Origin of the sequence: Chromohalobacter marismortui (assembly GCF_004364315.1) — a bacterium.
GTDB classification, from domain to species: domain Bacteria; phylum Pseudomonadota; class Gammaproteobacteria; order Pseudomonadales; family Halomonadaceae; genus Chromohalobacter; species Chromohalobacter marismortui.
Genome location: NZ_SOBR01000001.1, coordinates 461,374 through 519,044, shown reverse-complemented (window position 1 = coordinate 519,044; position 57,671 = coordinate 461,374). Strand labels below are relative to the sequence as shown.

Here is a 57,671-nt window from a genome sequence, read left to right as displayed (position 1 = left end):
CCGTCTCCGCCGTCAGCGCGGCATACGTTTGCCCCAGATTCTGCAATGTCTGCGTGTCGATAACGGCGTTGTCGTCGAGCCGCTCGGGTAGCGTCGTGCGTGTTCCGACAGTCAACCAACCACCGCCCAGCGCATCCCGTAGCTCGCCAATATGACGCTGTACCACCTTGAAGACGCCGCCGAGATCGCCCACTTCAGAACGACGGCGCTGGTTGATCTCGGCGAGCGCCTGGCGCTGGCGCTTTTGGGTTGCCTCCAATTGATCACGGCGCTGGCGTGCCGCGGCCAGCGACGTTTCCGCCTCTTTGACAGCCTTGCGCAGCGCCTCGCGATCATCCAGCAACTCGCTCAAGCGCTGTCTGTCACGGGCCTCGGCGGCCGCACTGTCCGTGCGCAGACGCTGCAACAGTTGGCTCATCGAGGCGACCGAATCGCCCTCCTGGGCCGACGCCACTGACACGACGCCCGGCAGAGCCATGATCAATACCAGCACCGGGACCAATACGCGGGACCGCAGAGACTTCCATGAACTCATCACGACTCCTTGTCCTCGGCTGAAGCATTCGTGTCATCGCCCGCTGGCGTCTCGACCGTTACCGAGACCGGCAGATCCAGCAATGCCGGTGCACGCTGATCGCGCGCAATCCGCATTCCCTTGCGCAGCTCATCGAGCGCATCGCCTTCGAGGGGCTGCCATTTTTGGGTCTCGGCACGCCAGACACCCCCCTCACGGCCGTTCGGCGTCACGTAATAAAACCCGATGCGCCCTACTCGGAGATAGTCGACTTGACGCGCGTCATCGCCGACCAGCCGGCCCTGCCAGGTATCCATCTCGCGCCCATAATCGAGCTCGGTGCGCCATGCGGACAGGACACGATCGAGCTTGTCGGCGGCGCTCATCTCACTGTCGTCGAGCATCGCATCGAGGCTGTCGACACGTGCCAAGCGTTCTTCACGCAGGAAGGGCAAATCGGCTTTTATCAGGGTGCGCAATTGCGACACCATGTCACGCAACTGTCCGGGCAAGGCCTCGCGCGTCACCGAAAGCTGCTCGATGGCAGCACGGCGCTTCTCGATCAATGCCTGCTGCGCCTTGTTGCGGCGCGCCAGCTCATCGTTGTAACGCTCGAGCCGCGCGGCTTCGCGGCTGGCATCGCGCAAGCGCGTGAGCAATTCACGCGTCGCGTCGTCAGCCGCGTCGATCTTTTCCTGCAATGCCGCCTGCTCTTGCTGCGCCTGTGCAGTGGCGTCACGCAACGACGTTTGCTGTGCCCAGCCCGTCGCGGAAACCCCCATCCATAACGCTATTCCGGCGCATACCGCACGCCGGCATGGCCGTGTGCGACTTTGCGTGTCGTTTGGCACCACGCTTTCTCCCGTATCTTGGTCGTGCCGGCCGCTGATCGACGCCGACAAAAGAACAGCAAGCACGCTAATACAAACAAGAACAATTATCAATCATCGGCACCGAGAAAGAAAAACCGGCCGCGTGGGCCGGTTTGACACTCCCTCGTGCGCCAATGCCAATCGGCAGGCTGCACGAGTGAGTTGGACTTACAACTTGGACTCGAGTTCAGGGAGCACTTCGAACAGATCACCCACCAGGCCGTAGTCGGCCACCTGGAAGATCGGTGCTTCCTCGTCCTTGTTGATCGCCACGATGACCTTGGCATCTTTCATCCCCGCCAGATGCTGGATGGCACCACTGATGCCCACGGCGATGTAGAGCTCCGGCGCGACGATCTTGCCGGTCTGGCCGACCTGCATGTCATTGGGCACGAAGCCGGCGTCCACGGCGGCCCGCGACGCACCAATCGCCGCGCCCAGCTTGTCGGCGATGCCGTCGAGCAACTTGAAGTTCTCGCCATTGCCCATGCCGCGTCCCCCGGAGACGACCACACGCGCACTGCCCAGTTCAGGACGATCGCTACTCGCCAGTTCCTCGTCGACGAACTGCGAAAGCGTATTATCGACCGTGGCGTCGATCGCCTCGACCCCGGCGCTGCCGGTGGCCTCGACGGCATCGAAGGCCGTGGTGCGCACGGTGAGTACCTTGAGGGCATCGCTGGACTGCACGGTGGCGATCGCGTTGCCCGCGTAGATGGGCCGCAGGAAGGTGTCCGGGCTTTCCACGCCGATCACCTCCGAGAGTGCCGCCACGTCCTTGAGGGCGGCGACACGCGGCATCACGTTCTTGCCTTGGGTGGAGGCAGCGGCCAGCACATGGCTGTAGTCGTCGGCGAGTCCGGCGATGAGCTCCGCCGTCGGCTCCGCCAGCTGGTGGGCGTAAACGCTGTCGTCAGCCACTTTTATCTTGCCGACACCGGCCAGCTTGGCGGCCGATTCGGCAACGCCCGAGACGTTCTCGCCCGCCACCAGGATATCGATGTCCCCGCCGATGGCCTGGGCCGCGGCGACGACATGCGCAGTGCTGCCGGCCAATTGGCCGTTGTGATGTTCGGCGATAACCAGAATGCTCATGCGATCACCTTGGCTTCGTTCTTGAGTTTGTCGACGAGTTCATCCACGGAGGCGACCTTGGTGCCGCCCTGGCGTTCCGCCGGCGATTCCACCTTGAGCACGCTCAGGCTGGATGCCACGGCGACGCCCAGATCGTCGGGGTGCTTGACGTCGATGGGCTTCTTCTTGGCCTTCATGATGTCGGGCAGCTTGGCATAACGTGGCTCGTTGAGGCGCAGGTCGGTGGTGATCACCGCCGGCAGCTTGAGCGAGACGGTCTGCAGGCCACCGTCGATCTCGCGGGTCACCTGGACCCGATCGCCCTCGACCTGTACTTCCGAGGCGAACGTGCCCTGCCCCATGCCTGCCAGCGCGGCCAGCATCTGCCCGGTCTGGTTGTTGTCGGTGTCGATGGACTGCTTGCCGAGAATCGTCAAGCCCGGCTGTTCGTCGTCGACGACCCGCTTGAGCAGCTTCGCGGCGGTCAGCGACTCGACCTTGTCGTCGGTCTCGACGTGAATCGCGCGATCGGCACCCAATGCCAACGCGGTACGCAGTTGCTCCTGCGCGGCCTTGGGCCCGATGGTCACGGCGACCACCTCGCTGGCCACTCCCCTTTCCTTGAGGCGCACCGCTTCTTCCACGGCGATCTCGCAGAATGGATTCATGGCCATCTTGACGTTGGTGAGATCGACGTCGGAATGATCCGGCTTGACCCGAATCTTGACGTTATAATCGATGACGCGTTTGACCGCGACGAGTACTTTCATGGTGTCCTCGCTTGGTTAGAACCGGCAGGCATGCCCTTAGAATAAATTCATTCAAGCGTTTGATAGGGGGCGTGTCCCGAAAATGGTCGCCCGTTAAACACTCGGCGACCCTGCATAATATTGCGTGATCGCGTCCAACCTGGTCAAACCCTGAGGCGCCGTCATGGCCGCGTTGGACGACAAACTCGCTGGAAAATGACATCATGCCGGCCGACCACCTCGAGTGGAATCAAACGATCGTTTAAAATACAATCAAGAAAAACGCGACTTGTCCATGCATCGCTGCCCGAAAAGACGCCGTGCATGCGCGGGCGCGTCCGACCGCCCAACGCGAAGATGGAGGAGATCAAGCCGTGGAACGCGAATACATGGATTTCGACGTCGTCATCGTCGGCGCCGGCCCATCCGGGCTCTCGGCGGCCTGTCGCCTGATGCAACAGGCCCACGAAGCAGCGCGTGAACTCAGCGTCTGCGTGGTCGAAAAAGGCTCCGAAGTGGGCGCGCATATTCTGTCAGGCGCCGTGCTCGAGACACGCGCCCTTCGCGAACTCTTTCCCGACTGGGAAACGCGCGGCGCGCCGCTGACCACCCCCGTTGTCAGCGACGATATCTACCTGCTCAAGGACCCGGACAACGCCCAGAAACTACCCAATGCGCTGGTGCCCAAGAGCATGCACAACACCGGCGGCGCGCATGACAATTACGTCGTCAGCGCCGGCAACCTGTGTCGCTGGCTGGCCGAGCAGGCCGAAGAACTCGGCGTGGAAATCTTCCCCGGCTTCGCCGCCCAGGAAAGCCTGCACGACGAAGATGGCACGGTACGCGGCATCCTCGTCGGCGACATGGGCGTGGCCGCCGATGGCAGCGAAAAACCCGGCCATATGCCGGGCATGGAGCTGCGCGCCAAGTACACACTGTTCGCCGAAGGCGCACGCGGGCATATCGGCAAGCGCCTGATCGAGCGCTTCAACCTCGACGAGGGCCGTGATCCCCAGCATTATGCCCTGGGTTTCAAGGAACTCTGGGACGTGCCCGCCGATCAACACCAGCCGGGACGCGTGTTGCATGGCTCGGGCTGGCCACTGCCCAATGACACGCATGGCGGCTGGTTTCTCTACCACGCCGACAACCAGCAGGTCGTGGTGGGGTTGATCGTCGATCTTTCCTACGACAATCCCTATCTCTCGCCCTTCGATGAATTCCAGCGCATGAAGCACCACCCGGTGCTCAAGCCACACCTGGAAGGCGGCTCCCGCGTTTCCTATGGGGCGCGCGCCATCGCCAAGGGCGGCGCCAATAGCCTCCCCAAGATGACCTTCCCCGGCGGTCTGTTGATCGGCTGCGATGCCGGCACGCTCAACTTCGCCAAGATCAAGGGCATCCACATGGCGATGAAATCCGGCCTGGTCGCCGCCGAAGCCGTTTTCGAGGCCTTCGTGGGCGGTGATGAAGGCGGCACCGAACTGACCGCGTTCACCTCCAAATGGCAAGACAGCTGGGCCTGGGCGGAGTTGACCGAAAGCCGCAGCTTCGGCCCCGCGATTCATAAGTACGGCACCGTCAAGGGCGGCGCCTACAACTTTATGGATCAGCTCCTGGGCGGCAAGCTGCCCACCGTACACGACACCACGCCCGACCATGCGCGCATGCGCCCTGCCAGCGAGGTGACGCCCATCGACTATCCCAAGCCGGATGGCAAGCTCTCGTTCGACAAGCCCTCGTCGGTCTTTCTCTCCAACACCAACCATGAAGAGGATCAACCCTGTCACTTGCGGCTCACCGATCCCGGGATGCCGGTGCGCGTCAACTTGCCGGAATACGCCGAGCCCGCACAGCGCTATTGCCCGGCGGGGGTATACGAAATCGTCGAGGAAGACGGCGAACCCAAGTTCCAGATCAACTTCCAGAACTGCGTGCACTGCAAAACCTGTGACATCAAGGATCCGTCCCAGAACATCACCTGGGTGGCGCCGGAAGGCGGCGGCGGTCCCAACTATCCCAACATGTAGCCATGCGCACGATGTCCTGGCCCACCAGCGGGGCATCTGAGCGGCCGCCTCAGCTCGGCAACGCCCGATCCGCGACACATTCCAATGGGGCACGCGCGGCGATCAAGCGCCGGCGTCCCGCCTGGTTGAAGCGCACCTCGATGACCGGATTGGCGGGATCGCCCTCCAGTACCACGATCTCGCCATCGCCGAAGACGTCATGTCGTACCCACTGCCCTACCGACCATGTCGCCGGTGCCGATTCAGAGGACGCTTCAGACGTACGGGTGACGGCTAGATGCACCCCGCAACGTTCGAGATAACGCCCGACCACTTCCGGGGCGCGCACCGCCAGGGTGTCGGGCGGTGTCCCGCCGAGTGCGGCGGCCGCGCGATGACAGTCGTCCCAGGCGGTCTCGTCGAGGAAGCGGCTGGGGCGGTGATCGCCGCCATCATGCAGAACCAGCAAGCGCTCACGCGCCCGCGTGATCGCCACATAGTAGAGACGACGCTCCTCCTCGAGGCGTTCCGCATCCAGGGGCGTTTCACGGGTGTAATGCGGAAAATCTTCCTCGTTGACGCCCCACAGCGCGACCATCGGCCATTCGAGCCCCTTGGCGCCATGCACCGTTGTCACCAAGACGCCATCCTCGCGCGCCTCTACCGGTTGACTGAGCAGCTCGATGAAGCCGTCGGGGTCATTGGCCAGTTCACCGGCCTGTTCGATCAACACATCGAGCAGGCGCACGTCGTCCTCGGCCTTGGCGCGCCTCGACGCGGCGCGTTTGAGGGCCTTGTCCGCCTCGGTGGCCTCGACGACATGCTCGAGCAATTTATCCGGCGACCAATTCGCCATGCGCGGCAGTTCGCATAACAACTGCCAGCGACGCTTGAGGTTACGCCGCTGAAGGGGCTTCAATGCATTCAACAAAGGGTCGTGCCGCTCAGGCCATTGCTGAGTCTGGGCCAATTGGTGCGCCAAGGCGGTCAGTGTCTCGCGGGGCACGAAGACCGTCGGCTGCGACAACAGCAGATTGAGCTGCTCGGGATCCTGCAGACGGCGCCCGTCACGCGCCAGGGCCAGATACCCCGCCAGCGCCTGTACCAGCGGCAGGCGAAACACGAAACGATCCTCGCGCGCGAGCCGGAACGGAATGCCGGCGCGCAACAGCTGCAGCTGCACGGAGACGGACAGTGCCCAACTGCGCACCAGCACGCAGGCTTCACCCAAGGCACGCCCATCGCCACGCCATTGATGGAGGGCATCGAGCAACGCACTGCTGCCCACCGCCACGTCGGCACGGGTCACCGGCGTGCCGGGCGCGGCCAGGCATAATTGATCGGGACGCCGCCGGTTGGCGCGAATCGCATGGTTGGCCGCCAGCGCCAGCACATGACCGTGCCGGAAGGTGTACGACAACGGGTAGTCGTGAGCCGCGCCGAACAAGGCGGTGAAGCGTTCGAACATGGCATCGGGGCGCGCCCCGCGCCACTCGTAGATGCACTGATTGGCATCGCCCACCGCCATCACCTGCGCACTCTCACCTGCGAGAATGGCCAGCAGGCGCTGCTGCACCTCGTTGATGTCCTGGTACTCATCGACGATCACATGATCGAGGAAGCCCTGTACCCGCGAACGCGCTTCGGGAGTCGCTTCGAGACAACGCAACGGCCGATAGAGCAGGTCGGCATAGGTCATCAAGGCATGCTCTTCGAGCAAGGCCTCGAAGTTCGCATACGCTTCGCAGAAATGCTGGGTAGCATCGCCGAAATCCAGGTGCTCGTGGAGCAGCTCCGGGGCGCACATCTCCGCCTTGACCAGCTCGCAGAACTGCGCCAAGGCGTCGAGACGGTCAGGCTCCAGTGCGGCGTGGCGCTGACTGTCGTCGGCGTGTTCCAGGCTTCTTTGCACCGCCTGACGCAGCAGGCGCTCGCGTTGCCAATCGGCGGCGATCAACTGGCGCGATGACAGATACCCCCAGCGCGTCAGGGTCTGGGTCAAGCGATGGCCGATCGAGTGAAAGGTTCGCACGTCGGGCAGGCGCTGCCCCGCCGCTTCGTGAGACAGCTTGTGGGTGAAGTCCTCGCGTGCGGCACGATTGAACATCAGTACCAGCATGCGCTGTGGTGGCACACGGTGAGCCAGCAGGTGCAAGACACGCTGCACCAGCGTGGTGGTCTTGCCGGCACCGGCGACCGCCGACACGCGCGCATGCCCCTCGGCATGCGCGATCACGGCGCGCTGTTCGGACGTCGCCCCGCTCACGGCGTCTCCTCGGGCAACCAGCCGAGGGGCTGCCAGACACCGTCACTATACATCCCGAGTTCGCTGCCCTGGGATGTCGCATGCATCTCGGCGATGTCGATCAGGCGATAGTAAACGTTGCGGTTGAGCCGTGCCGACAATCCGAAGCGAATGGCGACCTCGGGCACCGGAGCGCCGCTCGGCATGGCACTGACCACGAGGCGGCGTTGTGCGCCCAGGGCGACGCTATCGCCGAGGTGGGTGGTCAGCGTCCAGACCCCGTCGCGACACTCGGCATCGGCGATCAAGAACGCCCTGTCCTCGACCTGAATGCGCAGCTTTTCGACCGGCGTGACCAGGTAATGCTCGCCATCCGATTCCCGGCGCAACAGACGCGACAACAAGCGCACCAAGCGTGCGCGCCCAATCGGCGTGCCCTCATGCCACCAGCGACCATCGGCGGCAATGGTCAACGCCATGTCACCGCAGAAAGGCGGGTCCCAGGTGTCGACCGGCGGCAAGGATGCCGTGGGTGATGCATCGAGATGCGTCGTCAACGACTCCAATGGCATGTTCGCTCCTCGCTGCTGGGCGTTACTGACCGCTCATCTGTGCCAATGCCGCGCGCACATCGTCAGGCGCCTCGGGCAGCGCGGCACGAAACAGCCGGTAAAAATTGGCGCTCGTCTGCATCGCGACTTCGTCGACGCTGATACCCCGCTCGGCGGCGATGCACTGCGCCACTTCCACGACCCACTGCGGCTCATTGGGCTTGCCACGATGCGGCACCGGCGCCAGATAAGGGCTATCCGTCTCGATCAATAGCCGGTCGAGGGGCACCAGACGCGCCAGTTCGCGCACCGCGGTGGCGTTACGGAATGTCACGATACCCGACAGTGAAATGTAGAACCCCAGCCTCACAGCTTCCCGCGCCATGTCGAGATCCTCGGTGAAGCAATGCAAGACGCCCCCCACCGCAGGATCGGTATGCTCACGAATCAACGCCAAGGTGTCTTGCCTGGCGTCTCGCGTGTGCACGATCACCGGCAATTCGAGTTCACGCGCGGCGCGCAGATGGTGAGCGAAACGCTGACGCTGCACATCGTGAGCCACTTCAGCGTAGTGATAGTCCAACCCCGTCTCGCCGATCGCCACCGCGTCGTGGCGCTGAGCGCAGTCGACGATGCTCTGCACGTCGGGCTCGTGCTCGACCTGATGCAACGGATGCACGCCGGCAGACAGCGATACATCGTCATGGGCACGGGCGATGTCGACCAGATTGGGCACGCCTTCAAGCGTGACGGCGATCGCTAGGAAGTGACGCACGCCACGTTGGCGGGCAGCGTCCAGGGCACCCTCGAGTTTGCCGTCATGGGCGGTGAGGTCGAGTAGATCGAGATGACAGTGAGAATCAACGAACATGCGGTACCTAAAGCGTCGAAAAGGCTGTAGCCCAGCCCATGATATCAAAGGGTATAGCTGGGGCGCGTGGCGGTGACGCCTTCGAGTCGAGCTTCGATCAGCGCTCTCACACGCTGGTCGACGTCACCGAAATGCACACCGATCCCCGGCACGCGGCGTCCGCCGACCCCTGGCGGCGACAGCCAGGCAACCGTCCCCGACACCGGCAGACGCTCGTCTGCCTCGGGTAACGTGACCAGTAGATACACCGCATCGCCGAGTGCATAACGTTCCTGCGTGGGAACGAAGATACCGCCCCGTTCCAGCCAGGGCATGTAGGCCGCCTGCAGGGTCTGTATATCGTGGAACGTCAGGGATAAGGCTTTTTGCGCCACGCCGGGGACTCCTCGGTCAGTATGCACGATTCACGTCATGCACGGTGTTCATGCCACCTCGGCAGGCGCCGTCATGAGCGCAACAGCGATGCCCAGCGCACCAGCCAGGCTTCCAGCACCAGCTGTGCATTGGGGTTGCCTCCAGCGGCGATCAAGCGGCGCTGCTCGCGCGCGTAGTCGAGCAGGCGAAACCAATCGCGCACCCGTGCATTCTTGGCTGCCTGGCGATACAGCGGCAGAAGGTCCGGGTTGCGCACGTACTGCGCTTCGCCGGAAACGCCCAGGCGGATCAGGTCTTCGAGCCAGACGATACCGTACCACAGCACGCGGTCCAACGACTGAGGGTCGAGACGCGCCGCCTCGGCGACCGGCTCCGCGCCCCTCACCAGCGCATCGAACGCTTCACTCAGTTCCTGGCGCAAACCACGTCCTGCGGCCAGTTCGACGGCGAACTGGGGCAAACCGCCGGCCACGCGCAACCAGAAACGCGCCTGCTCGACGTCATCGAAATGCTCACTCAGCCACGCCAGGGCACTGTGTGGCTCGGGCACTCCCAGGCTCCACTGCTGGCAACGCGAACGAACGGTCGGCAGCATGCGCGAGGGGATGTCCGCCAGAAGCACGAACAGCGTCTTCGCCCCCGGCTCCTCGAGACTCTTGAGCAGGGCATTGGAAGCCGCCACGTTCATGGCTTCCGCAGGATGCAGACGAATCACGCGATAACCGCCTTGTTGCGCCGTCTGCGACACGAAAGCATTGACCTGCCGAATCGGATCGATGCGTATCTGGCGGCGTTTTTCCGCCGGGGCGACATCCAGCAGATCGGGATGGTATCCCGATGCCAGCATATGGCAGGCATGGCACTCACCACAGGCCACGTCGCCCGGTGCATGGCAAAGCGTGCGCGCCACCAAGGCATTGGCAAGGTCGTGCTTGCCGACCCCATGCGGGCCCGAAATCAAGAGCGCATGCGCCAGTTGACCTGCGTCCTGTTGGCGAATCAGGCGCTGCCACAAGTCATGCTGCCAGGGCATTGGCGTTACGACCATAATGCGCGCCTCGCTTCCAGATGGTCGGCAATCGATGCCTGTACCGCGTCCAGCTCGCGGTCGGCGTCGATCACGGCGAATCGCGCCGGCGCCTGAGCGGCGCGGGAAAGATAGCACTCACGCACGGCGGTGAAAAAATCCTGCCGCTCGCGTTCGAAACGGTCGCGCGCGACGCCACGCCGTTCGACACGGCGCTGGGCAGCCTCGATCGGCATATCCAGCAATAACGTCAGGTCGGGTTGCAGCTCGTCTTGCACCAAGGCTTCGAGTGTCGCGATACGTGTCTCATCGAGCCCTCGTCCACCGCCCTGATAGGCGAAAGTCGCGTCGGTGAAACGGTCACACACGACCCAAACGCCTCGCGCCAACGCTGGGCGAATCTTGGTCGCCAGGTGCTGGGCTCGGGCGGCAAACATCAACAGCAATTCCGCCGTCTCGTCGAGCGGTTCCTGCGGAGCGGGATCGAGCAGCAACGCACGGATCGCCTCGGCTCTCGGGGTGCCGCCCGGCTCACGGGTGCGCAGTACATCGATACCGCGTGCGCTTAGCCAGTCGCATACGAAATCCACGTTGGTGGACTTCCCCACCCCTTCGCCCCCCTCGAGGGTGATGAAACGTCCCGGCGTCATGGCGATGACCTGCTCCGCTCAGCGATTGAGAATGTAGCGGCGTACTGCCGCATTGTGTTCAGCCAACGTACTCGAGAAGTAATGCGATCCATCGCCACGCGCCACGAAATACAAGGCATCTCCCGGGGCCGGATTCACGGCAGCACGTAATGCTCCCATGCCCGGCATGGCAATCGGCGTAGGTGGCAGCCCGTCGATCACATAGGTGTTATAAGGGGTTTCACGCCGCAGATCGGCCCGCGTGATGTTGCCATCGTAGTCTTCTCCCATGCCATAAATCACCGTGGGATCGGTCTGCAATCGCATGCCGCGCTCCAGACGCCGCGTGAAAACGCCGGCGATCTGACGCCGTTCCTCCGGCACGCCCGTCTCACTCTCGATCAACGAGGCCAGAATGAGCGCTTCGTAGGCGCTGTCGATGGGCAAGTCGTCACTACGCTGCGCCCAGACGTTTTCCAGCGTCTTGGCCATGCGTTCATAGGCGCGCTCGAGTACCGACAGATCCGTCATCCCTTTGTGGTAACGGTAGGTATCGGGAAAAAAGCGCCCCTCCGGATGCTCACCCGCATGCCCCAGCGCCGCCATCACTTGTGCATCGGTCATGCCCCGCGTGCGATGCTTGAGCTTGGGCGCATCATTCAAACGATGACGCATTTCCGCAAACGTCCAGCCCTCGGGAATCGTCACGCGATAAGACACGACGTCATTGCTGGACAGTCGCGCCAGCATCGCGTTGCCACTCATGCCGGGGTCGAGCTCGAACTCCCCGGCATGCAGCTCGTTGGCCTTGTCGGGCGAGAGCTGTGCCAGCACACGATACGGCCAGACGGCATCAATGATACCGCGTGCCTCGAGTTCATGAATGATGCGCATGAATCCCGCACCATCCGGCACTTCATAGACCGTCGTCTGGTCCAGAGCTATCGGCGCCGCCAGTCGGGATTGCCAATATTGATAGCCCCCCATCAGCACCGCACCAGCCAATATCGCAATCCCTAGGAGAACCTTCACCACTCGCATATCGATACCTTGTCTCACGCCTCATCGAAGACGTCATGGGGATAGCCCAGCACTGGGTGGGCATGGCGTTGCAAATACCGTTGCGCATCCTGCATTGTCCAACGCCTCAGGCAGGCACCCTCGGCATCGTCCAGTTGTCTCAAGGGCCACACCCCCTGCACCGAGTTGACGACCCACGCCGCGTCCGCCTCCATCAACGCCTCGACCCCCACCTCTCGCGTGCGGATCGGCAAGCGCTGGCGCAAGGCCGCCAGCAACGTGCCTGCCACACCGCATGCCGTCAGATCAGGCGTTTCGAGCGCGCCATGGCGCTGCCACACCAGGTTCATACTGGTCGTCTCGACGAGACGATCGTACTGATCGCACAGCACGCCCTCGGCAACGTCGGCGTCGCACCACTCACGACGCGCCATGACGTTTTCGAGGCGGTTGAGGTGTTTGATGCCTGCCAATAAAGGCTGGTGTCCCAAACGCAACCGACACAGGCGCACGCGTACCCCATCGCGCCAATACGCAGACTGCGGCGTGAATGGCATACACCGCCAACGCAGACGCGGTGTGGGCGATGCGGGAGATGCATAACCACGCCCACCGCTGCCACGGGTCACGAGCAGCTTGAGCACGAACAAACCGGCCCCCACCTGCCCCGGCAGGCTCGCCAAGGTCTGTGTATCCGGCAATGGAATTTCCAGCCGCTGGGCACCACGTGCCAGGCGCTGGAGATGCGCGTCCCACAACAAAGGATGGCCATCACGCACGAGGACGGTCTCGAAGAGACCGTCCCCATAAGCGAGACCGCGATCGTCGAACGGTAGTGGCTCGTCGGCCATGGCGCTTAAACGCGGCCGAAGATCAACGATCCATTGGTACCGCCGAAACCGAAGGAATTCGACAGACTGTACGCTACCGGCATCTCGCGCGCTTCATTGGGCACGTAGTCCAGCGTGCACCCTTCATCGGGGGCCTCGAGATTGATGGTGGGCGGTACGACGCCATCGCGGATGGCGAGAATGCTGAAGATCGCCTCGACGGCGCCGGCGGCCCCCAGCAGGTGACCGATCATCGACTTCGTGGAACTGACCGCCACGGCATTGGCCGCCTCGCCCATGACGCGTTCCACGGCCTGGCTTTCGGCGACATCGCCTGCCTGGGTGGAGGTGCCGTGTGCGTTGATATAGTCGAGTCGAGCGGCATCGATGGCCGCATCCTTGACCGCGTTGCGCATGGCCATTTCCGCCCCACTGCCGTTGGGTGCGGTCATGTGGTAGGCATCATCGCTCATGCCAAAGCCAAGCAGCTCGGCATAGATGGGCGCGCCACGCTGCTTGGCATGCTCGTACTCCTCGAGCACCAGTACGCCGGCGCCATCGGAAAGCACGAAACCATCGCGCTCGCGGTCCCATGGGCGACTCGCTGCCGCGGGGTCATCGTTACGCGTCGACAACGCTCGCGCCGCCGAAAACCCGCCGAGGCCCAGCGGCGTGGTCGCCATTTCAGCGCCTCCGCATACCATGGCATCCGCGTCGCCATAAGCAATGGTACGTGCCGCATAGCCGATATTGTGCGTGCCTGTGGTACACGCCGTGGTGATGGCGATATTGGGGCCACGAAAACCATGCTGAATCGCCAGGTTGCCGGAGATCATGTTGATGATCGACCCTGGCACGAAGAATGGCGAGATCTTGCGCGGTCCGCCACGGTTCAAGGCGTTGTGATTGTGCTCGATCATCGGCAACCCGCCGATGCCCGAGCCAATCGCCACACCGATGCGATCCGCGTTGTCATCGTTGCTTTCCAATCCGGCATCGGCGATGGCCTGTCCCGCCGCCGCGATCCCGTACTGGATGAACAGATCCATCTTGCGCGCGTCCTTGGGGTTCAGGTAAGGACTGATATCGAAGTCCTTCACCGAGCCACCAAAGCGCGTATTGAATCCCGAGGTGTCGAAATGGTCGATCAGCGAGATGCCGCTCTTGCCCGCCAGGATGTTGCCCCAGCTTTCCTTGACAGTGTTACCGACAGGGGTCACCAGGCCCAATCCGGTCACCACGACCCTTTTACGTGGCATCAGCTTTCCTCCAGACTTGCGAGTTGGCACGGCAAAGCCGTGTTTGGCGCGCATTATACCCGAAACACAGACGGGGTGGAGACCGCACGCATGCACAAACGACAAAGGCCGCTCTGATGACAGAGCGGCCTTTGCGAGTCGATATCGAACCGGATACCCCGGTCCCGCTCTACTTACTGGTGAGCGACGACGTAATCGATCGCTTCCTGAACGGTCGTGATCTTCTCGGCTTCTTCATCGGGAATCTCGGTATCGAATTCCTCTTCGAGCGCCATCACTAGCTCGACAGTATCCAGCGAGTCGGCGCCGAGATCCTCGGTGAAGGAAGACGTGTTCTGGATGTCTTCTTCCTTGACGTTCAGGCGCTCAGCCACAACCTTCTTCACGCGCTCTTCGATGGTGCTCATTCTCTTGTTACTCCTAGTGGTACGAATCCGCTAGCTCTGGAAAGCTGCGGGTAGTTTATAGACCGCTCCCAGACGACGCAACCAGCGCCTTCAGGGGCGTCAACGCATATTCATGCCGCCATTGACCTGCAGCGTCTCACCCGTAATGTAGCCGGCATTGTCGCTGGTGAGAAAACCCACGGCGGCGGCAATTTCCTCGGGAGCGCCCAAACGCGAGAGAGGAATCTGCCCCAGCAGCGCTTCATGCTGGGCTTCGGGCAAGGCCTGCGTCATATCCGTGGCGATGAATCCCGGCGCCACGCTGTTGACGGTAATGCCCCGCGAAGCGACTTCGCGTGCCAGGGAACGCGAAAAGCCTTCCATGCCGGCCTTGGCCGCCGCATAGTTGGTCTGCCCCAGATTGCCCATGGTGGCGACGACCGAGCTGATGCTCACGATACGCCCGAAGCGTGCCTTGGTCATGCCGCGCACGCATGCTTTGGTGACGCGATAGAGCGATTTGAGATTGGTGTCGAGCACCGCATCCCACTCGTCTTCTTTCATGCGCATCAGCAGGTTGTCACGCGTAATACCGGCGTTGTTGACCAATATGGTCGGGGCGCCGAATTCATCGCCGATCGCCTTGATGAGGTGCTCGACACTCTCCTGATCGGTGACATCGAGCACCCGCCCGGCCCCCGCGATATCATGCGCCTTGAGATCGGCATCGATGCCGTCGGCACCGGCCTGGCTGGTCGCGGTGCCGATCACGATACGTCCTTGACGGCCCAGCTCACGGGCGATTGCCTGACCGATACCGCGACTGGCACCGGTGACCAGGGCTACCCTGCGTTCGCTTGTCATCTGGTTTCCCGCATTCATCACTAAGACTGCTCCCCTTCGCTGCGCGCCAGTTCAAGCGCGCTTTCCAGCGACTCGGGGTCGTTGACGGCAAGCCCTTTGGCTTGACGTTGAATCCGCTTGTTGAGTCCGGTCAGCACCTTGCCGGGCCCGCACTCGACGAAGACCCGAGCGCCACGTTCATACATGGCGTTGACGCAATCCGTCCAGCGTACCGGACGATACAGCTGCTCGACGAGGCGCTGACTGAGCGTCTGCACGTCATCATGTTCGAGCGCATCGACATTCTGCACCACGGCATAGCGCGGCGTACGCAGATCGAGTCGATCCATTTCGGCCGACAAACGCTCGGCGGCCGGCCGCATCAGACTGCAATGCGACGGCACCGACACCGGCAGCGGCAAGGCACGCTTGGCGCCCGCCGACTGGCACAGCGCAATCGCGCGATCCACGGCCGCCTTGTTGCCGGCGATCACGACCTGTCCCGGCGCATTATAGTTGACCGCCGCGACCACTTCATCTTGCGCTGCCTCACGGCATGCCGACTCGACCGTTTCGTCATCGAGACCGAGCACCGCGGCCATCGCGCCGTGACCTTCCGGCACCGCCGCCTGCATCGCCTCGCCGCGCAAGCGTACCAGTCGCACACCTTCCGCGAAGCTGATGACCCCGGCGCACACCATGGCACTGTACTCACCCAGACTATGGCCAGCCATGACCAGGGGACGCGGGCCTTCGAGCTCTTGCCAGACGCGCCAGATCGCGACGCTGGAGGTCAGTAATGCCGGCTGCGTGCAGGCCGTGGCGTTCAGGGCGCCTGCCGGGCCCTCTTGAACGATTTTCCAGAGATCGTAGCCTAACGCACCCGACGCTTCATCGAACGTGGTCCGCACAACGCTGTAGCGTTCGGCCAGCTCCCTCAGCATGCCGACCTGCTGGGAGCCCTGCCCCGGAAAGACGAGGGCGAGGGATTGTGTCATGACAGTCACCTTTAAGGATGGGAGTCGTCGGATTGAGCATCGCTTGCCAACCCGCTATCCACTCGGTCGGTGCGCCTAGCGGCCGAGTGGATAGAAGGCTCAGGACATGAAGCAGCGCTCAACTCGCGCGCCAGATGCGAAGGCAAGTCCCTATCGATCTCGCGTACCGCGCGTGAAATGGCATAAGCAAATCCCTTGGCATCCGCCCCGCCGTGACTCTTGACGACAATGCCCGCCAAGCCTAGAAGGCTGGCGCCATTATAGCGCACCGGGTCCAGCCGACGCTTGAGACGCAGTAACGCAGGTCGCGCCATGGCACGCACCACGCGTGTGGTCAGGTGTGCCTCGAACGTTTCCTGCAAGCGCGACATCAGCATCGTCGCCAAGCCTTCGCTGGCCTTGAGAACCGCATTGCCGACGAAGCCATCACAGACCACGACATCCGCCGCTCCGGAGAAAATGCCATCGCCTTCGAGATAGCCGATATAGTCGAAGGTAAAGCCACGCCGGTCACTCGCCATGATCTCGCGCAGACGCTCATCCGCCTCGCGAACGCTGGGCACGCCTTTATTGGCCTCGACGCCGATATTCAGCAGCGCTACACGCGGCATCGCCAAGCCATCGATCACGCGCGCCATCACCGCGCCCATGCGCGCGAAATCCATCAGGTGACGCGCCTGCACATCGACATTGCCCCCGAGATCGAGCAAGTAACATTGCCCGCCACCCTGAGTGGGAACCGCCGTGCTGATGGCTGGACGTGCAATGCCCGTGACCGTGCCCAGCTCACGCCGAGCAAGCCCCATCAGCGCCCCGGTATTGCCGGCGCTGACGCAGGCATGCACGTGCCCGTCACGAACGCTCGCAATGGCACTCAACATGCTGGACCCATCAGCCTCACGCAACGCATTGGCCGCCCTCATGGCCTGCGAAATGACACGCGGCGCGTGTTGCAGGACAAGACGGGGACGGTAGCCGGAAAGGCGTTTGGGAAGGGACTCTAGCTCGGCCTCCAGCGCATCGTGCGGGCCGTGCAACTGAATCTCGAGATTCGGATGCATGGCGAGCGCCTGGAGAGAGCCGATGACGGTGGCGCGGGGACCCATGTCCCCGCCCATCGCATCGATAGCGATTCGCACTGTCACGTGCGCGTCGACGACGTCTTAAACGTCGACGACCTTGCGGCCGCGGTAGAAGCCATCCGGCGCGACATGGTGACGACGATGCGTAGTGCCGGTTTCCTTGTCCTGGGACAGGGTCGGTCCGCTCAACGCATCGTGGCTACGACGCATGCCACGCTTGGAACGGGTCTTGCGGTTCTGTTGAACTGCCATGGGTTACACTCCAGAGTGTCGACGATGATTCAAAGTTTGCCTTTCAAGTTGCGTAACACCTCGAAAGGACTTGTAGAACGCTGCTCCGACACGTCGGCATCAGCGCCGCTTTCCAGCTGGTCGCGCGAAACGGCGCAATCCGCTTCGTCATGATAAATCACCTGAGGCAGGCTGAGGATGAGCTCATCCTCGACTACCGGCAGAAGATTCAGCTGCTCGTTTTCCACCAATACCGGCTCATAGTCGCTCGGCAACTCGCCCGCCAGGCTGTCATCGCTGACCAGTCCCAGCAGAATGCGACTCTCCAGCGTCACCGGCATGAGCTCCAGGCAGCGCCTGCAAGGCATCTGCACATGTGCCAAGAGGTGGCCATCCATGAGGCGCCGCCCTTGCGTATCGATATCGAAACTCAGGCGCACCTCGCAGTCGCCGTGCTGCGCGCCGATCTCTTCGCCAAGACGCGGCATGGCATCGAGCGCAGCCAGCCCTTCGAGACGTTCACGATTGGCAGCGAGCTTGTAGGGCTCGACCTGCTTGGGGAGTCGTGTGGTTAACATAGGCGCGCAATAATAGGGACTCACCCCGACGCTGTCAAAACAAGCTCGCTGTACAGTGCTCACGCTACGCGGCAAACTGCGTCGTGATGCGTATCGCACCGCCATCGTTTTTCAAGGAGACGCCATGACTCGCCTCGTGCTCGCTTCCGGCTCCCGCTGGCGCCGCCAGCTTCTCGATCGCCTCGAGCTGCCCTATGCATGGGCCGCGCCGGACATCGACGAAACGCCGCACCCCCGAGAATCCCCCCAGGCCCTCGTGCACCGCCTCGCCCTGGGCAAGGCCACGGCCCTGGCCGGCGAGTACCCCGATCACCTGATCATCGGCGCCGACCAGGTCTGCCTGTTCGACGGCGAGATACTCGGCAAGCCCGGCGACATGGCCACCGCCCGCGCCAACCTGCACCGCTTTTCGGGACGACACGTCCACTTCCTGACCGGCATCGCGCTCATCGATACCACCCACGCGCGTCATTGGGTCGATCACGAACGCTATGACGTGGTGTTCCGCGAACTCAGCGACACCCAGATCGAGCGTTACGTCGACAAGGAGCGCCCGCTGGATAGTGCCGGCAGCTTTCGCATGGAAGGCCTGGGCATCACGCTCTTCGAGCGCCTCGAGGGCCGCGACCCCAACACCTTGATCGGCCTGCCGCTGATACGCCTGTGCGAAATGCTGCGCGAGGCCGGCCTCGACCCGCTGGGCTGAACCCGGCCTGATGTCGTCATTGCACTTGGTACCGTACGGGCGACGCATTGCTGGAAACCCCGGCCCACTCCGCTGCGACACGCCCCAACTGGCGCGACAAGCGACTCAAGGGGTCAAGTGCAGGCGTGTAATCCCGTCTCGGCACGCCGCCGAAGCGTTCCCGCGACAGCGCATCGATACTGCTCAGCCCATCGATCAGCCCCAGCCCGAGTGCTTGCTCACCGGTCCAGATCAAGCCGGAAAAGAGCCTGGGATCGTCGGCCAGGCGCTCACCGCGCCCGCGTTTGACGTCTTCGATGAACTGGCGGTGCGTGGTATCCAGTACTTGCTGCCAGAACTTGCGTTGCTCGTCGCGTATCGGAGAGAAGGGATCGAGAAAGGCCTTGTTGTCGCCGGCAGTGAAGACACGACGCTCGATGCCCAGCTTATCGATGGCCCCCTGCATGCCGAAGCCGGAGTAGATGACGCCTATCGACCCCACCAAACTCGCCGGGGCGGCATAGATATCGTCCGCCGCCGCGGCAATGTAATAGGCACCGCTCGCGCCGATGTCCTCGATCACCGCGACGATCGGCTTATCACCCTTTTTCGTCAGACGCTGCACCTCGTCATAGACACGCTGCGACTGCACCGGGCTGCCGCCGGGGCTATTGACATGCAGCACCACCGCCCGCGATGCCGGGGCCTGCCACGCGGCACGCAACCCCTCGATGATCCGCTCGGCATTCGCCTCGCCATTGGCATCGATCACCCCATTGATCTCGACGACCCCCACATGGGGAGCGCCGACGCCACCGGGCATATCACGCCCGGCGAAGAAGAGCGCATATGCCGTCATCGCCAGCGATGTCGCCACCAGCAGCACCAGCACCAGTCGAAAGAACAGCTTCCAGCGCCGTGAGCGTCGCTGTTCGACGAGCACCCCGTCGATCCAGCGATCGAGCATGCGCTGCTCCCGCAAACGGCGTAGTTCACGCAAGCGTTCGGGGTCGCTTATCGACGCTTCGTCACGCTCCTCGGCACGCTCACGTCCACGCGACGCTCGCTCGACTTCGGGCCCCTGCGTCCAGGCATCTCCATGCTTATCGTCACTCATGAGTGGTCACTCCTTGCTCGCGTGGCGCTCGATGCCGACGCCTTGGCATCCTGCGGGGGCGCCGCATACAGCCAATCGATCAATGCCGGGAACGTATCGGCCAGCAGCAGCGGCTCGCTACGCGCCAGGCGCTCGCGGGCATGCACGCCATAGGTCACTGCTATGCGGTCCATGCCCAACGCCCGCGCCATTTCCATGTCGTACTCGGTATCGCCCACCATCAACGCCTCCTCCGGGGCCAGGCGCATCTCGGTCAGCAACTCTTCCAGCATGCGCGGGTGCGGCTTGGACAGCGTCTCATCGGCCGTACGGCTAGCGTGAAACCATTCGCCGCTGCCTGTGCGCGTGAAAACGCGCTCCAGACCACGACGGCTCTTGCCGGTCGCCACCGCCAGCCGCAGGCCCGACTCGCCACGCAGCCGCTGCATGCCGGTCGCCACCCCGTCAAAGAAGGGCATCGGCTCCCGCTCGGCGGCGACGAAATGCGCCGAATAATGCTCGCGCAAGCGCTCACGCTGTTCCATGGACATGCCGGGACATAGCTGAGCAATGGCCTCCGGCAGCCCTAACCCGATGATGTCGCGTACTGCCGCATCCGAGAGTGGCGTCCAACCGACATCATGCGCGGCCGCCTGCATGCACGCGACGATCCGCGCCACAGAATCCATCAGGGTGCCGTCCCAGTCGAAAATCACTAAACGATAGCGCAAACCACTTTCCCCTCATCGATGACATCATCCGATGCCGCACCCTCGCGGCCCATGCAGCCCTCAATCGGCACGCCGCGCGTTCGCCAGCACCGTTTCGAGCGCGTCCCCCAACGGCGCCTTGACGTGCACCGGTCGACCGCTCGTGGGCTCGGGAAAGGTCAAGGCATGCGAGTGCAGGAACAGGCGATCGAGCTTTAGCTCACGCGCCAATCGGCCCCCCTCGCGAGTACCATACTTATCGTCACCGAGCAGTGCATGGCCGGCGTGCGCGGCATGCACGCGGATCTGGTGCGTCCGCCCGGTCACCGGCGCGGCCTCGATGAGCGTGGCACGCGAGAACGCCTCGCGCACGGCGAAGCGTGTCCGCGACACCTTGCCCTGGTTGTCGACACGCACACGGCGTTCGCCATTGCCCGCATCGAAGCGATCGAGCCGAGCACTGACGAACTCGCGCCGCGCCGGCCAGCGCCCTTGCACCAGCGCCAGATACTGCTTATCCATCTGATGAGCCTTGAGCGACTGATTCAAGGTCACCAGCGCCGCGCGCGACTTGGCCAGGAGCAGACATCCAGAAGTATCGCGATCCAGACGGTGCACCAGCTCGAGGAAGTCGAGATCGTCACGCACCTGACGCAACGCCTCTATCAAGCCGATCTTCACGCCACTGCCACCGTGTACGGCAAGCCCAGCCGGCTTGTTGAGCACCATCCAGTCGGGCCCCTCGACCAGCACACTGCCTGCCAGCAGATTGCGCAGTCCATCGCTGACCTCGCGCACGGCCTCTTCAGGCGCCAGACGCAAGGGCGGGATGCGCACCAGGTCGCCCAGCGCCAGGCGATAGTCTGCCTTGACTCGCTTCTTGTTGACGCGAATCTCGCCCTTGCGCACGATGCGATAGATCAACGACTTGGGCGCCCCCTTGAGCCGCGTACGCAAGAAATTGTCGATACGTTGCCCGACCTGCCCTTCGCTTACTTCCACCCACTGTACGTCGCGGCCTTCGGCCATGCGCACCCTCTCCTTATACGAATGCCACCGGATTGTCGGCGCTAGACGCCACACGGCATTCTACCGCAGCGAGATCGTCTTGACGCCAATTGCTGCGTTATCGCTTTACTGGTATATTCGAGACTCGCTGAAATGGGCATCAAGTGCCCATGTATTGCGCCTGCTCTGCAGACACGCAGGCCCGAGCGAAGAACATGACATTCCCCACGCGCGACGCCCATACCGCGCCGCGTCAACGGGAAAAGAACGATTGGAACGCCATGCCCGCCAGGGGCGCACGAGACACTCGGCGCCACCCCTGCGGGATGACATAAACACCGTGCCGGGGCAGGCGTGCCGAATCGATCCATTGCTAGCTGTCTAGCGGATGACCGCAGGGCCGGACGGGCACACTCCCGCCGGAACACGTCCTGCCACCGCTGCGTACTCAACATGCTCTTACAGTGTTCAGGGATGTATACGACAGGATCTATACGGACGGAATAACGACGTTGAACACCCCTCGAAGCGCTGGCGGGCCCACTCGTCCACCGCATTCGGCGGCCATCATCACATGCATCGCCCAGTGGGCGATGACGACCGTTGGTATGCCTGTCTTGTTGCCCTCGGCCCTCCGGGTCGCCAAGACATCGTCACGACATGCACTGAGCACAAGCATGCAAGCAAGCGATTCGACGCGCCGTTGCCACGCCTTGTCGTTAGACCGGCACGCCTAGTCAGTGAGACTTGCATGAAACGAATGCTCATCAACGCGACACAGCCCGAAGAGCTGCGCGTCGCGCTCGTCGATGGACAACGCCTGTACGACCTGGACATCGAATCCGGTGCCCGAGAACAGAAGAAAGCCAACATTTACCGTGGTCGCATCACGCGTATCGAGCCCAGCCTCGAAGCAGCGTTCGTCGATTTCGGCGCCGAGCGTCACGGCTTTCTCCCGCTCAAGGAAATCTCGCGGGAGTATTTCACCAAGGAACCTTCCGGGCGTCCCAACATCAAGGAAGTGCTCAAGGAAGGCCAGGAAGTCATCGTCCAGGTGGACAAGGAAGAGCGCGGCAACAAAGGCGCCGCGCTGACCACCTTCATCAGCCTGGCGGGGCGCTTTCTGGTGCTGATGCCCAACAACCCCCGTGCCGGTGGCATATCGCGGCGCATCGAAGGCGATGATCGCGCGCAACTCAAGGATGCCATGGGCCAACTGACCGTTCCCGACAAGATGGGCGTCATCGTACGTACCGCCGGGATCGGACGTTCCCCCGAGGAACTGCAGTGGGACATGGACTACCTGGTGCAGGTCTGGGAAGCGATCACCGAAGAAGCCGGCAAGCGCAGCGCCCCCTTTCTGATCTATCGCGAGTCCAACGTCATCATTCGCGCCATGCGCGACTATCTGCGCCACGACATCGGCGAGGTCTTGATCGATAGTCCCGAGGTGTATGAAGAGGCCTTGCACTTCATTCGCCAGGTCATGCCGTCCTACCAGAACAAGATCAAGCTGTACGCCGATGACGTACCGCTGTTCTCGCGTTTTCAGATCGAATCGCAGATCGAAACCGCCTACCAGCGTGAGGTCAAGCTGCCCTCCGGTGGCGCCGTGGTCATCGACCACACCGAAGCCCTGGTGTCCATCGACATCAACTCGGCGCGCGCCACACGCGGCAGTGATATCGAAGAGACTGCGCTGCAGACCAACCTGGAGGCCGCCGACGAGATCGCCCGCCAGTTGCGTCTGCGCGACATCGGCGGTCTGGTGGTCATCGATTTCATCGACATGACGCCGGCCAAGAACCAGCGTGAAGTCGAGAACCGTGTTCGCGATGCCCTCAAGCTCGACCGCGCCCGCGTGCAGATCGGCCGCATCTCACGTTTCGGTCTGATGGAAATGTCACGCCAGCGCCTGCGCCCGTCGCTGGGCGAGACCAGCGGCGTGGTCTGCCCGCGCTGCAACGGCCAGGGCACCATCCGCGACGTGCGGTCCATCTCGCTGTCCATCATGCGCCTCATCGAAGAAGAAGCCATGAAGGAACGCAGCTCGCAGATTCGCGCCGTGCTCCCCGTGCCGGTGGCGACCTACCTGCTCAATGAAAAGCGCAGCGTGCTCAACGATATCGAGCAGCGCCAGGGGGTGCAGGTGGTCCTCTTGCCCAATCCTGACATGGATACGCCGCACTACGACATGCAACGCCTGCGCGACGATCAGGTCAGCGAAGAAGATGGTCAGCGTTCGAGTTTCGAGCTGCCCACTGAAACCGACTACACGCAAGAGCCCGACGCAGCCTTCGACAAGCCGGTGCAGCGCACCGAGGCGGCGGTCAAGAGCGTGGCTCACAACGCCCCGGCCCCCACCTCACTGCAACACGATGCCGAGCCACCGAGCGCCTCGTCCGAGACACCGAGCACGCCGGCGTCACAAGAAGGGGGTGGGCTGTTCTCACGCTTGGTCAAAGGCTTTGGTAAGCTGCTCAATGGCGAGGACAATGCCACCTCGTCACAAAGCACCACCGCCTCCAGCCCCGAGTCGCAAAAACGGGCGGCCGACACCGCTTCTTCGTCCGACGCCTCGCGTCAGCGCAACCGTCACGGCCAGCACGCGTCGGCCGGTTCACGCAATGAAGGCAATACCCACAAGCAGCAGCGCCAGAATACGCGCGACAACGACACGACGCGCCAAGATGCGTCGTCCGGCAATGGCAACGGCGGACGTAATGGCGGTAACAACAGCCGCCGTCGTCGCAATAGCGAAGAATCGCAAGAGCGTCAGGGATCGCGTGGTGAAGGTCGTCGCGAGGACAATGGCGGTGCCAAACGCAACACACGTTCTTCTCGCGGCAATGGCAAATCAGGCGATACCGGACGCAGCGACAACACCAGCAATAGCGACAATGCACGTCAGGACTCGCGCAATGCCGGTAAATCCAACAAGTCCCGCGAAGACAGCAAGGACACCAAGGCCAATAAACCCAAGTCCGAGACGACGTCACAAGCGGCGTCCAACGACAAGGCCTCTGAAAAGTCTGCTCCGGCCAAGGACAGTACGCCGAAGGCCGACAGCAAACCGAAGCGCACCCGTAACAATCCGCGCCAGCGCAGCCGTAAGCATGCTGTGAACCCGCAGTCGGTCGCGGAGCAGGAAAAGCTGCAGGCACAACAGCAGCAAGAGGCCGCCAGCGAAACGGCACAAGACGTCCAAGGCGACACTTCCAGTGCCGCGCCTTCGCCCGCCAAACCGGCAGACGACAAAGCGAGTGCCAAGTCGAGCGAGACAGCAGCCGAGGTGACCGACGCGCCGGCCGCGGCGACCAATCCGCCCGCCGAGGCTCAGCCTGCTGCGCCTGAAGAGCACGCTCACGCAGGCAATGATGCCCCGGCGAACACGCCTCGCCCGGATGCGGCAGCGACGCCATCGCGCGGGACCGAAGCCGTGGAGGAAGACAGCGCCGCCAAAGCGCCGAAAGACGAGGTCAAGCAGACGCCTGACGCGGACATGACCGAGCACAGCGCCTCCAAGGCGACATCGGAAGGCGCGTCCGCTGACGACTCTTCACAAGCGCCCGCTGACGACGCTCCGGCACAGGCAACGACGCAAGCCGCTCCTGAGGATGCCGGCGAAACCGTCGAAACAGCCCGCAATGAGGCAGCCCCCGACGTGGAAAGCGACTCAGCTTCTCAGGCCGAGAAGCACGCGTCACGGGCCAACGACGCGCCGGTCGCGGACGAGACATCCGCGTCGTCTACGCCCAGCGAGCCCCTTGCGACTCAGGCAAGCGATGACGAGTCGGCCCGCGATGACGTGACGCCGTCCGCCCGGACAGAAGACGATAACGTCGCAGCCAGCGACACGGCCACCGCGACAACGTCCACGGGCAGCGCCGAAGCACAGGCCAGCGCGGCTTCGACCTCGACCCCCAAGGCTGACAACCCGACCTCGGCCGCTTCGCCGGCCACCAGCGAGGAAGCGTCAGCGACGCCGGCCGACACCCCGGCACCGACGGCCACGCCTCGCGGCGAGGAGGCATCAGCGCCGGCGGCCGCGACCACGGTCGCGTCGCAAACGCCCCAGGAAGCGGCCACACCGCGCCAGCGGCGTCGCGCCCACAACGATCCGCGCGAACAGCGTCATCGTCTCCAGGAAAATCTCTTCCGCGGCGACGACAACGCCTAAGCGTCTGCCAAGGCGGCCGACGCGGCCGCCTGCAGACACAAAAAACGCCTGAAGGAGGAATCCTTCAGGCGTTTTTTCATGATCGGTTCGCCGTGATGCGCCCTGCCGCCTTGTCGCGGCGCCTCACCAGACAAGACATGGCCACCTGGTGCATTACCCCATCAGACGCGGCTCGCGCTCCAGCATCACACCGAAGGTCTGCTGTACGGTATCGCGGATATGATCGGCCAGCGCCAACAGCGCCTGCCTGTCGCCACCACCAAAGTGTACCAGCACCAGCGCCTGGCGTTCGTGCACGCCAAAGGCGCCCCAGCGAGTCCCCTTGAAGCCGCAACGCTCGATCAACCATCCCGCGGCCAGCTTGACCCTGCCATTCGGTTGCGGGAAGTGCGGCATCGCAGGATATTCCTGCAGCAGGCGCCCGGCGTGGGTCGCTTCGAGCACGGGGTTGGTGAAGAAGCTGCCGGCGTTGCCCAGCACGGCGGGATCGGGCAACTTCTCACGCCTCACGGCACACACGGCATCGAAGATCGCCCGCACCTCGGGGTGCAACGCGACACGCTCGGCGAGGTCGCCGTAACCCATACGAGGCGCAGGGCGGCGCGACAACCTCAGCACCACCTGCGTTACCACCACGCGCCCCGCCAAGGCGCGCTTGAAAAGGCTGTCGCGGTAGGCGAATTCACACTCATCGCGCGAGAAAACGGCGTCGCGACCATCATCACAGTACATGACATGGACGGCCTCCAGGACATCGGCAAGCTCGACGCCGTAGGCGCCGATATTCTGGATCGGTGCGGCGCCGACATGGCCGGGAATCAATGCAAGGTTCTCGATCCCCCACCAGCCGCGCTCGACACATGCCGTGACCAGGTCATGCCAGGACAAGCCGGCCTGGGCGTAGACGAGAATCGTCTGATCGTCGCCCGCTTCCCACCACCAGTCGTCACACGCCACCTGCAAGGTCACCCCTGGCAGCGTAGGCGCCAGTACCAGGTTGCTGGCGCCACCCACGATATTGAGTGGCACCTCGTCACGCCTTGCCATGGCCAGCGCGGCGCGTATGTCATCGCGCGTCGTGGCCGCGATGAAGCGTTCCGCGCGACACGGCAGCCCCAACGTATTATCCAGCGTCGCGGCGTCAGCGAGCGGCATCACCACGCTCCGCACGCTGTGTTGCAAGGTGCTGGCGACAATGCTCGATCAAGCCATCGGCCGCCTGCTCGATCAGGGCGAACACCTCGGCAAAGCCATCCTCGGTTGCATAATACGGGTCCGGCACGGAACGCCCGGACTGCCCGGCAAAGTCCAGCAGCAGTCCGAGATGCGCCTGACAGTCGGTGGGTGCCATACGGCGCATATGCGCAAGGTTATCCGCATCCATTGCCAGCAGATAATCGTACGCCCGAAAGTCGTCGACACGCAGTTGGCGTGCCCGTAACGAAGCAATATCGATGCCTCGCACCCGTGCTTCTTGCTGGGCACGCGGGTCGGGTGGCTCGCCCACGTGCCAGCGTCCGGTGCCACAGGAATCCAGTGCCACGGCCTCCGCCAAGCCCGCCGCATGCAAGCGCGCCCTGACGATGCCCTCGGCCGTCGGCGAACGGCATATATTCCCCAGGCACACGAAGAGAATGCGGGTCATGCCTTGTCCTCCTCTTCAGCGATCAAACGACGTATCCGCTCGAGATCTTCCTGCGTATCGACGCCCGCCGGATGGGCCTCGCAGGTCAGTGCCACCTGAATGCGATGTCCATGATGCATGGCACGCAGTTGTTCGAGCTGCTCGAGCTGCTCGAGCGGCGACGGCAGCCAATCGACATACTCGGCGAGGAAGCCGGCGCGATACGCATAGAGGCCGATATGACGCAACCAGGCATCGGTTTCGAGATGGTCGGGACGCTGGGCGAAGTGCTCCCGATCCCAGGGCACGGGCGCTCGTGAGAAATACAGCGCACGCCCGTATAGATCGCGCACCACCTTGACCACGTTGGGATTGAACAAGGCTTCCACATCGCCGATGGGCTCGGCCAGCGTGGCAATGGAGGCCGTGGTGTCGTCGGCCAGCCGGCTCGCCACCTGATCGATCAACGCCGGCGGCAACAGAGGCTCGTCACCCTGCACGTTGACCACGATGGTATCGGCCTCGAGACCTAGACGTGCCGCCACCTCGGCGAGGCGATCAGTCCCTGAGGGGTGATCACGCCCGGTCAGCATCACCTCGGCCTCATAAGGCCGCATGGCCGTCTCGATACGCGCGTCATCGGTGGCGATCACCACGCGCGCGGCGCCGCTTTGACAAGCGCGCCGCCATACCCGTGCAAGCATTGGCTCGCCGTGAATGGCCAACAAGGGCTTTCCCGGCAACCGTGAAGACCCATAGCGCGCCGGGATCACCACGACCACGTCATTCATGAAGCACCATCCCATGTCTCGCCGGTGCCACGACGGGGCTTGTCCAGTTTCTCGTCGACATCCATCTGGCGCGCCTGCTCTTCCAGCATCACTGGAATCTCATCGTCGACGGGAAATGCCAATCCATCGAAAAGACACTTGAGTTCGCCACGCTCGCGGTCGTACTTGAGCTTTCCCTGGCAGCGCGGGCACACCAACATCGCCAACATTTGCTTATCCATGGTTCACCTCTCGGTCAACGCCGCCAAGCGGCCTTCTAGCCAGGTCATCAATGCCGGATCGGGATGCGCTTCCACATCCAGCACCCAGCAACGTTCATGTGCGAAGAAACGGCATTTGACCGCATCCTTGGCCGTCATGACCACCGGCCGATTGTCGGAAAATTGCAGATCGGCTGCATCGAAGCGGTGATGATCAGCCAGCGGGCAAGGATCGAATGCAACATCCAGCGCCGTCAGCGTCTCGAAGAAACGCGATGGATGGCCAATTCCCGCCAACGCATGCACGCGTCCATTGAAGGGTCGCCCCTCGATGGGATAGCAGACGTTATCGATCAAATGCCGCCACCGCGACGGCACCAGATGCATGCTGTAGTGCGGCACGGGCAAGTCTTTTTGCAATGCGCCGTTACCGATGACGGCATCCACGTCGTTGAGGCGGGCCAGCGATTCACGCAGCGGGCCTGCGGGCAAGCAACGGCCATTGCCGAAGCCACGCGCGCCATCCACGACCACGAGCTCGATATCACGCCCCATGGCCAGATGCTGCAAGCCATCATCGGATAGCAGGATATCGCAGCCGGCCGCGATCAACTTGCGCGCAGCGCGTGGCCGATCGGGATCGACGGCCACCGGAAGCCCCGTCTGTGCCGCCAGCATCACAGGCTCGTCGCCTGCTTCTGCAGGCGAGGTCTCCGGCGTCACATACAGCGGATAACGACGTGCATGGCCGCCATAGCCGCGCGAGACGATGCCCGGATGCCAGCCACGCTCGGCGAGCCAGCGCGCCATCCACGCCACCAGCGGCGACTTGCCGGTTCCTCCCACGGAGAGATTGCCGATCACGATCAACGGCACCGGCGGTTTCCAGACCGTCTTCGTTCCACGCTGATAGGCTCTGCGTCGTGCATCCATGACCGAGGCATACAGCCCCGCCAAGGGACGCAACGGCACCAGCCACGCCGCGTCACGGTACCAGGCATCTTGCAAGCGACTCACTCGGCCTCCTGGAATTGCAATTGATGGAGCGCCGCATAGGCGCCATCCTGCGCCAGCAATTCGTTATGCGTGCCGCTTTCAATGATCTCGCCCTGCTCCATGACCAGAATACGGTCGGCACGCTCGATGGTCGACAAGCGGTGAGCGATGACGAAAGTCGTGCGCCCACGGCATACCGTTTCCAATGCTTGCTGAATATAGCGCTCGGACTCGGTATCCAGCGCCGACGTCGCTTCGTCGAGCACCAGCACAGGTGAATCCTTGAAAATCGCGCGCGCGATGGCCAGGCGCTGCCGCTGGCCACCGGACAACATCACCCCATTATCACCGACGATGGTCTCATAGCCGTTGGGCAAACGCTCGATGAATTCATGCGCGTAGGCAGCGCGTGCAGCGCTCTCGACGGCTGCTCGATCGGCATCCGGATGTCCGTACGCAATATTGGCACCGATGGTGGTATTGAATAGCGTCACCTGCTGCGAGACCAGTGCGATGCGCTGACGCAGAGGCGACAAGGAATAGGTCTGGATATCCACGTCATCGAGTGTCACCTGCCCTTCAGTGGGACGATAGAAACGTGGCAGCAAGCTCACCAGGGTCGACTTGCCACTGCCGGAACGGCCCACGATGGCGACCATCTCCCCGGCGGGAATCTCCAGGTCGATGCCCTTGAGCACCTCGGCCTGCTCCTCGCCATAGCGAAAGCGTACGCCCTCGAAACGCACCCGCCCGTCGATGCGCGCCGGCACGTAACTGCCCTCATCGACCTCGGGCGGTTGTTCGAGCAGGCCGAACAGTTCCTGAGAGGCGGAAAGCCCCTTCTGGATCGTGCTGTTGACCTCGGTGAGCTGACGTACCGGTTTAGCCATCAACGACGCCGCGGTGATGAAGGCCACGAACTCGCCCGGCGTCATGGAGGCCATCAAGGCCGGCGACATGGCCAGCCACACCAGCCCGGCCAGTGACAGCGCCACCAACAGCTGAATGACCGGGGTGCTGACGGCCTTGGTCAGTGCCACCTTCATGCTTTGCTCGCGGTTGTACTCACTGGCCTCGGCGAAGCGCGCTTTCTCGTAGGCCTCGGCCCCGTGCGTGCGCACCACGCGATAGCCCGACAACGCCTCGGACGCCACGTGGGTAACATCGCCCATGGAATTCTGTATGCGTCGCGACAAGCGGCGAAAGCGTTTGCTGGTGTAACTGACTACCAAGCCAATCAGCGGAGTGACGGCCAGAAAGATCAATGTCAGCATCCAGTTGGTCCAGAGCAAATAGCTGACCAGACCGATCACGAACAGCCCTTCGCGCAGGATGATGGTGATCGCGTTGGTCGCCGCGCCGGTCACCTGCTCGACATGATAGGTGACGCGCGAGAGCAGGTGACCGCTGGAATGCATGTCGAAAAAGCGCCCCGGCAAGCGCAACATGTGGTTGAACACTTCGCAGCGCAGCGCATGTACCACGTTACGCGCCACATCGCTCATGTAATAAGTACCCAGGAATGTGCCCACGCCCCGCGCCGCGAACATGCCGATCACGAACAAGGGCAGCATCAGGCGAAAAGCCGCGTCGGGGTTCTGGATGCCGTCGATGAGACGCTTCATCATTTCCGCCAATGCGGTACTCGATGCGGCATAAATGGCGTATCCGATCACAGCGGCCAGAAATGCTTTCCAATGCGGTTTAACGTATCCCAGCAAGCGACGATAAAGGGACCAACTGGTAGCGTTTCTCACGGCGTCTCCGCTGGTTGAGAGGCTTGCTCGCCCCATGTGGGGGCAACTGCTGAAAATAGGCGATATACGCGCCGATGGGGGAGGACCACGATCTCCGGCGACGACATACACGTATCAACCGCCGGATTCTACCCCAATGCACGCCCCTTCGACACCGCCGGGCGGGCGCGCCGCCTGCATGCGTAGCGTCGCGGCGCCCAACGTGAAACGCAGCGCACCCTCCGTGGCGGTATTCCATAGACAACTGCCGACGCGACGAAAACGGCGTACCACTTCGGGATGCGGATGCCCATGCGCATTATCCCGGCCGGCACTGAAGATGACGTGCTTCGGCCGGGTACGCGCCACGAACGCCGGCGAAGAGCTGGTACGACTGCCGTGATGCCCTGCGACCAGAACCGTCAACGGTGTTTCCAACCCCGTCAGCAAGCGCCGCTCGATGTCACTCCCTGCATCCCCCGTGATCAGCAGGCGCTGATCGCCAGCCGTCACCAGCAATACGCACGAGCGATCGTTGTCGGAGCGCGTCACGTCACCCGCCACCGGCGATAGAAACCGATAGTCGACACCGTCCCTTTGCCATGCCACGCCCCGGCGACACGCTCTTGTGGCGATGCCTACCGGCATCTCTGGCGGTCCCCACCAACGCGCGACATGATGCATCTCAGCAAGCGTCTTCACCCCGCCGGCATGATCGCGATCGCTATGACTGACGATGACATCGTCGAAGTGCCGCCCCGCTGGCCACAACGACTCGGCGGGCGTGAATCCCGAGCCATAACGCGGCCCGGTATCGAACAGCAGACGCTGGGTGGCACTGCGCAGCTCGACCAATTGCCCCTGCCCCACATCGTGCACGGTGACGACGACTCGCCCTGGCGCCACCCCCGGCGGACGCAGCGTCAACGCCAGGGCGACCAGGCTCGCCGTCGCCCATAGACGTAGATACCCCACCATCCCAGGGGGCAGCCATGCCGTGCCCAACGCCGCCAATATCAATGCCAGCGGCCATGTTTCCCATATCGGCGGCGACCATGCAGGGAGCCATGTCCCCGCCCATGTCAGCCCTTTCCAGACACCCTGAGCGAGTTCATCGAACATCCCCCACGGGATCATCGCCAGGCGCGGCGACCACGCCAGCGCCCAGCCCAGCAGCCCCAGCGGCACCATGATGCTGCCGACCAGGGGTACCGCGAGCAGATTGACCAGCGGCCCCACCGGTGCCAGTCGCTCGAATCCGATCAGCACGGCGGCCGCCATGAACGGTGCCAACAGGCATTGCGAGCGCCCTAATGCCCACAACCATCCCCGCACACCCCGCGGCGCGGGGCGCCCCTGCCAGGCCGTGATCAACACGCCCACCGCCAGAAACGACAGCCACAGCCCGGGACGCCATACCGTTAGAGGGTTGCTCACCACGATCACCAACAACGCCAGCCACCAGGCCTGCCAGGGGCCTGGCGCATGACGCCCGCTGGCCACCCACAATCCCAGCAAGGCCATCACCGTGGCGCGTAACGCGGGCGGCTCGAACCCCGCCATGCCCGCATAGGCCAGTGTCGCCCCCCCCGCCAACCACCACGGCCAGGTCGCCAGGCGCCAATGCCCCGGTGTCATGCCCCGCGCCAGCAGACGCAGCAACATCAGTGTCACGCTTGCCACCAAGCCGACATGCAACCCGGAGATGACCATCAGGTGCGTGGTGCCGGTCGCGTTGAGCAAATCCCAGTCATCCTGCGTGAGACGCTCGCTAGCGCCCAAGGTGAGCGCCGCTAGCCAGCGGGTAGCCAGCTCAGACAATGGCTGCGCTTCCAGAAATGCCAAGCCGGCATCGCGCAGGGTCGAAGCGCCGATACTCGAACGCCGTGTCACGGCCGAATCACGCACATACCCCGTCGCCTGAATGCCCTCGCGCCATAGCCAGGCCGCATAATCGAAGCCATGATCATTGGCGAACCCCTGCGGCGGGCGCATGCGCACGCGCCATCGCCAATGGTCACCGACATGCACGGGCGGCGCGTCGTACCAGGACAGACGTACCCGTGACAGCGCATCGCATGGGGGTAAACCGGTCTCCTGGGGCACGCAGTGTGAGACCGCGACGCGCAGGCGTGTCAGTCCTTGGTCTTGACGCACCTGCACCACCCGTCCGGCGAGCGTGACATCCTGCCGCGACAAGCCATCAGGCAATGTGCCTGCGCGCTGCTCAGCAACCTGCCACGCGCATACCCCCGCCACGACGAGCATCGTCAGCCACCGCCAGTGCCCACGTGCCGCCGCCAGCAGCGCGGCCACTCCCCATGCACAGAGGCCACCGGCCAGCCCCCACCGCCCCCAGACGCTCCCGGCAAGCGCCGCTACAGCCAGCGGCATCGCCCACCCCATATTCATTCGCCATCCTTTTCTTAGATAATGACGATATATGATCGACGGACATGCGATGGCGCGCAACGATAGCGAGAGCCCCGGGTTGTATGGATAATGAATCGACACTTCGACAGCTCGTGGATCATGCCTCGCCGACTTCTGCAGCGTTACATGCCCCGGCCGGAAACGCTGAAACGCCAAAAATCGTTGCGTTTCATGCATCACCTACTGGGTGACCCTTCCCTATGGATGCTGTCGCGCCGCAGCGTGGGCAATGCCTTCATGGTGGGGCTGTTCGTCGCGCTACTACCGATTCCGTTGCAGATGGTCGTCGCCGCGTTCGGTGCCTGGCTGCTGCGCTGCAACCTGCCGTTGTCGGTCAGTCTCGTCTGGCTGACCAACCCGCTCACCATGCCGGTGATCTTCTATTTCAATTACCGGATAGGTGCCTGGTTGCTGGATACACCTGCGCGCCACATGCCCGATAGGCTATCTACCGCGTGGATTGCCGAAAAAATGGCGGATATCTTGCCCGCCCTGCTCGTGGGCTCGGTAGTGGTCGCAATCATCGTCGGCTTGCTCAGCAACCTGACGATTCGCTTGATCTGGCGTTGGCAGGTGGCCAGAAGCTGGCGGCGCCGCGCTCGGCGGCGGCGCCAGCGTAAGGCATGATGGCCGTGCTCAGTCCGCGCTCAGGCGGCCCTGGTCGAGGCGCATCACGCGGTCCTGATGGGCGGCGAGAGCGGGGTCGTGGGTGACGATGATGAAGGCACAGGCGCTACGTTCGGCAAGGCCATCCATCAGCGCCAGGATATTGCTCGCCGTGGTCTGATCGAGGTTACCGGTTGGCTCGTCCATCAGCACCAGACTGGGATCCGTGACCAAGGCGCGAGCGATCGCCACGCGCTGGCGCTCGCCCCCCGACAGTTCGCCCGGCTTATGCTCGCAGCGCGCCTCCATGCCTACTTGGGACAGGATGTCACGTGCTGCGGCCTGTGCCTGCTGGCGCTGTTGCCCACGAATGAGCAACGGCATGGCGACATTTTCCAGCGCCGAAAACTCCGCCAATAGATGGTGGAATTGATACACGAAGCCGATATGCCGATTGCGAAAGTCACCCAGGGCGGCTTCCCCCATGTCGGCCAGCGACTGACCCGCAATGCGTACCTGTCCCGCACTCGGACGGTCGAGACCGCCCAACAGATTGAGCAATGTGGTCTTGCCCGAACCGGAACTGCCCACCACGGCGACGCGTTCACCGGCCCTCACCTCCAGCTCCAGGGCATCGAGTACGGTGACATCCTGGGGGCCCTCACGATAGATACGCGTCAGGCCGTCGCAGTGCAGCATGATGTCATTATCGGCGAAGGTGGGCTTGCCATTCGATGCCATCGCGGTTTCCTCATTCATAACGCAATACCTCGGCCGGTTGGATACGCGCCGCACGCCAGGCGGGATAAAGGGTCGACAGGAATGTCAGTACAAAAGCCGATCCCGCGATGATGCCCACATCGCTCAATCGTAGTTGCGAAGGCAGATAACTGATGAAGTACACATTGGGATCGAGGAATTGAATCCCCGTCAACGCTTCGAACCAGGCAATCAAGTCCGACACCGACAGCGCCAGCACGATACCCAGCGCCACTCCCACGACGATGCCGATGATCCCGATCGCCATGCCCTGCACCATGAAGATGCGCATGATGGTCCCCGGCTTGGCGCCGATGGTGCGCAGGATCGCAATATCGGCGTGTTTGTCCGTCACGACCATGACCAATGTGGAGACGATATTGAACGCCGCCACTGCAACGATCACCATCAGCAGCAACCCGATCATGCGTTTTTCCATCTGAATCGCCTGAAACAGATTGCCATGCGTATAGGTCCAGTCCACCCCGCGGTAGCCACTGCCAAGATCGTTGACGATCTCATTGGTGACCGCGCCCGCCTTGAAGAGGTCATCCAACTCCAGGCGCAATCCGCCCACGGTGTCTCCCATGCGTCCCAGCGTCTGCATGTCGTGGATATTGGCATAGGCAAGCCGAGCATCCAGATCGGCCCCCACCTTGAAGATACCGCTGACCGTGAAGCGCTTGAAGCGTGGAAACACGCCACCCGGCGTGATCGAGGCTTCGGGCACCAGCAACGTCACGCGATCGCCCACGCCCACGCCAAGATTGCGTGCCAGCAGGTCGCCCAGCACCACGTTCCACTCGCCAGGTGCAAGGTCGTCTAGCGAGCCTTGCGTCATGTGCTCGTCGATGATCGAGACCTTGCTCTCGTAACTCGGCTTGATGCCGTTGACCATCGCGCCCTGGGTGCGTCCGTTGGAAGAGAACATGCCTTGCTGTTGCACGAACGGTGCCGCGCCGATGACATGGTCCCGTTTTTCCAGGCGTTCGGCGAGCGCCTTCCAGTCCGTCATCCCCCCCTGGGCTTCGATTCTGGTATGCGGCACCATGCCCAATATGCGTGTTCGCAATTCATGATCGAAACCGTTCATGACCGACAAGACGAGGATCAACACCGCCACGCCCAGCATCAGGCCCAGCATCGAGGTCAGGGAAATGAATGAAATGAAATGGTTACGACGTTTGGCGCGCACATAGCGCAGTCCGATAAGAAACGGCAAGCGATCCAGCATCGACATCGATTCCTTGGTATGAGCCGGGCTCATGGTACGTGTTTTTGCGTGCTCCTGCATGGGCCAGTGGCGGCAAGAATGCCTGCGATGGCATCATCATGCACAGCATCCGGTGACACTTGCATCCGTGTCGGCGACGACTAAAATGCCGCAGCTACCGCCATCATCGGCAAGACGCCGATATCCGGTCGCCGCGCTGTGCCTCACCCCCATAGGAGACCGCAATGCTCCCACGCCTGTTCCCTGAATGGCATCCCCAAGACGCCATTCAACTGACTTGGCCGCGTGCCGGAAGCGATTGGGAGCCACTTTTCGAGCGTATCGAAGCCTCCCTGGAAGCCCTGGTCGTGGCCATCACGCGGTATCAGCCCGTGCTGATCGTCGTCGCCGATGCGCCGACACGTGAGCGCCTCGACGCGCGCTTCACACGCCTGGGCATTCACCCCAAGCAATGGCATCTCATCGAAGCGTCGTCGAACGATACCTGGACCCGGGACCACGGCCCCATCGCCGTCGAACGCGATGGCGACGTCGTGCTGCTCGATTATCGCTTCACCGGATGGGGGGGAAAGTTCGCCGCCGAGTACGATAATGCCCTGACCGCGACGCTTTCGGAGATCGGCATTTACGCGGCGCCACGAGAAACGCGTGAACTGGTGCTGGAAGGCGGTGCCATCGAGGGCGATGGCGAAGGCACGCTATTGGTCACCGAGGCCTGCCTGCTCAATCCCAACCGCAATCCGCACCTGACGCGTGAAGACATCGAAGCCGCATTGCGCGACGACATGGGGATCGAGCGTTGTCTGTGGCTGACCCAGGGGCATCTCGAAGGCGACGATACCGATAGTCACATCGATACCCTGGCCCGCTTCTGCGATGCAGAAACCATTGCGTACGTACGCTGCGAAGACCCTGACGATCCGCATTTCGCCGCACTGGCGCAGATGGAAAAGGAACTCAAGGCCTTCCAGCGCGCCGATGGGGAACCTTACCGGCTCATTCCCTTGCCCTTGCCGCGCGCATGCCATGATGCCGACGATGGCCATCGCCTACCGGCCACCTATGCCAACTTTCTGATCATCAATGGGGCGGTCCTCGTTCCCATCTACGCTGATGCCGCCGATGGCGTGGCGCTGACGGCACTCGCCAGCGCGTTCCCCGGGCGCGATATCATCCCCATCGACTGTCGCACCGTGATACGCCAACATGGAAGCCTGCATTGCTTGACCATGCAGTTGCCACGCGGCGCGCTCTTCAGCGCCTCCACCGCCGGTGCCCATGACAGTAGTGACAATGACAAGGAGTGACGCCATGGCCTCGACACTCAAGGCAGGGCTCGTTCAGCAACCCGGCTGGCCCGACAAGTCCCGTAGCTTGCAGGAAAGCGAGGCCGGCATTCGCGAACTGGCGGGAAAAGGCGCCGAGCTGATCCTGCTTCAGGAATTGCATGCTACGCATTATTTCTGTCAGACCGAAGACGACCGTCTCTTCGATCTCGCCGAGTCGCTCGACGGCCCCAGCGCCCAGCATCTGGCCGCCCTCGCCGCCGAACTCGACATCGTGCTCGTCGGCTCGCTCTTCGAACGCCGCGCCGCCGGGCTCTATCACAACACGGCCGTGGTCTTCGACCGTCAGCATGGCCGTGTCGGCCACTATCGCAAAATGCATATACCCGATGACCCGGGATTCTACGAAAAATTCTATTTCACACCCGGCGATGCCGATGAGAACAGCGGATTCGAGCCCATCGAGACATCCGTCGGCCGGCTCGGCGTCTTGGTCTGTTGGGATCAGTGGTATCCGGAAGCCGCTCGCCTGATGACCCTGGCCGGCGCCGATCTGCTGCTCTATCCCACCGCTATCGGCTGGCACCCGCCCGACGACGATCCCGAGAAGCAGCGCCAGAAGGACGCCTGGACGTTGATTCAGCGCTCACACGGCGTCGCCAACGGCCTACCGGTCATGGTCGCCAACCGTGTGGGACATGAGGCTGACCCATCGAAGGCGACATCGGGCATCGATTTCTGGGGAGGAAGCTTCATCTGCGGGCCTCAGGGTGAGATATTGGCCCAGGCAGGCGATGACGCGACACAGCTATTGGTCGAACTCGACATGACACGTAGTGAACACGTCCGGCGCGCCTGGCCTTATCTGCGTGACCGACGTGTCGATGCCTACGCCGACCTTACCAAGCGTTATCGCGATCGTTGAGTAGCGGGCCACGCCGGCCCGCCCTCCATGAGCGAGCACCGCCTACTCCACGGCCGACGTTGTGCGCCAGACCTACTTGCGAAGACGCACCACGCTTGCCATGATGTAATCATCAGACTTTGGATAACGGTATAAAGATGGAGCGGCAATACCACCTTCTGGCGCGCCTGGAACACGACTTCGATCATGTGATCGAAACCTGCGAGGCGCTCATCGGCCATGTCGAACACGCGCCACCGACGGGCTGGGTACTGGGGGAGACCACCTTCGATATCGCATGGCTGCGCCATGCCCTGTTCGACTTCTGGTATCAGGATGGTCAAGACGGCCGCGCGACGCGCAATTACATCGGCTTGATCGCCGCATCCCCCGCATTGCTGGGGTACGTCGCCGACATCAATCGCGCCAAGCAGACCTTCGCGGCGACACTGGCCGAGATTCGCCAAGAGGCGCCCACCCTGCTCCCCGAGATCAAGGCGGTATTGCCCTTTCGCCATCCCACGCTGCACGACCATCTACGCGGACAAGGCTTGGCACGCCTGCACCTCAAGCAATGCTGGCGCCACCTCCCCGTGGCGGATGCGCCTCTGTCGCGGGTGCGCCTCGCCTGGTATACCAGCGGGCGCTCCATCAAACGCTTGAGCGTGCGCGATGCCGAACGGCGGCTCATGGAAATGGATACCGAGAGCCCACACATCCGCATTCAACTGCGTCACTTGGCGGGCATCCCCGACAGCGAGCCATTGGCCCAGGTGCAAACCCAGGCGCCCGTCATGCGTGCCAACCTGTTCTTTCGCGACGCGCTCGCGGATGGACGCATGCGGCGTGCCATGAACCTGCCGCTGCCGCTTTTCATTCCCGCCGAGGATGGCCACCTGCCCTCTCACAACACGCCAAAGACCACCCCACCCAGCGAACGTAGCCGCGCACAACGCGCCGACACGAAGCTCGAGGACACGCCTTTCCTGCCCAGCTTGCGAGTCTATCGCTACCGCTAGCTGCCGCAGACTTCCCGACTGCTGGAAGGCAGCTGCTTGAGCGTGCTGGCTAGTGCATGACAGCGGTGAATGACCCGCTCTTCTGGTGATGGATGTCACGACGCAACGAGCCGGCACAGTGCCGGCTCGTTGTCTGCCGAGCCATGCCGGCGAGCCGCGAGGATCTCATGATGCGAGCGCGTCTCTGCGCCTATCAGAATAGGCGGTTCAAGCCGTTTTGCGCAGCAACACGATAGGCCTCGGCCATGGTGGGGTAGTTGAAGGTGGTATTGATGAAATACTTGAGCGTATTCGCTTCGCCCTGTTGCTGCATGATGGCCTGACCGATATGCACGATCTCGGAGGCTTGGTCACCGAAGCAGTGAATGCCCAGAATCTCGAGTGTGTCGCGGTGGAAGAGGATCTTGAGCATCCCCACGGTGTCGCCGGTGATCTGTGCACGCGCGGTGTCCTTGAAGAACGCCTGCGCGATCTCGTAGGGCACCTTGGCTTCGGTCAGCTCACGCTCGTTCTTGCCCACCGAGCTGATCTCGGGAATGGTGTAGATGCCGGTGGGAATATCCTCGACGAAGCGAAAGTCTTCCTCCAGGAAGTCGTCGCTGGCACTCCGCCCCTGGTCATAGGCGGCGCTGGCCAGACTCGGCCAACCGATGACATCCCCCACGGCATAGATATGCGGCACCATGGTGCGATAATGCTCATCGACCTGCAGTTGACCGCGCCCATTGGGTTCGAGACCGATGTTTTCCAGTCCCAGTTGATCGGTATTGCCCGTCCGTCCATTGGCCCAGAGAAAGGCATCCGCGCGCAGGCGCTTGCCGGACTTGAGCTTGACCACCACCCCGGACTCATCGCCTTCGATGCTTTCGTAATCTTCATTATGGCGAACCAGCACGCCATTCTGACGCAGATGATAGGACAAGGCGTCGCTGATCTCGTCATCGAGAAACGACAACAGACGCTCACGCATGTCGATCAAGTCGACCTTGACGCCGAGCCCTGAAAAAATCGACGCATACTCGGAACCGATGACACCCGCGCCGAAGATGATCAAGGTTCGCGGCGTGTGAGAAAGCCCGAGAACGGTGTCCGAGCAATAAATACGGGGATGTCGGAAGTTGATATCGGCGGGACGATAAGGGCGAGACCCGGTGGCGATCACGAACTGCTGGGCGCAGAGTTCCTCGGCGCCATCCTGATTGTCCCGCACGACCAGGGTGTGCTCGTCACGAAAGTTGGCGACCCCGAAGAAGAGATCGATGCGATTGCGTGAATAGAACTGGGTACGCATCTCGACCTGCTGGTCGATGGTGACCTTGGAACGGTCAAGCACACGAGGGAAGGAAAACCAGCGCGGTTCGCCGATATCGCGGAACATGCGGTTGGTATTGAACTGCATGATCTGCTTGACTTGGTGGCGCAGGGCCTTGGACGGGATCGTCCCCCAATGGGTACAGTTTCCTCCTACCGCTGGCTGCTTCTCGACGATGGCTACACGCTTGCCGTGCTTGGCCGCATTGATCGCAGCGCTTTCGCCCGCTGGGCCCGAGCCAATCACCACCACGTCATAATTGTGAACTGCCATTAGGTTCGCCTGCTCCTCTCGATGCATGAGAAACCGCTGCGATAAGCCTCAACGCAAGACCGGCCACGGCAAGGCGGATGACGAGACGTGCCGCTTTCAGGGCACATACCCAGGTTTCCCGCGAAATCATGTCGGGACACGCCCTAGAGCGCCTTGGACTCAACCAACGATTTTACGTCAGTAATGTTTGACGAGTGCGTTCAACGTCGAACCGCGTCGTAACCGAGGTCTGCTCCCCGGTTTTCGTCGCTGGCACGACGCGCACTCTTGCGGCGCTTTTGATTCTCCTCTTCGCAGACCTTGTCATTCCCACCGCAGATATCGCACCCCTCCTTGAGACCCAACTGATTGAGCCCTCCGCAGGAGCCTGCGATCGGCTTACGGCCGAGAATGACGCCGATGGCCATACCGGCCAACAGCAGTAGCATCAATGCGAATACCAAAAGCCATACTGTCATTGCTTTTCCCCTTCGGACGGCTCATCCGCAAGATAGGTATGAAAGGCGTCACTCACTTCTGTCTTGAAGCCTTTATCGGTTTTGACGATGAAATACGCCGCAATATCCTCGCGCTCAGCCAATGCCATGCCTTTCTTCGGACCCAATACCTCCAGCGCCGTGGCCAAGGCATCCGCCGTCGAACAAAGCTCGGCAACGACCGTCACCGACGCGAGATGATGGGTGATCGGACGACCGGTCCGGGGGTCGATGGTATGCGAATAACGCCGGCCATCTTCCTCGTAATAGTTGCGGTAATCGCCCGAGGTCGCCACCGCCACGTCTTCGAGTTCGAGCACGCGTTGCACGCTACGCTCTCGGGAAACCGGCTTTTCCACGGCAATACGCCAGGGCTGGCCATTGGGCTTGGTACCTCGTGTGCGAATTTCGCCTCCAACTTCCACGAGATAGGATGTCACGCCCAAGGCGTCCAGGCGAGCCGCCACCTGGTCGACCCCGAACCCCTTGGCGATACCCGAGAGATCGACATATACCGGCTTGGTCTTGGTCAGGCGATTGCCTTCCAGCTTTAGGGCCTGGTAATCGACCTTGCGCAATGCCTGGGCAACCTCCGCGTCACTCGGCACTTTGTCCGGGCGCATCTTGGGGCCGAATCCCCATAGATTGACTGCACTACCGATAGTGACATCGAAGGCACCGTTCGATAGGTCGCCGATCTCGATAGCCTCTTCGATCACCCGTGCCGTGGCCGCGGACAGCTCGAACGGCTTCCCCACCGGTGCGGCATTGAAGCGTGACAGCTCCGAATCGGACTTATAGGTCGACATCAAGCGATCGACTCTATGCAGTGCCGACTCGATACCGTCGTCGATGGATTTCAATTGACGTTCGTTGAAATCGCCGTAGACAGTGACATGGTAGCCCGTGCCGAAGATGGGCCCCTCGAAGCGATGCGCCTGTGGCGGTTGCTCACAACCGGCCAGTGCCAATAACGCAAACAGGACCAGCCCTATCCAGGCCGGCCCTGCACGATACGCTGCCACCATCATCCGCCGAAGTCGTCCAGCATGATGTTTTCAGGCTCAACGCCCATATCGGTCAGCATCTTGATCACCGAAGCATTCATGATGGGCGGGCCGCACATGTAGTATTCGCAGTCCTCCGGCGCCGGGTGGTCCTTGAGGTACTTCTCATAGAGAACGTTATGAATGAAGCCGGTATCGCCTTCCCAATTGTCCTCCGGGAGCGGATCGGACAGCGCCAGGTGCCATTCGAAGTTATCGAACTCCTCGGCCAGCTGATCGTACTCTTCGTTGTAGAAGGTTTCGCGCCACGAGCGCGCGCCGTACCAGAACGAAATCTTGCGAGAGCTCTTGAGACGCTTGAGCTGGTCGAAGATATGGCTGCGCATCGGCGCCATGCCCGCGCCACCTCCGATGAAGATCATTTCCGCATCGGTGTCCTTGGCAAAGAACTCGCCGAAGGGGCCCATCACCGTCACCTTGTCGCCCGGCTTGAGCGAGAAGGCATAGGTCGACATCAGTCCCGGCGGATAATCGGTATTGGGCGGCGGCGTGGCGATACGGATGTTGAACTTCAGGATGCCTTTCTCATCCGGATAGTTGGCCATCGAGTACGCGCGAATGATCTCCTCATCGTTCTTGTGGGAGATATTGAAGAGATTGAACTTCTCCCAATCGCCGCGATATTGCTCCTCGATATCGAAGTCCGAGAACTTGACGTCATAGGGCGGCGCCACCAGCTGCACGTAACCGCCGGCACGAAACGCCACATCCTCACCTTCGGGAAGCTTGAGATTGAGCTCCTTGATGAAAGTGGCAACGTTGGGGTTTTCGATCACCTCGCATTCCCACTTCTTGACACCGAAGACCTCCTCCGGCACCTCGACCTTCATGTCCTGCTTCACCGGCACCTGACACGACAGCCGCCAGCCTTCTTTCTTCTCGCGCAGGGTGAAGTGGGACTCCTCCGTGGGCAAGATCGACCCACCGCCATCGACTACACGGCATCTGCACTGCGCGCATGAACCGCCGCCGCCGCATGCCGACGAGAGGAAGATGCCGTTAGCCGCCAGCGTTTGCAACAACTTGCCGCCGGCCTGGGTCGTCAGGGTGTTCTCGGGGTCGCCGTTGATCTCTATGGAGACGTCGCCACTGCTGACCAGACGGCTGCGCGCCGTCAGGATCACGACCACCAGACCGAGCACGATCACGGTGAACATGACGACGCCGAGCACGATGATGTATGTATCAACCATGTCGGTTTCCTATTTCCGTTGCTTAGAGCTGGATGCCGGAGAAGGACATGAAGCCCAATGACATCAGCCCGACGGTAATGAACGTAATTCCCAACCCTTGCAGGCTGGCCGGCACGTCACTGTACTTGAGCTTTTCCCGAATTCCCGCCAATGCGGTGATCGCCAGGGCCCAGCCAACGCCGGCACCGGCACCATAGACCACCGATTCGCCGAAGTTGTAGCTCCGCTCGACCATGAACAGCGACGCGCCGAGAATCGCGCAATTCACCGTGATCAACGGCAGATAAACGCCGAGCGCGTTATAGAGCGCGGGCACGAACTTATCCAGAAACATCTCGAGGATCTGCACCAGCGCTGCGATAACGCCGATATAACTCAACAGCCCCAAGAACGACAGATCGATATTCCCGGCACCTTCCAGCCCCGTCCAGGTCAGGGCTCCTTCCTTCAACAGATAGGTCAGGATCAGGTTATTGACCGGCACGGTAATGGTCAGCACCACCACGACCGCAATCCCCAGCCCAATGGCCGACGATATCTTCTTGGAGACGGCAAGAAACGTACACATGCCGAGGAAGAACGCCAGTGCCATGTTCTCCACGAACACGGCCTTGACGAAGAGGCTCAGATAATGTTCGAACATCACACGGACTCCTTAATCTTGGCCTTGCTGTTGGCCACGATCCGGTATTCGGCTTTCTCGACCTGTTCAGAGCGCACACTGCGCAGTATCCAGATGAACAAGCCGATAACGAAGAATGCCGAAGGCGGCAACAGCATCAGCCCGTTGGGCACGTACCAACCACCGTCTTGTACCGTGGGCAGCACCGTGAAGCCGAACACGCTGCCGGAGCCGAAAAGCTCGCGCACGAAACCGACGATCAACAGGATGACGGCATAGCCCAGGCCATTGCCGACCCCGTCGAGAAAGCTCATGGCCGGACCGTTCTGCATCGCATAGGCCTCGGCGCGCCCCATGACGATGCAGTTGGTGATGATCAGCCCGACGAAAACCGACAACTGCTTGGATATTTCGTAGGCATATGCCTTCAACACCTGATCGACCACGATGACCAGCGACGCGATGATGGTCATCTGCACGATGATGCGAATCGAGGATGGAATATGGTGACGAATCAGCGAGACGAACAGATTCGAGCAAGCCGTGACCGCAATCACGGCCAGGCCCATCACCAGGGAAACCTTCATGGAGTTGGTGACCGCCAGCGCCGAGCAGATCCCCAGCACCTGCAGTGCAATGGGATTGTTCTTGAAGACCGGCGAAAGAACGGTATTTTTTACGGAATCAGCAGCCATGTTCACGCTCCTTCGGAGTTGCCGTGGAAGCGGGCGAGGTAGGGGCCGAAGCCACTCTCGCTCAGCCAGAAATGCAGCATGTTGGTGACACCTCGACTGGTCAGCGTCGCACCGGACAAGGCATCGACTTCATACTTGCTTTCAGCACCGCCCTTGACCAGGGAGATTTCCGGTTTCATGCCAGCATCAGCGTAGACTTCTTTACCATCCCACTGGGCCTTCCAGTCGGGGTTGTCGACTTGGGCCCCCAACCCGGGCGTTTCGGAGTGAGAATAATAAGACAAGCCAATGATGGTATTGCCGTCGCCCTTGAGCGCCAGGAAGCCGCGCATCAATCCCCACAGCCCCTGCCCACGGATGGGCAGAATGATCTGCCGGGGATCCTCGGGATCGCCGACGAGATACACGGTGGAATAGAGTTCCTCACGCCCGATCCCCGCGCCGTCATCTTCACCCGAGAGCGTACGTGACATGGCAGGATCCTTGGCCGCTTCGAACTGATTATACTGCTGCGGATCGAACCGATCGGTGTATTCGCCCGTCTCCAGCTTGATGACGCGTGGGGTGATCAAGCGTTTGAAGGCTTCTCCGACATCCATCCCCGGCTCGTAAAGCTCGGCAACCGCGAGAATGTTGGTCTTGCGATCGAGTTCCTTGTTGCGTTCCTGCATGGGCTGCAGCACCACGGCAGCGGTCGAGACCACCACCGAACACACGATGCACAGCGCAAGCGCAACCATCAGCGTCTTCTTGATGGAGTTGTTGGCCATCAGGTGGTCTCCTCGTTCGTCGCGGTGGAATACGCGGCGTCACGTTTCTGGCGGCGCTTGATATTGGCCTGTACGAAGAAGTGATCGATCATCGGTGCGAACAGGTTGGCAAACAGAATCGCCAGCATGATGCCTTCCGGAAACGCCGGGTTGACCACGCGAATCAGGACGGTCATCACCCCGATCAAGAGGCCGAACAAGAGCTTCCCGGGATCCGTCATCGATGCCGACACGGGGTCGGTCGCCATGAACACCATGCCGAAGGCGAAGCCGCCCAGCACCAGATGCCAGTACCAGGGCATGCCGAACATGGGATTGCTTTCCGAGCCGATGGCGGTAAACAGCATCGCCGTCAGCGCCATGCCCACGAACACGCCGAGCATGATACGCCAGGAGGCGATCCGCGTGATCAGCAGAACCACCGCACCGATGAGGATCGCCAGCGTCGAGGTTTCCCCCACCGAGCCGGGAATGAAACCGAGAAAAGCATCCCACCAGCTATGTGCCTGATGCAATGCCCCCATGCCATTCTGCGCCGCCGTGGAAAGCGGGGTAGCACCGGTATAGCCGTCGGCCGCGACCCACACGCTATCGCCGGAGATCTGCGCCGGGTAGGCGAAATACAGAAACGCACGCCCGGTCAGTGCCGGGTTCAGGAAGTTCTTGCCGGTGCCGCCGAAGATTTCCTTGCCGATCACGACGCCGAAGGTAATGCCCAAGGCCACCTGCCACAGCGGAATGGTCGCCGGCAGGATCAGCGCATAGAGCACCGAGGTCACGAAGAAGCCTTCGTTGACCTCATGGCCGCGTTTGACGGCGAACAGCACTTCCCAGAAGCCGCCGACGAGAAAGGTCACCAGGTAGATAGGCAAGAAGTAAGTGGCACCAAGCACGAAATTGGCCCAAATACTGCCGGGGTCGTGACTGCCCGCCAGCGCCATGGTGATGGCTTCACGCCATCCCCCCATGGCGCCGAAGCCGTCGCCCATCGCCATGTTGGCCTGCAGGCCGGCGTTGTACATACCAAAGAACATCGCCGGAAAGGTACACAGCCAGACCGTGATCATGATGCGCTTGAGGTCGATGCCATCACGCACATGCGCCGTGCTCTTGGTCACGTCCGGGGGCGAGTAGAAGATGGTATCGACCGCTTCGTACAGCGCGTAGAACTTCTCGTATTTACCACCCTGGTGAAAATGCGGCTCGAGTTTGTCGAGCGTATTACGAATTCCCATCGTCAGACCTCTTTCTCGATCATGGTGAGGTTATCACGCAGGATGGGGCCGTACTCATACTTGCCGGGGCAAACGTAGGTACAAAGCGCGAGATCTTCTTCATCCAGCTCCAGGCAGCCGAGTTCCATCGAGCTTTCGATGTCGCCCACGATCAATGAGCGCAGCAACTGCGTCGGCATGATATCCAGCGGCATCACGCGCTCGTAAGCGCCTACCGGCACCATCGCGCGTTCGGAACCGTTGGTCGACGTGTTCGGCGCATACCGATTGAGTCCCAAAAACTGAGACACATAGATACCCATTACCGAATGACGCCGCACCCCCGGCGACAACCACCCCAGAAAGGCACGCTTGTTGCCCTCTTCGAGCAGCGTGAACTGGCGATGAAAACGCCCCAGGAAACGCCGCGAGCCTTCCGCGATGGCGCCACCGAAAACCGATCCGGAAATCACCCGGGTATCGTCGGGCGCTTCGATTTCACCTTCCAGCAGCTCACTACTGCTCGCCCCGAGGCGCGTTCGCAACAAGCGAGGCTGCTTGGCACGTGGACCGCCGACGGCCACCACGCGTTGCGTCTCCAGACGCCCTTCGGTCAATAGCTTGCCGAAGGCGATGACATCCTGATAGTCAAGATGCCAAACCTGACGCGCCAGACTCACCGGCGACAGGTAATGGATGTGCGTGCCCACCAGCCCGGCGGGATGCCGGCCAGCGAAAGCCTCGAAACGCACGCCCTCGAGCCCGTCGCCCGGCAGTTCGGCGTCTTGGCCATGGCACACGAACACCTGCCCCGGCGTCAGGCGCTTGAGCACCTTGAGGCCCTGTTCGAAGGCGACGCTGTCCTCGCCAATCACCAAACGGGGGTCCGCGGCGAGAGGATGCGTATCGATCGCGGTAACGAAAATATCGGCGGGAACGGCATCGGGAGCAGGCGTGCGAGAGTAAGGGCGAGTCCTGAGCGCGGTCCAGAGCCCCGAATCGATCAGTTGATCGACGACCGTCTGGCGCTCCAACCGCTCCAGCGCGTCCGCGCCATGCGCCGTGAAGGGTACGGCCTCTTCGTGATCATCGAGCTTGATGACGACCGACAGCAAGCGCCGCTTCTCGCCGCGGTTGATCGCCACCACCTCGCCTGCGCCTGGTGCCGTGAACCGTACGCCCGGGATTTTCTTGTCGGTGAACAGTAGCTGGCCCAGTTTTACCTTGTCCCCCTCTCGAACCTCCATCGTCGGCTTCATGCCCACGTAGTCGGTACCGAGGATCGCCACGTGCCGCACGGGCCGCGCATCATGTATGCGCTGCTCGGGCGACCCGGCGATGGGGAGATCCAGGCCTCGTTTGACTTCGATCATAGTCTTGCCCAGTTGTCGGATCTGATGTTGCGAAAGGAAAGGGGTCCATGAACGCTCACGCACTCGCCACGCATCTTCTCAATGCTGGACAACGCTGACGGTCGTCACGGAAGTCGGATTCTTTTCTTATCAGACGATTGCTTCTTTCGGCCCATGGCCAAGGGCCGTCCCCAAAATCGGGCACCATTATAGAGAGACGAGCCCCGAATGACTACATAACCATGGGCAGTATGAGGCTTGCGATGACGGGCACGGGCGATGACGGCGCCCCGAGAACGGGGCGCGGAAGGCGAAACGAGGCGCGTTCAGTGCATCTCGCGGGGCAAGTAAACGAAACGCACGTTGGACATGTGCTGCAGGATACGCACGACCTGACAGCTATAGCCGAACTCGTTGTCGTACCAGACGTAGAGCACGACCTGACGATCATCGGCAATGGTCGCCTGGGCGTCGACGATACCGGCATGGCGATTGCCCACGAAATCCGACGACACCACCTCCGGCGAGTCGACGTAATCGATCTGCTTTTGCATGCGGGAATGCAAGGCCATGTTGCGCAAGTACTCGTTCACCGCTTCACGGTCGGTGGCCTTATCCAGCGTAAGATTGAGAATGGCCATGGACACGTCAGGCGTCGGAACGCGAATGGCATTGCCGGAGAGTTTGCCCGAAAGTTCGGGCAGTGCCTTGGCCACGGCCTTGGCGGCGCCGGTTTCCGTCAGCACCATGTTGAGCGCGGCGCTGCGCCCACGGCGATCGCCCTTGTGGTAGTTGTCGATGAGGTTCTGATCGTTGGTGTAGGCATGCACCGTCTCGACATGCCCGTGCGCGATGCCGAACTCGTCATTGACCGCCTTGAGGATGGGCACGATCGCATTGGTGGTGCACGACGCCGCCGAGATCACGCGATCATCGTCGGTGATCTCGTCATGATTGATGCCATGCACGATATTCTTGACGCCGCCCTTGCCCGGCGCCGTCAGCAACACCTTGGCCACCCCCTTTGATGCCAGGTGCTGGGACAGCCCGTCCTCGTCGCGCCATTTGCCGGTGTTATCGACCACCAGGGCATTGTCGATCCCATACGCGGTGTAATCGATCTCACTGGGCGAATCGGCGTGAATGACCTGAATGTAGTTGCCGTTGGCAATGATCGCCTCGTTCTCATGATCGACGCGGATCGTGCCGGCGAACGGCCCATGCACGCTATCGCGACGCAAAAGACTGGCACGCTTCTCGAGGTCGTCACCTGCACCCCGTACCACGATGGCACGCAAACGCAGCAGGTTTCCGCCCCCGGCCTTCTCGATCAGGATACGCGCCAGCAAGCGACCGATGCGCCCGAAACCGTAGAGCACGACATCCTTGGGCTCGCCCCCCATGCCGGTCTCGGCATGGCGTCCCACGATATCGGCCAGTTCCGTTTCGAGGAAGGCTCTGACGTCGTCTTGCTCGGAGCGCTTGAAGGCCACCCCCAGCTTGCCGATATCGATGTGCGCCGGCCCCAGATCGAGCTCGGTCATCGCCTTGACCATGGGCAACGTGTCACGCACCGAGAGCTCGATGCCCTCGACCTTCTTGACGTAACGATGGTTCTTGAGGATGCGGATGACCGAGCGGTTGATCAACGAGCGCCCGTACAAGGACGGCACGACATTGTACTTGCGGTACAGGCGCCCCAGCAGCGGGATCATCTCCTCGGCCAAGGCTTCATTTTCTTGCCAATCCTGAAAATAGGTCTCGAGCTTTTCCTGACTCACGGCGGGCCTCGTCATGGCAGCGGGGAACGAAAAACGAACGTATTATCCTGAGCTTTTTACACGCATAGCAAGGCTTGCTTGGTCGCATGGGATGTAATTCCACTACACCAATAGGGCCTTGACTACAGGGCCAAAAACAGGCATTGAATACCGCTTCACACAGTTATTTTCGACTACAAGATCGTTGCCGGGCCTGGCTTTGAATCCCCACGCATCGCCCCGATTCCTGTTTGCCTGCTATCATCATCTCGACTTAGAAACTGAAGCGCATCATGTCGTATTTTTCACCGCTAGATCCACCGCATCCTCAGGGCGTGCGCGATACTGTCTACTGGCAACGTCCGCACGCCGCCGCGAGTGCCCTGGCATTGGCACGCCTCGCCGACGACGCCCCGCTGATGGTCGTGGCACCCGACACCGCCAATGCCCAAAGACTCGAAAGTGCACTGCAGTTCTTCGCTGATCACCCCATCCTGTCGTTTCCGGATTGGGAAACCTTGCCCTACGACAGCTTTTCCCCGCATCAGGACATCGTCTCGACGCGTCTCAAGACGTTGCGCCGACTGCAGGAAGGAACACGCGGCATTGTCGTGGTGCCCATCAATACCTTGATGCAGCGCCTTCCGCCCACCGATTACATCGCCGGTCGCGTGCTCACCCTGCACAGGGGCATGCAACTCGATCGGGAAGGTTTTCGGGAGCGCCTCTCACGCGCCGGTTACCGCGCGGTGGAGACCGTTTACGAGCCAGGCGAGTACGCGTTTCGCGGCGCCTTGATCGACCTCTACCCCATGGGGAGCGACCACCCCCTGCGCATCGACCTGTTCGATGATGAAGTCGATACGCTGCGCTATTTCGATCCCGACACACAGCGCTCGCTGGACAAGATCGAGCGCGTGGAACTGCTGCCGGCACACGAATACTCGCTGTCGCGATCGGCCATCGCCTGTTTCCGCGAGGGCTTCGAGACGCTGTTCGATGTCGATCCGCGCCAGTGCCCGCTTTACAACGATGCGCTCAAAGGCATCCCCTCGCCAGGGCTGGAACAGTACCTGCCGCTTTTCTTCGAGGAAACGGCCACCCTGTTCGAGCATCTGAACGCACATACGCGCATCGCCCTGATGCCTGGCGTGCATGACGCCGCCGAACATCATTGGAGCGCCATCGAAAGCCGCTATGACAATCTCGGCGTCGATCCCACGCGTCCCTTACTGCCGCCGGCGCGTGCCTTCGTCCCCGTGCCGGAGGTGTTCGCCTCCATCAAGCAGCACCCGCGCGTGGCCTTGATCGACGACGACGACCCCCATCCTCATGCCAAGATACCGGCCACGCACCCCCTCCCGGAGGTGGCCATTCACGCACGGGGTCATCACCCCCTGGCCAAACTGGAGGCGTTTCTCGGGGCGCCCGACGCACCACGCGTCTTGCTGGTCGCCGAGTCGAGCGGGCGCCGCGAAGCGCTGGAAGAGACGCTCGCTCCGCTGGGGCGTCCTCTGGCCGTGGCCGATGGCTGGCAACACTTCCTGGATGGCAGCGCGCCGCTGGCGATTTGCGCGGGCAGCCTCGATGAAGGGCTATGGCTCGACAGCCCCGCGACCTGCGTCATCACCGAAACCGAGCTGTACGGCGATGTCGTTCGCCAAGCACGCCGTCGGGGTCGGGTGACCGATGACAACGAACTCGCCGTTCGCCATCTGGCGGAATTGAGCCCCGGGTCTCCAGTGGTCCATCAAAGCCATGGCGTGGGCCGCTACCAAGGACTCGAGACGTTGGAAGCCGGCGGCCAGGCCGCCGAATTCCTGGCGCTGGAATACGCCGGCGGCGCCAAGCTCTACGTTCCGGTGGATAGCCTGCATCTCATCTCGCGTTATGCCGGCGCGACGGATGAACTGGCGCCGCTACATAAGCTCGGCTCGGACACCTGGGACAAGGCCAAGCGCAAGGCGGCCGAGAAAGTACGTGATACCGCCGCCGAGTTGCTGGATACCTATGCCCGGCGCGAGGCGCGCGAGGGCTTCGCCTGCGACGCCCCCGACGAGGAATACGCACGCTTCACGGCCAGTTTTCCTTTCGAGGAAACACCCGACCAACATGCTGCCATCGATGCGGTCATCGACGACATGACCGCGCCGCGCCCCATGGACCGCGTGGTCTGCGGCGACGTGGGCTTCGGCAAGACCGAAGTCGCCATGCGCGCGGCCTTTCTCGCCGTGCACTCCGGTCGCCAAGTCGTGGTATTGGTCCCCACGACCCTGCTGGCCCAACAGCATTATGACAATTTCCGCGACCGCTTCGCGGATACCGCCGTACAGATCGAACTGCTCTCGCGCTTCACCGCCGGCAAGGGGCAGCAAGCGTCGCTGGAGCGCATCAACGAAGGCCGTGCCGATATCGTCATCGGCACCCACAAGCTGCTCTCCAAGACGATGTCGCTCCCGAACATGGGACTATTGATCATCGACGAGGAACACCGCTTCGGCGTCTCGCAGAAGGAAAAGCTCAAGAGCCTACGCGCCGAGATCGACATCCTCACGCTCACCGCGACGCCGATTCCCCGCACCTTGAACATGGCGATGAGCGGCATTCGCGATCTTTCGATCATCGCCACGCCCCCGGCGCGCCGCCTATCGGTCAAGACCTTCGTGCAACAGCGCAACGAAGGCGTCCTGAAAGAAGCCCTGCTACGCGAAATTCTGCGCGGCGGCCAGGTCTACTTCCTGCATAACGAAGTCAAGACGATAGAAACGACTGCCGAGCGCATTGCCGAGCTCGTGCCGGAGGCTCGCGTGGCCGTTGCCCACGGCCAGTTGCCCGAGCGTTCGCTGGAACGCGTGATGTCGGACTTCTATCACAAGCGTTTCAACGTGCTGGTGTGTTCGACGATCATTGAGACCGGCATCGACGTGCCCAGTGCCAATACCATCATCATCGAACGCGCCGACAAGTTCGGACTCGCGCAGCTGCACCAACTCCGCGGTCGCGTCGGACGCAGCCACCATCAGGCGTATGCCTACCTGCTCACGCCACCCCCCAAGGCCATGACCAAGGATGCGCTCAAGCGCCTCGAGGCGATCAGCCAGGCAGAAGATCTCGGGGCCGGCTTCACCCTCGCCAGTCACGACATGGAGATTCGCGGCGCCGGCGAACTGCTGGGCGATGAACAAAGCGGCCAGATGGAAACGGTGGGTTACAGCCTCTACATGCAAATGCTCGACCGAGCGGTCAAGGCCATCAAGAGCGGCAAGACACCCAATATCGAGTCTCCGCTGGACGATGGCGTGGAAGTCAGCCTCAACTTGCCGTCATTGATTCCCAGCGATTACCTGCCCGACGTACAGCAGCGCCTGATCATGTACAAGCGCATCGCCAACGCCGAGGATGAAGCCGAACTCAAGGAGTTGCAGGTCGAGATGATCGACCGTTTCGGCCTGCTGCCAGGGCCGCTCAAGACGCTTTTCCGTCAAACCCGGCTACGTCAGCGTGCCGAACGTCTAGGCATCGTGCGCCTCGAGGCCGGCGCCGAGCGGGGCCGTCTCACTTTCGGCACACAAACCGCCGTCGATCCCATGACGCTGGTGCATATGATCCAACAGGACCCAGCGCACTACCGGTTGGATGGTGCCGATACATTACGCTTCGAAGGTGACATGAGCGACGAGGAACAGCGCTTTTCGCTGCTCGAAGCGTTACTCGAACAGCTCAATCGCAAGACCCAGGCAGCGTAACCAGTGGCGCCCGTCATACGGGCGCTCTATCGACCCTCACAGACGCACGGATGCGCGTTACAAGCTGACGCATGGCTTGTGTCGGCATGAAAATACGCCAGAATGCAGGTGATCGTGGCATCCGCCACTTGCCTGACCGAAAAAGAGTCCATATCCATGCCGGTTACTTCCCGCGGCCTAACGCCCTTATGGCTGGCCACCTTGCTCTCACTCTCCACGACGGGACTGGCCGACACCGCCCCTGGGCCCGTGATCACTCCCGAAGCAGCCGGCTTGCCGCAAGACACAGCGCCGCCCCACGACAAAGGTGTTACACGCTTCGTGGTCCCCGAGAACGGGAACATCGTCGGCAAGGCGCGCGTCATCGAGACCGAAAAACAAGACACATTACTCGACATTGGCCGCCGGTATGGCGTTGGCTATGAAGCGATGCGTCGCGCCAACCCGGGTATCAGTGTCTGGTATCCCGGTGAAGGCACCGAGGTCACGATACCCTCCCGGTTCATACTGCCCGAGGCCGCGCACCAAGGGGTCGTGGTCAATATTCCCGAGATGCGCCTTTATTACTATCCGCCGTCGGAAGACGGCAAACCGGCCCAGGTGGAAACATATGCCATCAGCGTCGGACGCATGGATTGGTCTACCCCTCTGGGTGAGACGCGGATTACCGCCAAGCAGAAAAACCCGGCCTGGTATCCCCCCCAGTCGATCATCGAAGAGCATGCCGCAGACGGCCGGGAGCTTCCTAACGTGGTTCCGCCAGGGCCTGACAACCCACTGGGCCAATACAAGATGCGCCTGGCCATCCCCGGTTACCTGATTCATGGCACCAACCGGCCGCAAGGTATCGGCATGCGCGTGACCCACGGCTGTATTCGCATGTATCCAGAAGACGTCGAACACCTTTTCGGCAAGCTTCCCGTCGGCACCAACGTCAACCTGATCAGCCAGCCGACCAAGTTCGGCTGGCGCGACGGGACGCTTTACGTGCAGTCCTTCCCGCTCCTGGAGGAGGACCGGCAGTCACCGGTGCTCAAGCGCGTCCTGGACGCCAGTGAAGCACTCGTCGCGACCTTGACGCATCACCAGATAAAGGACGATATCGATCATCGACGCCTGACAAACGCCGTGCTGATGTCCAGTGGCACCCTGGTCGCGCTGAATGTCGCGCCCAAGCCAGAAAAGGCACCGCGAGTTCCCATGCCAGGCAGCCTGTACGATGCCTTGCCGTCGCCGCCACCGCTGCTTTATCAATCCATCGGGGTCTGAATACTCGTTTGCAACGGGTCACCCGGGGGGACGATCGAGGTGTCGTCATCCCCCCGGATCACCACGCGCGTGCCGATCGACACCAGCCGCGTCAATTCGTCTATTTGATCGTTAGTGACCGCCACGCAGCCTTCCGTCCAGTTGAAGAGCCGGTGAATCTCGGGATCGCCGGCCCCCAGGCCATGAATGCCAATATAGCCACCCAACACCGTATTCTGTGGCGGCGTGCCATTACGATAATAGGCCTCCTGGAAATCAGCGTACTCGGTCGGCGACATCACCCCGGCCCGCAGCGCCCGACGCGCGGTCTCGAGCTTGGGATAGTTCAACCCCAGGAAGGTACGGAACTTGCTATCGCGATTGATTCGATTGATATGAAACTCGCCCGTCGGGGTCATCTCACTGCCCTTCAGTCGCAGGCGCGCCGCCCCCCCACGCCCCAGCGAAACAGGCTCGAAACGTTCGATACGCGTATCGCCGCGATAAATATCAAGCGTGGCGGTACTCTCGTCGATCAAGACCCAGACCTCATCATCGGCAGCCGCCAGTGCATATGACCCACCCACGACCAACAACGCCAATCCCGCCAGGGCCATCACCAAGGCTTGCATCCAACGCTTCATGTTCCACTCCGCATCATCGTGACAAGGCGCTAGCCTACACTGAACTCCCCAGGTAGCGTCATCCCTGCGTCAATCGACTCCCTCCATAAAAAAGGGTCCCACCGGTGGCGGAACCCTTTTCCAGGGCGGACGCAAAGCGCCGCCCATGTTCATGCTGACAAGCTATTACTTGCGCATGGACTTTTCGAACATACGATCCATCGCGGCACGATTACGCTGAGCCGCTTCAAGCGCAGCCTGCGCATCACGTTGAGCCTGTTGCGCAGCGTTCATCGCCTGCTGAGACATGCTCTTGGCTTCAGACGCATCGGCCTGTGCCTGAGCGATATCGCTCTTCATCGCTTCCTGGTTAGAAGCACAACCGGCCAGCACGGCCAGAGAGCCTGCGGCAACCAGAAGCTTGAGCGTGTTCTTACTGTTGGACAACATCTGCGTTCTCCTTGAAAGCCTTTCTGTGAATGGTGATGAAGTCCTGATACATCAGGTCCCTCATGTACCGCTCACAGGATAATACGAATACCGCTAATATCGCCAACCTCAATTGCCTGGGAGACGTTAAATTTTCCCACGCTGGCCGTGATCACGCGCTACAGAGGCTTCCATTCGTCGCCATTTGGCCACACCGATGAGGCCAAAAAGCGTCAGAATTGCCCATATAAAGGCGGTAACTTTCTATTACATGGCACGCTGATCCGCCATAAATGCCTGGCAACAACGCTCCTGAGAGACGAGGTCTCCATACGACAAAGCGCCCCCACATACCCATGCGGAGGCGCACAATACAAGACGCGCAAGCGTTGCAGCTCAGTCCTGCCAGACGGCCTTGGCGATATCCACTACATGGCGCAGCTTATCCCATTGCTGCGTCTCGCTAAGCAGATTGCCTTCCTCGGTGGAGGCGAAACCGCACTGCGGACTCAGGCACAGCTGGGACAGCGGCGCATAGCGCGAGGCCTCGGCGATGCGAGCGCTCACCGTATCGGCAGGCTCGAGTTCACCGCTTTTACTGGTAATCAGCCCCAACACGGCTTGCTTGTGCCCTTCAGGCAAGAAGCGTAGCGGCTCGAAGCCGCCCGCACGCTCGGTATCGTATTCCAGGAAGTAGGCATCGACATCGACCCGACCCAGCAGCGTCTCGGCCACCGGCTCGTAGCCGCCTTCGCTGATCCATGTCGAGCGGAAGTTGCCGCGACAGACATGCAGGCTGACATGCAGGTCGCGGGGGCGCTCGGCCAGGGCGTGGTTGAGCACCTCGGCATAGATGTGTTGCAGGCGATCGGCATCCTCGCCTCGCTCACGCGCCGCCGCCAGTTCCTTATCGGAACACAGGTATGCCCATACCGTGTCATCGAGCTGCAGGTACCGGCAGCCTGCTGCATAAAAGTGCTTGATCACATCGCGGTAGGTGTCGGCCAGATCGGCGAAGAAGGTATCCAGCGACGGGTAAACACTGCTGTCGATATTACGGCGACCGCCGCGGAAGTGCAGCACGCTCGGGCTCGGCAGCGTCATCTTCGGCGTCGCCCTGGCGACGGTATCTGCCAGGAAACGGAAATGCCCAAGCATCGGATGCTCGGGATCGAACCCTAGCTTGTCCGTCACGCGCACGCTGCGCGCCGATGTCTGGCGACCCTGAAACTGAATGCCCTGATCCGACGTATAGCCCTCCACACCCTTGAGGCCTTCGAGGAAATCGAAATGCCACCAGGCGCGCCGAAACTCGCCATCGGTCACCGCCTTGAGGCCCAGCGCTTCCTGCTGGGCGACGACGCGCCGAATTTCGGCATCCTCGACGTCACGTAGTACCGAATAGTCCGTTTCTCCAGCGTGAAAGCGACGTCTCGCCTGCTTGAGCTCATCGCTGCGCAACAGGCTACCCACGGTGTCGG

Annotated in this window: 53 protein-coding genes (2 of these 53 only partly in view); 9 read left to right on the top strand and 44 right to left on the bottom strand. The window is 62.0% G+C overall.

Translation table 11 applies throughout. From position 1 onward, the window contains the following. The 4 genes from C8E00_RS02295 to C8E00_RS02280 form a co-directional block, all read right to left on the bottom strand. Positions 1-535 carry the beginning of a MotA/TolQ/ExbB proton channel family protein gene (locus tag C8E00_RS02295; protein WP_133694006.1) on the bottom strand. 884 nt of this gene lie to the left of the window's left edge, so only the first 535 of its 1,419 coding nucleotides appear in the window; the start codon lies at positions 533-535; its stop codon lies beyond the left edge, outside the window. Next, positions 535-1,296, bottom strand: a complete 762-nt coding sequence (locus C8E00_RS02290; RefSeq protein WP_166638214.1) for a DUF3450 domain-containing protein — start codon at positions 1,294-1,296, stop codon at positions 535-537. The genes C8E00_RS02295 and C8E00_RS02290 overlap by 1 nt, the downstream gene beginning before the upstream one ends. 258 nt (positions 1,297-1,554) lie before the next feature. Then, entirely contained in the window at positions 1,555-2,481 is a 927-nt protein-coding gene (locus tag C8E00_RS02285; RefSeq protein ID WP_133694001.1) for an electron transfer flavoprotein subunit alpha/FixB family protein, read from the bottom strand. After that, a complete protein-coding gene (locus tag C8E00_RS02280) occupies positions 2,478-3,230 on the bottom strand; it encodes an electron transfer flavoprotein subunit beta/FixA family protein (protein WP_133693999.1) in 753 nt (250 codons plus the stop codon). Before C8E00_RS02280 ends, C8E00_RS02285 begins: the two co-directional genes overlap by 4 nt. A 368-nt stretch (positions 3,231-3,598) precedes the next feature. Here C8E00_RS02280 and C8E00_RS02275 point away from each other — a divergent pair, with 368 nt between their 5' ends. Further along, the gene (locus C8E00_RS02275; protein ID WP_133694522.1) at positions 3,599-5,239 is read left to right on the top strand and encodes an electron transfer flavoprotein-ubiquinone oxidoreductase; all 1,641 of its coding nucleotides are present in this window, start codon (positions 3,599-3,601) and stop codon (positions 5,237-5,239) included. A 49-nt stretch (positions 5,240-5,288) separates the two neighbouring features. Here the strand turns inward: C8E00_RS02275 and C8E00_RS02270 are convergent, their stop codons facing one another. The 15 genes from C8E00_RS02270 to C8E00_RS02200 all read right to left on the bottom strand — a co-directional run bounded on the left by C8E00_RS02270 (position 5,289) and on the right by C8E00_RS02200 (position 18,143). Beyond that, positions 5,289-7,484 (bottom strand): ATP-dependent helicase, encoded by a 2,196-nt coding sequence (locus C8E00_RS02270; RefSeq protein WP_133693996.1) that lies wholly within the window; start codon positions 7,482-7,484, stop codon positions 5,289-5,291. Next, complete coding sequence (locus tag C8E00_RS02265) at positions 7,481-8,035, bottom strand: DUF1285 domain-containing protein (protein WP_133693994.1); 555 nt, start codon at positions 8,033-8,035, stop codon at positions 7,481-7,483. Before C8E00_RS02265 ends, C8E00_RS02270 begins: the two co-directional genes overlap by 4 nt. A gap of 22 nt (positions 8,036-8,057) precedes the next feature. Beyond that, positions 8,058-8,885 (bottom strand): TatD family hydrolase, encoded by an 828-nt coding sequence (locus C8E00_RS02260; protein ID WP_133693991.1) that lies wholly within the window; start codon positions 8,883-8,885, stop codon positions 8,058-8,060. A 44-nt stretch (positions 8,886-8,929) separates the two neighbouring features. Continuing rightward, positions 8,930-9,259 carry a PilZ domain-containing protein gene (locus C8E00_RS02255; protein ID WP_341765841.1) on the bottom strand — a complete coding sequence of 110 codons (330 nt, stop codon included), beginning with the start codon at positions 9,257-9,259 and terminating at the stop codon, positions 8,930-8,932. Positions 9,260-9,330: 71 nt separating this feature from the next. Beyond that, positions 9,331-10,308: a DNA polymerase III subunit delta' gene (locus tag C8E00_RS02250; RefSeq protein ID WP_133693989.1), complete on the bottom strand. Its 978-nt coding sequence runs from the start codon at positions 10,306-10,308 to the stop codon at positions 9,331-9,333. Next, entirely contained in the window at positions 10,299-10,937 is a 639-nt protein-coding gene (gene tmk / locus C8E00_RS02245; protein ID WP_133693986.1) for a dTMP kinase, read from the bottom strand. The genes C8E00_RS02250 and tmk overlap by 10 nt, the downstream gene beginning before the upstream one ends. A gap of 18 nt (positions 10,938-10,955) precedes the next feature. Next, positions 10,956-11,957 carry an endolytic transglycosylase MltG gene (gene mltG, locus C8E00_RS02240; protein WP_208291857.1) on the bottom strand — a complete coding sequence of 334 codons (1,002 nt, stop codon included), beginning with the start codon at positions 11,955-11,957 and terminating at the stop codon, positions 10,956-10,958. Between the two features lie 14 nt (positions 11,958-11,971). Then, the gene (gene pabC, locus C8E00_RS02235) at positions 11,972-12,787 is read right to left on the bottom strand and encodes an aminodeoxychorismate lyase (protein WP_133693984.1); all 816 of its coding nucleotides are present in this window, start codon (positions 12,785-12,787) and stop codon (positions 11,972-11,974) included. A gap of 5 nt (positions 12,788-12,792) precedes the next feature. Beyond that, a complete protein-coding gene (fabF, locus tag C8E00_RS02230; RefSeq protein ID WP_133693982.1) occupies positions 12,793-14,025 on the bottom strand; it encodes a beta-ketoacyl-ACP synthase II in 1,233 nt (410 codons plus the stop codon). Between the two features lie 173 nt (positions 14,026-14,198). Continuing rightward, complete coding sequence (acpP, locus tag C8E00_RS02225; protein WP_011506901.1) at positions 14,199-14,432, bottom strand: acyl carrier protein; 234 nt, start codon at positions 14,430-14,432, stop codon at positions 14,199-14,201. Between the two features lie 99 nt (positions 14,433-14,531). Then, a complete protein-coding gene (gene fabG / locus C8E00_RS02220) occupies positions 14,532-15,275 on the bottom strand; it encodes a 3-oxoacyl-ACP reductase FabG (protein WP_133693979.1) in 744 nt (247 codons plus the stop codon). Positions 15,276-15,295: 20 nt separating this feature from the next. Then, entirely contained in the window at positions 15,296-16,252 is a 957-nt protein-coding gene (fabD, locus tag C8E00_RS02215) for an ACP S-malonyltransferase (RefSeq protein WP_133693977.1), read from the bottom strand. A gap of 11 nt (positions 16,253-16,263) precedes the next feature. Beyond that, positions 16,264-17,391: a phosphate acyltransferase PlsX gene (plsX, locus tag C8E00_RS02210; RefSeq protein ID WP_166638234.1), complete on the bottom strand. Its 1,128-nt coding sequence runs from the start codon at positions 17,389-17,391 to the stop codon at positions 16,264-16,266. A gap of 24 nt (positions 17,392-17,415) precedes the next feature. Further along, positions 17,416-17,586: a 50S ribosomal protein L32 gene (gene rpmF / locus C8E00_RS02205; RefSeq protein ID WP_133693975.1), complete on the bottom strand. Its 171-nt coding sequence runs from the start codon at positions 17,584-17,586 to the stop codon at positions 17,416-17,418. A gap of 29 nt (positions 17,587-17,615) precedes the next feature. Then, a complete protein-coding gene (locus C8E00_RS02200; protein ID WP_133693972.1) occupies positions 17,616-18,143 on the bottom strand; it encodes a YceD family protein in 528 nt (175 codons plus the stop codon). A gap of 124 nt (positions 18,144-18,267) precedes the next feature. On the opposite strand from C8E00_RS02200, the gene C8E00_RS02195 reads away from it, so the two are divergent. Next, positions 18,268-18,849, top strand: coding sequence for a Maf family protein (locus C8E00_RS02195; RefSeq protein ID WP_133693970.1), 582 nt, complete (start codon positions 18,268-18,270; stop codon positions 18,847-18,849). A 16-nt stretch (positions 18,850-18,865) separates the two neighbouring features. Here the strand turns inward: C8E00_RS02195 and sppA are convergent, their stop codons facing one another. The 3 genes from sppA to C8E00_RS02180 are packed head-to-tail and all read right to left on the bottom strand — an operon-like array spanning position 18,866 to position 21,663. Continuing rightward, positions 18,866-19,945, bottom strand: coding sequence for a signal peptide peptidase SppA (gene sppA / locus C8E00_RS02190; RefSeq protein ID WP_133693967.1), 1,080 nt, complete (start codon positions 19,943-19,945; stop codon positions 18,866-18,868). Beyond that, complete coding sequence (locus C8E00_RS02185; protein WP_133693965.1) at positions 19,942-20,655, bottom strand: HAD family hydrolase; 714 nt, start codon at positions 20,653-20,655, stop codon at positions 19,942-19,944. The genes sppA and C8E00_RS02185 overlap by 4 nt, the downstream gene beginning before the upstream one ends. A gap of 60 nt (positions 20,656-20,715) precedes the next feature. Next, positions 20,716-21,663 (bottom strand): RluA family pseudouridine synthase, encoded by a 948-nt coding sequence (locus C8E00_RS02180; protein ID WP_133693963.1) that lies wholly within the window; start codon positions 21,661-21,663, stop codon positions 20,716-20,718. Between the two features lie 730 nt (positions 21,664-22,393). Here C8E00_RS02180 and rne point away from each other — a divergent pair. Next, positions 22,394-25,822, top strand: coding sequence for a ribonuclease E (gene rne, locus C8E00_RS02175; RefSeq protein WP_133693960.1), 3,429 nt, complete (start codon positions 22,394-22,396; stop codon positions 25,820-25,822). A gap of 153 nt (positions 25,823-25,975) precedes the next feature. Here the strand turns inward: rne and murB are convergent, their stop codons facing one another. From murB to C8E00_RS02140, 7 genes are all read right to left on the bottom strand, one after another. Continuing rightward, positions 25,976-26,977, bottom strand: coding sequence for a UDP-N-acetylmuramate dehydrogenase (gene murB / locus C8E00_RS02170; RefSeq protein ID WP_133693957.1), 1,002 nt, complete (start codon positions 26,975-26,977; stop codon positions 25,976-25,978). After that, positions 26,964-27,467, bottom strand: a complete 504-nt coding sequence (locus tag C8E00_RS02165; RefSeq protein WP_133693955.1) for a low molecular weight protein-tyrosine-phosphatase — start codon at positions 27,465-27,467, stop codon at positions 26,964-26,966. The genes murB and C8E00_RS02165 overlap by 14 nt, the downstream gene beginning before the upstream one ends. Then, positions 27,464-28,237, bottom strand: coding sequence for a 3-deoxy-manno-octulosonate cytidylyltransferase (kdsB, locus tag C8E00_RS02160; RefSeq protein ID WP_133693953.1), 774 nt, complete (start codon positions 28,235-28,237; stop codon positions 27,464-27,466). Before kdsB ends, C8E00_RS02165 begins: the two co-directional genes overlap by 4 nt. Next, a complete protein-coding gene (locus C8E00_RS02155) occupies positions 28,234-28,458 on the bottom strand; it encodes a Trm112 family protein (protein ID WP_133693950.1) in 225 nt (74 codons plus the stop codon). The genes kdsB and C8E00_RS02155 overlap by 4 nt, the downstream gene beginning before the upstream one ends. Positions 28,459-28,461: 3 nt before the next feature. Next, positions 28,462-29,454, bottom strand: a complete 993-nt coding sequence (gene lpxK, locus C8E00_RS02150; protein ID WP_133693948.1) for a tetraacyldisaccharide 4'-kinase — start codon at positions 29,452-29,454, stop codon at positions 28,462-28,464. Continuing rightward, a complete protein-coding gene (gene msbA / locus C8E00_RS02145) occupies positions 29,451-31,226 on the bottom strand; it encodes a lipid A export permease/ATP-binding protein MsbA (protein WP_133693946.1) in 1,776 nt (591 codons plus the stop codon). The genes lpxK and msbA overlap by 4 nt, the downstream gene beginning before the upstream one ends. Positions 31,227-31,304: 78 nt before the next feature. Further along, complete coding sequence (locus C8E00_RS02140) at positions 31,305-33,581, bottom strand: DNA internalization-related competence protein ComEC/Rec2 (RefSeq protein ID WP_133693944.1); 2,277 nt, start codon at positions 33,579-33,581, stop codon at positions 31,305-31,307. 120 nt (positions 33,582-33,701) lie between these two features. Here C8E00_RS02140 and C8E00_RS02135 point away from each other — a divergent pair, with 120 nt between their 5' ends. Then, entirely contained in the window at positions 33,702-34,229 is a 528-nt protein-coding gene (locus C8E00_RS02135) for a DUF2062 domain-containing protein (RefSeq protein WP_133693942.1), read from the top strand. A gap of 9 nt (positions 34,230-34,238) precedes the next feature. On the opposite strand, the gene C8E00_RS02130 is transcribed toward C8E00_RS02135, so the two are convergent. Together C8E00_RS02130 and C8E00_RS02125 are read right to left on the bottom strand one after the other, a co-directional pair. Next, on the bottom strand, positions 34,239-34,949 hold the full coding sequence (locus tag C8E00_RS02130; RefSeq protein WP_133693940.1) for an ABC transporter ATP-binding protein: 711 nt from the start codon (positions 34,947-34,949) through the stop codon (positions 34,239-34,241). Positions 34,950-34,959: 10 nt separating this feature from the next. Beyond that, a complete protein-coding gene (locus tag C8E00_RS02125) occupies positions 34,960-36,201 on the bottom strand; it encodes a lipoprotein-releasing ABC transporter permease subunit (protein ID WP_133693938.1) in 1,242 nt (413 codons plus the stop codon). A gap of 224 nt (positions 36,202-36,425) precedes the next feature. Here C8E00_RS02125 and C8E00_RS02120 point away from each other — a divergent pair, with 224 nt between their 5' ends. From C8E00_RS02120 to C8E00_RS02110, 3 genes are all read left to right on the top strand, one after another. Further along, positions 36,426-37,508 (top strand): agmatine deiminase family protein, encoded by a 1,083-nt coding sequence (locus C8E00_RS02120; protein ID WP_133693936.1) that lies wholly within the window; start codon positions 36,426-36,428, stop codon positions 37,506-37,508. A gap of 4 nt (positions 37,509-37,512) precedes the next feature. After that, positions 37,513-38,412 (top strand): carbon-nitrogen hydrolase, encoded by a 900-nt coding sequence (locus C8E00_RS02115; protein WP_133693934.1) that lies wholly within the window; start codon positions 37,513-37,515, stop codon positions 38,410-38,412. Positions 38,413-38,549: 137 nt separating this feature from the next. Then, positions 38,550-39,410, top strand: a complete 861-nt coding sequence (locus C8E00_RS02110) for a DNA replication terminus site-binding protein (protein ID WP_133693932.1) — start codon at positions 38,550-38,552, stop codon at positions 39,408-39,410. A gap of 193 nt (positions 39,411-39,603) precedes the next feature. Here the strand turns inward: C8E00_RS02110 and sthA are convergent, their stop codons facing one another. From sthA to C8E00_RS02060, 10 genes are all read right to left on the bottom strand, one after another. After that, the gene (sthA, locus tag C8E00_RS02105; RefSeq protein WP_133693930.1) at positions 39,604-41,022 is read right to left on the bottom strand and encodes a Si-specific NAD(P)(+) transhydrogenase; all 1,419 of its coding nucleotides are present in this window, start codon (positions 41,020-41,022) and stop codon (positions 39,604-39,606) included. A gap of 173 nt (positions 41,023-41,195) precedes the next feature. Continuing rightward, positions 41,196-41,453 (bottom strand): (Na+)-NQR maturation NqrM, encoded by a 258-nt coding sequence (nqrM, locus tag C8E00_RS02100; protein WP_133693928.1) that lies wholly within the window; start codon positions 41,451-41,453, stop codon positions 41,196-41,198. After that, the gene (locus C8E00_RS02095; protein WP_133693925.1) at positions 41,450-42,502 is read right to left on the bottom strand and encodes an FAD:protein FMN transferase; all 1,053 of its coding nucleotides are present in this window, start codon (positions 42,500-42,502) and stop codon (positions 41,450-41,452) included. Before C8E00_RS02095 ends, nqrM begins: the two co-directional genes overlap by 4 nt. Next, entirely contained in the window at positions 42,499-43,731 is a 1,233-nt protein-coding gene (nqrF, locus tag C8E00_RS02090) for an NADH:ubiquinone reductase (Na(+)-transporting) subunit F (protein ID WP_133693923.1), read from the bottom strand. Before nqrF ends, C8E00_RS02095 begins: the two co-directional genes overlap by 4 nt. A gap of 22 nt (positions 43,732-43,753) precedes the next feature. Further along, positions 43,754-44,374, bottom strand: coding sequence for an NADH:ubiquinone reductase (Na(+)-transporting) subunit E (nqrE, locus tag C8E00_RS02085; RefSeq protein WP_133693920.1), 621 nt, complete (start codon positions 44,372-44,374; stop codon positions 43,754-43,756). After that, the gene (locus C8E00_RS02080) at positions 44,374-45,048 is read right to left on the bottom strand and encodes an NADH:ubiquinone reductase (Na(+)-transporting) subunit D (protein WP_133693918.1); all 675 of its coding nucleotides are present in this window, start codon (positions 45,046-45,048) and stop codon (positions 44,374-44,376) included. Before C8E00_RS02080 ends, nqrE begins: the two co-directional genes overlap by 1 nt. Before the next feature lie 2 nt (positions 45,049-45,050). Then, on the bottom strand, positions 45,051-45,818 hold the full coding sequence (locus C8E00_RS02075; protein ID WP_133693915.1) for a Na(+)-translocating NADH-quinone reductase subunit C: 768 nt from the start codon (positions 45,816-45,818) through the stop codon (positions 45,051-45,053). Then, positions 45,818-47,053: an NADH:ubiquinone reductase (Na(+)-transporting) subunit B gene (locus C8E00_RS02070; RefSeq protein ID WP_133693912.1), complete on the bottom strand. Its 1,236-nt coding sequence runs from the start codon at positions 47,051-47,053 to the stop codon at positions 45,818-45,820. The genes C8E00_RS02075 and C8E00_RS02070 overlap by 1 nt, the downstream gene beginning before the upstream one ends. A 2-nt stretch (positions 47,054-47,055) precedes the next feature. Next, positions 47,056-48,405 (bottom strand): Na(+)-translocating NADH-quinone reductase subunit A, encoded by a 1,350-nt coding sequence (locus C8E00_RS02065; RefSeq protein WP_133693909.1) that lies wholly within the window; start codon positions 48,403-48,405, stop codon positions 47,056-47,058. 305 nt (positions 48,406-48,710) lie between these two features. Then, positions 48,711-50,165, bottom strand: coding sequence for a glyceraldehyde-3-phosphate dehydrogenase (locus tag C8E00_RS02060; protein WP_133693907.1), 1,455 nt, complete (start codon positions 50,163-50,165; stop codon positions 48,711-48,713). A gap of 272 nt (positions 50,166-50,437) precedes the next feature. Between C8E00_RS02060 and mfd the strand changes: the two genes are divergently transcribed. Further along, positions 50,438-53,890: a transcription-repair coupling factor gene (gene mfd / locus C8E00_RS02055; protein WP_133693905.1), complete on the top strand. Its 3,453-nt coding sequence runs from the start codon at positions 50,438-50,440 to the stop codon at positions 53,888-53,890. Between the two features lie 156 nt (positions 53,891-54,046). Further along, positions 54,047-55,159 (top strand): L,D-transpeptidase family protein, encoded by a 1,113-nt coding sequence (locus tag C8E00_RS02050; protein ID WP_133693902.1) that lies wholly within the window; start codon positions 54,047-54,049, stop codon positions 55,157-55,159. Here the strand turns inward: C8E00_RS02050 and C8E00_RS02045 are convergent. The 3 genes from C8E00_RS02045 to C8E00_RS02035 all read right to left on the bottom strand — a co-directional run. Then, entirely contained in the window at positions 55,141-55,782 is a 642-nt protein-coding gene (locus C8E00_RS02045; RefSeq protein ID WP_133693900.1) for a L,D-transpeptidase family protein, read from the bottom strand. The genes C8E00_RS02050 and C8E00_RS02045 overlap by 19 nt on opposite strands. 165 nt (positions 55,783-55,947) lie before the next feature. After that, on the bottom strand, positions 55,948-56,211 hold the full coding sequence (locus tag C8E00_RS02040; RefSeq protein ID WP_133693896.1) for an Lpp/OprI family alanine-zipper lipoprotein: 264 nt from the start codon (positions 56,209-56,211) through the stop codon (positions 55,948-55,950). Between the two features lie 375 nt (positions 56,212-56,586). Then, positions 56,587-57,671: the 3' portion of a cobalamin-independent methionine synthase II family protein gene (locus tag C8E00_RS02035; RefSeq protein ID WP_133693893.1), read on the bottom strand. Its footprint extends 28 nt past the window's final position; 1,085 of the gene's 1,113 nt are visible here — the last part of the coding sequence; the start codon falls outside the window, past its right edge; the stop codon is at positions 56,587-56,589.

What these genes read in the sequence shown, in the direction of transcription:
- tmk (WP_133693986.1), bottom strand. Translation starts at nt 10,937, where the DNA reads ATGACGCCGGGACGTTTCATCACCCTCGAGGGGGGCGAAGGGGTGGGG.
- C8E00_RS02165 (WP_133693955.1), bottom strand. Translation starts at nt 27,467, where the DNA reads ATGACCCGCATTCTCTTCGTGTGCCTGGGGAATATATGCCGTTCGCCG.
- C8E00_RS02045 (WP_133693900.1), bottom strand. Translation starts at nt 55,782, where the DNA reads ATGAAGCGTTGGATGCAAGCCTTGGTGATGGCCCTGGCGGGATTGGCG.
- C8E00_RS02265 (WP_133693994.1), bottom strand. Translation starts at nt 8,035, where the DNA reads ATGCCATTGGAGTCGTTGACGACGCATCTCGATGCATCACCCACGGCA.
- C8E00_RS02250 (WP_133693989.1), bottom strand. Translation starts at nt 10,308, where the DNA reads ATGGTCGTAACGCCAATGCCCTGGCAGCATGACTTGTGGCAGCGCCTG.
- C8E00_RS02155 (WP_133693950.1), bottom strand. Translation starts at nt 28,458, where the DNA reads ATGGATAAGCAAATGTTGGCGATGTTGGTGTGCCCGCGCTGCCAGGGA.
- msbA (WP_133693946.1), bottom strand. Translation starts at nt 31,226, where the DNA reads ATGGGGCGAGCAAGCCTCTCAACCAGCGGAGACGCCGTGAGAAACGCT.
- C8E00_RS02110 (WP_133693932.1), top strand. Translation starts at nt 38,550, where the DNA reads ATGGAGCGGCAATACCACCTTCTGGCGCGCCTGGAACACGACTTCGAT.
- murB (WP_133693957.1), bottom strand. Translation starts at nt 26,977, where the DNA reads ATGCCGCTCGCTGACGCCGCGACGCTGGATAATACGTTGGGGCTGCCG.
- C8E00_RS02285 (WP_133694001.1), bottom strand. Translation starts at nt 2,481, where the DNA reads ATGAGCATTCTGGTTATCGCCGAACATCACAACGGCCAATTGGCCGGC.
- rne (WP_133693960.1), top strand. Translation starts at nt 22,394, where the DNA reads ATGAAACGAATGCTCATCAACGCGACACAGCCCGAAGAGCTGCGCGTC.
- C8E00_RS02280 (WP_133693999.1), bottom strand. Translation starts at nt 3,230, where the DNA reads ATGAAAGTACTCGTCGCGGTCAAACGCGTCATCGATTATAACGTCAAG.
- C8E00_RS02135 (WP_133693942.1), top strand. Translation starts at nt 33,702, where the DNA reads ATGCCTCGCCGACTTCTGCAGCGTTACATGCCCCGGCCGGAAACGCTG.
- C8E00_RS02115 (WP_133693934.1), top strand. Translation starts at nt 37,513, where the DNA reads ATGGCCTCGACACTCAAGGCAGGGCTCGTTCAGCAACCCGGCTGGCCC.
- C8E00_RS02050 (WP_133693902.1), top strand. Translation starts at nt 54,047, where the DNA reads ATGCCGGTTACTTCCCGCGGCCTAACGCCCTTATGGCTGGCCACCTTG.
- nqrE (WP_133693920.1), bottom strand. Translation starts at nt 44,374, where the DNA reads ATGTTCGAACATTATCTGAGCCTCTTCGTCAAGGCCGTGTTCGTGGAG.
- C8E00_RS02290 (WP_166638214.1), bottom strand. Translation starts at nt 1,296, where the DNA reads ATGGGGGTTTCCGCGACGGGCTGGGCACAGCAAACGTCGTTGCGTGAC.
- C8E00_RS02125 (WP_133693938.1), bottom strand. Translation starts at nt 36,201, where the DNA reads ATGCTGGATCGCTTGCCGTTTCTTATCGGACTGCGCTATGTGCGCGCC.
- C8E00_RS02200 (WP_133693972.1), bottom strand. Translation starts at nt 18,143, where the DNA reads ATGTTAACCACACGACTCCCCAAGCAGGTCGAGCCCTACAAGCTCGCT.
- C8E00_RS02095 (WP_133693925.1), bottom strand. Translation starts at nt 42,502, where the DNA reads ATGATGGTGGCAGCGTATCGTGCAGGGCCGGCCTGGATAGGGCTGGTC.
- fabG (WP_133693979.1), bottom strand. Translation starts at nt 15,275, where the DNA reads ATGACAAGCGAACGCAGGGTAGCCCTGGTCACCGGTGCCAGTCGCGGT.
- nqrF (WP_133693923.1), bottom strand. Translation starts at nt 43,731, where the DNA reads ATGGTTGATACATACATCATCGTGCTCGGCGTCGTCATGTTCACCGTG.
- C8E00_RS02180 (WP_133693963.1), bottom strand. Translation starts at nt 21,663, where the DNA reads ATGGCCGAAGGCCGCGACGTACAGTGGGTGGAAGTAAGCGAAGGGCAG.
- mltG (WP_208291857.1), bottom strand. Translation starts at nt 11,957, where the DNA reads ATGCGAGTGGTGAAGGTTCTCCTAGGGATTGCGATATTGGCTGGTGCG.
- kdsB (WP_133693953.1), bottom strand. Translation starts at nt 28,237, where the DNA reads ATGAATGACGTGGTCGTGGTGATCCCGGCGCGCTATGGGTCTTCACGG.
- C8E00_RS02130 (WP_133693940.1), bottom strand. Translation starts at nt 34,949, where the DNA reads ATGGCATCGAATGGCAAGCCCACCTTCGCCGATAATGACATCATGCTG.
- C8E00_RS02275 (WP_133694522.1), top strand. Translation starts at nt 3,599, where the DNA reads ATGGATTTCGACGTCGTCATCGTCGGCGCCGGCCCATCCGGGCTCTCG.
- mfd (WP_133693905.1), top strand. Translation starts at nt 50,438, where the DNA reads ATGTCGTATTTTTCACCGCTAGATCCACCGCATCCTCAGGGCGTGCGC.
- sthA (WP_133693930.1), bottom strand. Translation starts at nt 41,022, where the DNA reads ATGCATCGAGAGGAGCAGGCGAACCTAATGGCAGTTCACAATTATGAC.
- fabD (WP_133693977.1), bottom strand. Translation starts at nt 16,252, where the DNA reads ATGACACAATCCCTCGCCCTCGTCTTTCCGGGGCAGGGCTCCCAGCAG.
- C8E00_RS02070 (WP_133693912.1), bottom strand. Translation starts at nt 47,053, where the DNA reads ATGGGAATTCGTAATACGCTCGACAAACTCGAGCCGCATTTTCACCAG.
- C8E00_RS02080 (WP_133693918.1), bottom strand. Translation starts at nt 45,048, where the DNA reads ATGGCTGCTGATTCCGTAAAAAATACCGTTCTTTCGCCGGTCTTCAAG.
- fabF (WP_133693982.1), bottom strand. Translation starts at nt 14,025, where the DNA reads ATGCCACGTAAAAGGGTCGTGGTGACCGGATTGGGCCTGGTGACCCCT.
- C8E00_RS02065 (WP_133693909.1), bottom strand. Translation starts at nt 48,405, where the DNA reads ATGATCGAAGTCAAACGAGGCCTGGATCTCCCCATCGCCGGGTCGCCC.
- rpmF (WP_133693975.1), bottom strand. Translation starts at nt 17,586, where the DNA reads ATGGCAGTTCAACAGAACCGCAAGACCCGTTCCAAGCGTGGCATGCGT.
- pabC (WP_133693984.1), bottom strand. Translation starts at nt 12,787, where the DNA reads ATGGCCGACGAGCCACTACCGTTCGACGATCGCGGTCTCGCTTATGGG.
- C8E00_RS02075 (WP_133693915.1), bottom strand. Translation starts at nt 45,818, where the DNA reads ATGGCCAACAACTCCATCAAGAAGACGCTGATGGTTGCGCTTGCGCTG.
- nqrM (WP_133693928.1), bottom strand. Translation starts at nt 41,453, where the DNA reads ATGACAGTATGGCTTTTGGTATTCGCATTGATGCTACTGCTGTTGGCC.
- C8E00_RS02140 (WP_133693944.1), bottom strand. Translation starts at nt 33,581, where the DNA reads ATGAATATGGGGTGGGCGATGCCGCTGGCTGTAGCGGCGCTTGCCGGG.
- C8E00_RS02195 (WP_133693970.1), top strand. Translation starts at nt 18,268, where the DNA reads ATGACTCGCCTCGTGCTCGCTTCCGGCTCCCGCTGGCGCCGCCAGCTT.
- acpP (WP_011506901.1), bottom strand. Translation starts at nt 14,432, where the DNA reads ATGAGCACCATCGAAGAGCGCGTGAAGAAGGTTGTGGCTGAGCGCCTG.
- sppA (WP_133693967.1), bottom strand. Translation starts at nt 19,945, where the DNA reads ATGAGTGACGATAAGCATGGAGATGCCTGGACGCAGGGGCCCGAAGTC.
- C8E00_RS02260 (WP_133693991.1), bottom strand. Translation starts at nt 8,885, where the DNA reads ATGTTCGTTGATTCTCACTGTCATCTCGATCTACTCGACCTCACCGCC.
- C8E00_RS02120 (WP_133693936.1), top strand. Translation starts at nt 36,426, where the DNA reads ATGCTCCCACGCCTGTTCCCTGAATGGCATCCCCAAGACGCCATTCAA.
- C8E00_RS02040 (WP_133693896.1), bottom strand. Translation starts at nt 56,211, where the DNA reads ATGTTGTCCAACAGTAAGAACACGCTCAAGCTTCTGGTTGCCGCAGGC.